This window comes from Solirhodobacter sp., assembly GCF_964715405.1.
On record NZ_CBAICG010000001.1, the window covers coordinates 113393 to 169017 of the forward strand.

Annotated in this window: 56 protein-coding genes (2 of these 56 running past the window's edge); 33 read left to right on the forward strand and 23 right to left on the reverse strand. The window is 67.4% G+C overall.

The features are described from left to right. A protein-coding gene (locus tag AC11WY_RS00525) for a cysteine hydrolase family protein (RefSeq protein ID WP_482921407.1) crosses the window boundary here: on the reverse strand, positions 1–129 show its 5' portion. It extends 501 nt beyond the left edge of the window; 129 of the gene's 630 nt are visible here — the first part of the coding sequence; the start codon lies at positions 127–129; its stop codon lies beyond the left edge, outside the window. An 81-nt stretch (positions 130–210) separates the two neighbouring features. Here AC11WY_RS00525 and AC11WY_RS00530 point away from each other — a divergent pair, with 81 nt between their 5' ends. The 6 genes from AC11WY_RS00530 (at position 211) to trpB (ending at position 5518) form a co-directional block, all read left to right on the forward strand. Continuing rightward, positions 211–822 carry a (d)CMP kinase gene (locus AC11WY_RS00530; protein WP_482921409.1) on the forward strand — a complete coding sequence of 204 codons (612 nt, stop codon included), beginning with the start codon at positions 211–213 and terminating at the stop codon, positions 820–822. 114 nt (positions 823–936) lie between these two features. Beyond that, positions 937–2619, forward strand: coding sequence for a 30S ribosomal protein S1 (rpsA, locus tag AC11WY_RS00535; RefSeq protein WP_482921411.1), 1683 nt, complete (start codon positions 937–939; stop codon positions 2617–2619). A gap of 268 nt (positions 2620–2887) precedes the next feature. Continuing rightward, complete coding sequence (gene ihfB / locus AC11WY_RS00540) at positions 2888–3175, forward strand: integration host factor subunit beta (protein WP_482921413.1); 288 nt, start codon at positions 2888–2890, stop codon at positions 3173–3175. Then, positions 3176–3541 (forward strand): LapA family protein, encoded by a 366-nt coding sequence (locus AC11WY_RS00545; RefSeq protein WP_482921415.1) that lies wholly within the window; start codon positions 3176–3178, stop codon positions 3539–3541. It abuts the gene before it with no gap. A 35-nt stretch (positions 3542–3576) separates the two neighbouring features. Then, positions 3577–4227 carry a phosphoribosylanthranilate isomerase gene (locus AC11WY_RS00550; RefSeq protein ID WP_482921417.1) on the forward strand — a complete coding sequence of 217 codons (651 nt, stop codon included), beginning with the start codon at positions 3577–3579 and terminating at the stop codon, positions 4225–4227. Positions 4228–4291: 64 nt separating this feature from the next. Continuing rightward, a complete protein-coding gene (gene trpB / locus AC11WY_RS00555) occupies positions 4292–5518 on the forward strand; it encodes a tryptophan synthase subunit beta (protein WP_482921419.1) in 1227 nt (408 codons plus the stop codon). A 6-nt stretch (positions 5519–5524) separates the two neighbouring features. Here the strand turns inward: trpB and AC11WY_RS00560 are convergent, their stop codons facing one another. From AC11WY_RS00560 to AC11WY_RS00575, 4 genes are all read right to left on the reverse strand, one after another. After that, positions 5525–5890: a DUF2237 family protein gene (locus tag AC11WY_RS00560; protein ID WP_482921539.1), complete on the reverse strand. Its 366-nt coding sequence runs from the start codon at positions 5888–5890 to the stop codon at positions 5525–5527. Between the two features lie 80 nt (positions 5891–5970). Further along, positions 5971–7125, reverse strand: coding sequence for a serine hydrolase domain-containing protein (locus AC11WY_RS00565; RefSeq protein ID WP_482921421.1), 1155 nt, complete (start codon positions 7123–7125; stop codon positions 5971–5973). Positions 7126–7222: 97 nt separating this feature from the next. After that, a complete protein-coding gene (gene pth / locus AC11WY_RS00570; RefSeq protein ID WP_482921423.1) occupies positions 7223–7921 on the reverse strand; it encodes an aminoacyl-tRNA hydrolase in 699 nt (232 codons plus the stop codon). A gap of 141 nt (positions 7922–8062) precedes the next feature. Beyond that, positions 8063–8677, reverse strand: coding sequence for a 50S ribosomal protein L25/general stress protein Ctc (locus tag AC11WY_RS00575; protein ID WP_482921425.1), 615 nt, complete (start codon positions 8675–8677; stop codon positions 8063–8065). A gap of 174 nt (positions 8678–8851) precedes the next feature. Here AC11WY_RS00575 and AC11WY_RS00580 point away from each other — a divergent pair, with 174 nt between their 5' ends. Further along, complete coding sequence (locus tag AC11WY_RS00580) at positions 8852–10006, forward strand: MFS transporter (RefSeq protein WP_482921427.1); 1155 nt, start codon at positions 8852–8854, stop codon at positions 10004–10006. A gap of 79 nt (positions 10007–10085) precedes the next feature. On the opposite strand, the gene AC11WY_RS00585 is transcribed toward AC11WY_RS00580, so the two are convergent. The 4 genes from AC11WY_RS00585 to AC11WY_RS00600 all read right to left on the reverse strand — a co-directional run bounded on the left by AC11WY_RS00585 (position 10086) and on the right by AC11WY_RS00600 (position 13231). Next, positions 10086–11249, reverse strand: a complete 1164-nt coding sequence (locus AC11WY_RS00585; protein ID WP_482921429.1) for an alpha-hydroxy acid oxidase — start codon at positions 11247–11249, stop codon at positions 10086–10088. Between the two features lie 81 nt (positions 11250–11330). Next, positions 11331–11915 carry a TMEM175 family protein gene (locus AC11WY_RS00590; RefSeq protein WP_482921431.1) on the reverse strand — a complete coding sequence of 195 codons (585 nt, stop codon included), beginning with the start codon at positions 11913–11915 and terminating at the stop codon, positions 11331–11333. 51 nt (positions 11916–11966) lie between these two features. Beyond that, positions 11967–12425 carry a hypothetical protein gene (locus tag AC11WY_RS00595; protein ID WP_482921433.1) on the reverse strand — a complete coding sequence of 153 codons (459 nt, stop codon included), beginning with the start codon at positions 12423–12425 and terminating at the stop codon, positions 11967–11969. Between the two features lie 173 nt (positions 12426–12598). Beyond that, positions 12599–13231, reverse strand: a complete 633-nt coding sequence (locus AC11WY_RS00600; RefSeq protein ID WP_482921435.1) for a TetR family transcriptional regulator C-terminal domain-containing protein — start codon at positions 13229–13231, stop codon at positions 12599–12601. 141 nt (positions 13232–13372) lie between these two features. Between AC11WY_RS00600 and AC11WY_RS00605 the strand changes: the two genes are divergently transcribed. Together AC11WY_RS00605 and hydA are read left to right on the forward strand one after the other, a co-directional pair. After that, positions 13373–14623 carry a Zn-dependent hydrolase gene (locus AC11WY_RS00605; RefSeq protein WP_482921437.1) on the forward strand — a complete coding sequence of 417 codons (1251 nt, stop codon included), beginning with the start codon at positions 13373–13375 and terminating at the stop codon, positions 14621–14623. A 96-nt stretch (positions 14624–14719) separates the two neighbouring features. Continuing rightward, positions 14720–16171, forward strand: coding sequence for a dihydropyrimidinase (gene hydA, locus AC11WY_RS00610; protein WP_482921439.1), 1452 nt, complete (start codon positions 14720–14722; stop codon positions 16169–16171). On the opposite strand, the gene AC11WY_RS00615 is transcribed toward hydA, so the two are convergent. Next, entirely contained in the window at positions 16168–16566 is a 399-nt protein-coding gene (locus AC11WY_RS00615) for a cupin domain-containing protein (protein WP_482921441.1), read from the reverse strand. The genes hydA and AC11WY_RS00615 overlap by 4 nt on opposite strands. A gap of 34 nt (positions 16567–16600) precedes the next feature. On the opposite strand from AC11WY_RS00615, the gene AC11WY_RS00620 reads away from it, so the two are divergent. The 14 genes from AC11WY_RS00620 (at position 16601) to AC11WY_RS00685 (ending at position 31657) form a co-directional block, all read left to right on the forward strand. Continuing rightward, positions 16601–17413 carry an ABC transporter ATP-binding protein gene (locus tag AC11WY_RS00620; RefSeq protein WP_482921541.1) on the forward strand — a complete coding sequence of 271 codons (813 nt, stop codon included), beginning with the start codon at positions 16601–16603 and terminating at the stop codon, positions 17411–17413. Between the two features lie 84 nt (positions 17414–17497). After that, entirely contained in the window at positions 17498–18361 is an 864-nt protein-coding gene (locus AC11WY_RS00625) for an ABC transporter permease (protein WP_482921443.1), read from the forward strand. Beyond that, entirely contained in the window at positions 18358–19275 is a 918-nt protein-coding gene (locus AC11WY_RS00630) for an ABC transporter permease (protein WP_482921445.1), read from the forward strand. Before AC11WY_RS00625 ends, AC11WY_RS00630 begins: the two co-directional genes overlap by 4 nt. Positions 19276–19329: 54 nt before the next feature. Further along, entirely contained in the window at positions 19330–20322 is a 993-nt protein-coding gene (locus AC11WY_RS00635; RefSeq protein ID WP_482921447.1) for an ABC transporter substrate-binding protein, read from the forward strand. A 193-nt stretch (positions 20323–20515) separates the two neighbouring features. Next, complete coding sequence (locus AC11WY_RS00640; protein ID WP_482921449.1) at positions 20516–21823, forward strand: short-chain fatty acyl-CoA regulator family protein; 1308 nt, start codon at positions 20516–20518, stop codon at positions 21821–21823. An 87-nt stretch (positions 21824–21910) separates the two neighbouring features. Then, positions 21911–22279, forward strand: a complete 369-nt coding sequence (locus tag AC11WY_RS00645; protein ID WP_482921451.1) for a response regulator transcription factor — start codon at positions 21911–21913, stop codon at positions 22277–22279. Then, a complete protein-coding gene (locus AC11WY_RS00650; RefSeq protein WP_482921453.1) occupies positions 22279–22578 on the forward strand; it encodes a hypothetical protein in 300 nt (99 codons plus the stop codon). The genes AC11WY_RS00645 and AC11WY_RS00650 overlap by 1 nt, the downstream gene beginning before the upstream one ends. Further along, positions 22578–25250 carry an ATP-binding protein gene (locus AC11WY_RS00655; RefSeq protein WP_482921543.1) on the forward strand — a complete coding sequence of 891 codons (2673 nt, stop codon included), beginning with the start codon at positions 22578–22580 and terminating at the stop codon, positions 25248–25250. Before AC11WY_RS00650 ends, AC11WY_RS00655 begins: the two co-directional genes overlap by 1 nt. Before the next feature lie 84 nt (positions 25251–25334). Continuing rightward, positions 25335–26306, forward strand: a complete 972-nt coding sequence (locus AC11WY_RS00660; RefSeq protein WP_482921455.1) for a FliM/FliN family flagellar motor switch protein — start codon at positions 25335–25337, stop codon at positions 26304–26306. Between the two features lie 214 nt (positions 26307–26520). After that, on the forward strand, positions 26521–27945 hold the full coding sequence (locus AC11WY_RS00665; RefSeq protein ID WP_482921457.1) for a UbiA family prenyltransferase: 1425 nt from the start codon (positions 26521–26523) through the stop codon (positions 27943–27945). Further along, a complete protein-coding gene (locus AC11WY_RS00670) occupies positions 27942–28376 on the forward strand; it encodes a GtrA family protein (protein WP_482921459.1) in 435 nt (144 codons plus the stop codon). Before AC11WY_RS00665 ends, AC11WY_RS00670 begins: the two co-directional genes overlap by 4 nt. Beyond that, positions 28373–29689: an FAD-binding oxidoreductase gene (locus AC11WY_RS00675; RefSeq protein WP_482921461.1), complete on the forward strand. Its 1317-nt coding sequence runs from the start codon at positions 28373–28375 to the stop codon at positions 29687–29689. Before AC11WY_RS00670 ends, AC11WY_RS00675 begins: the two co-directional genes overlap by 4 nt. After that, the gene (locus tag AC11WY_RS00680; protein WP_482921463.1) at positions 29686–30423 is read left to right on the forward strand and encodes an SDR family oxidoreductase; all 738 of its coding nucleotides are present in this window, start codon (positions 29686–29688) and stop codon (positions 30421–30423) included. Before AC11WY_RS00675 ends, AC11WY_RS00680 begins: the two co-directional genes overlap by 4 nt. A gap of 31 nt (positions 30424–30454) precedes the next feature. Beyond that, positions 30455–31657: a glycosyltransferase family 87 protein gene (locus AC11WY_RS00685; RefSeq protein WP_482921465.1), complete on the forward strand. Its 1203-nt coding sequence runs from the start codon at positions 30455–30457 to the stop codon at positions 31655–31657. A gap of 16 nt (positions 31658–31673) precedes the next feature. On the opposite strand, the gene AC11WY_RS00690 is transcribed toward AC11WY_RS00685, so the two are convergent. Further along, positions 31674–33230: a DHA2 family efflux MFS transporter permease subunit gene (locus AC11WY_RS00690; RefSeq protein WP_482921467.1), complete on the reverse strand. Its 1557-nt coding sequence runs from the start codon at positions 33228–33230 to the stop codon at positions 31674–31676. Positions 33231–33232: 2 nt separating this feature from the next. Next, positions 33233–34381 carry an HlyD family secretion protein gene (locus tag AC11WY_RS00695; protein ID WP_482921469.1) on the reverse strand — a complete coding sequence of 383 codons (1149 nt, stop codon included), beginning with the start codon at positions 34379–34381 and terminating at the stop codon, positions 33233–33235. Between the two features lie 127 nt (positions 34382–34508). Between AC11WY_RS00695 and AC11WY_RS00700 the strand changes: the two genes are divergently transcribed. Next, positions 34509–35177: a TetR/AcrR family transcriptional regulator C-terminal domain-containing protein gene (locus AC11WY_RS00700; protein ID WP_482921471.1), complete on the forward strand. Its 669-nt coding sequence runs from the start codon at positions 34509–34511 to the stop codon at positions 35175–35177. An 18-nt stretch (positions 35178–35195) separates the two neighbouring features. Here the strand turns inward: AC11WY_RS00700 and AC11WY_RS00705 are convergent, their stop codons facing one another. The 6 genes from AC11WY_RS00705 to AC11WY_RS00730 all read right to left on the reverse strand — a co-directional run bounded on the left by AC11WY_RS00705 (position 35196) and on the right by AC11WY_RS00730 (position 41111). Further along, complete coding sequence (locus tag AC11WY_RS00705; RefSeq protein ID WP_482921473.1) at positions 35196–35945, reverse strand: ABC transporter ATP-binding protein; 750 nt, start codon at positions 35943–35945, stop codon at positions 35196–35198. Between the two features lie 13 nt (positions 35946–35958). After that, positions 35959–36717: an ABC transporter ATP-binding protein gene (locus tag AC11WY_RS00710; protein WP_482921475.1), complete on the reverse strand. Its 759-nt coding sequence runs from the start codon at positions 36715–36717 to the stop codon at positions 35959–35961. A gap of 10 nt (positions 36718–36727) precedes the next feature. Continuing rightward, a complete protein-coding gene (locus tag AC11WY_RS00715) occupies positions 36728–37924 on the reverse strand; it encodes a branched-chain amino acid ABC transporter permease (RefSeq protein WP_482921477.1) in 1197 nt (398 codons plus the stop codon). A 3-nt stretch (positions 37925–37927) separates the two neighbouring features. Continuing rightward, entirely contained in the window at positions 37928–38959 is a 1032-nt protein-coding gene (locus AC11WY_RS00720; RefSeq protein ID WP_482921479.1) for a branched-chain amino acid ABC transporter permease, read from the reverse strand. A gap of 117 nt (positions 38960–39076) precedes the next feature. Then, complete coding sequence (locus AC11WY_RS00725; protein WP_482921481.1) at positions 39077–40420, reverse strand: substrate-binding protein; 1344 nt, start codon at positions 40418–40420, stop codon at positions 39077–39079. Positions 40421–40793: 373 nt separating this feature from the next. Further along, entirely contained in the window at positions 40794–41111 is a 318-nt protein-coding gene (locus AC11WY_RS00730; RefSeq protein ID WP_482921483.1) for a DUF6476 family protein, read from the reverse strand. Between AC11WY_RS00730 and AC11WY_RS00735 the strand changes: the two genes are divergently transcribed. The 6 genes from AC11WY_RS00735 (at position 41110) to AC11WY_RS00760 (ending at position 47159) form a co-directional block, all read left to right on the forward strand. Next, positions 41110–42144 carry an RluA family pseudouridine synthase gene (locus AC11WY_RS00735; protein WP_482921485.1) on the forward strand — a complete coding sequence of 345 codons (1035 nt, stop codon included), beginning with the start codon at positions 41110–41112 and terminating at the stop codon, positions 42142–42144. The two genes, AC11WY_RS00730 and AC11WY_RS00735, sit on opposite strands and share 2 nt — an antisense overlap. Positions 42145–42349: 205 nt before the next feature. Next, entirely contained in the window at positions 42350–43246 is an 897-nt protein-coding gene (gene rpoH / locus AC11WY_RS00740; RefSeq protein WP_482921487.1) for an RNA polymerase sigma factor RpoH, read from the forward strand. 162 nt (positions 43247–43408) lie between these two features. Next, positions 43409–44608, forward strand: a complete 1200-nt coding sequence (locus AC11WY_RS00745) for a hypothetical protein (protein WP_482921489.1) — start codon at positions 43409–43411, stop codon at positions 44606–44608. Positions 44609–44697: 89 nt separating this feature from the next. Further along, complete coding sequence (locus AC11WY_RS00750; RefSeq protein WP_482921491.1) at positions 44698–45669, forward strand: Gfo/Idh/MocA family protein; 972 nt, start codon at positions 44698–44700, stop codon at positions 45667–45669. Beyond that, positions 45669–46646 (forward strand): capsular polysaccharide export protein, LipB/KpsS family, encoded by a 978-nt coding sequence (locus tag AC11WY_RS00755; protein WP_482921493.1) that lies wholly within the window; start codon positions 45669–45671, stop codon positions 46644–46646. Before AC11WY_RS00750 ends, AC11WY_RS00755 begins: the two co-directional genes overlap by 1 nt. Before the next feature lie 69 nt (positions 46647–46715). Continuing rightward, positions 46716–47159: a host attachment protein gene (locus AC11WY_RS00760; RefSeq protein ID WP_482921495.1), complete on the forward strand. Its 444-nt coding sequence runs from the start codon at positions 46716–46718 to the stop codon at positions 47157–47159. Positions 47160–47164: 5 nt separating this feature from the next. Here the strand turns inward: AC11WY_RS00760 and AC11WY_RS00765 are convergent, their stop codons facing one another. Next, a complete protein-coding gene (locus AC11WY_RS00765; protein ID WP_482921497.1) occupies positions 47165–48337 on the reverse strand; it encodes a dipeptidase in 1173 nt (390 codons plus the stop codon). Positions 48338–48471: 134 nt separating this feature from the next. Between AC11WY_RS00765 and AC11WY_RS00770 the strand changes: the two genes are divergently transcribed. Next, a complete protein-coding gene (locus tag AC11WY_RS00770; protein ID WP_482921499.1) occupies positions 48472–49503 on the forward strand; it encodes a histone deacetylase family protein in 1032 nt (343 codons plus the stop codon). Beyond that, the gene (gene aguB, locus AC11WY_RS00775; protein WP_482921501.1) at positions 49496–50368 is read left to right on the forward strand and encodes an N-carbamoylputrescine amidase; all 873 of its coding nucleotides are present in this window, start codon (positions 49496–49498) and stop codon (positions 50366–50368) included. The genes AC11WY_RS00770 and aguB overlap by 8 nt, the downstream gene beginning before the upstream one ends. A 62-nt stretch (positions 50369–50430) precedes the next feature. Here the strand turns inward: aguB and clpX are convergent, their stop codons facing one another. After that, positions 50431–51699: an ATP-dependent Clp protease ATP-binding subunit ClpX gene (clpX, locus tag AC11WY_RS00780; protein WP_482921503.1), complete on the reverse strand. Its 1269-nt coding sequence runs from the start codon at positions 51697–51699 to the stop codon at positions 50431–50433. A 139-nt stretch (positions 51700–51838) separates the two neighbouring features. Further along, complete coding sequence (locus tag AC11WY_RS00785) at positions 51839–52471, reverse strand: ATP-dependent Clp protease proteolytic subunit (protein WP_482921505.1); 633 nt, start codon at positions 52469–52471, stop codon at positions 51839–51841. A gap of 187 nt (positions 52472–52658) precedes the next feature. On the opposite strand from AC11WY_RS00785, the gene amaB reads away from it, so the two are divergent. Then, positions 52659–54173 (forward strand): L-piperidine-6-carboxylate dehydrogenase, encoded by a 1515-nt coding sequence (gene amaB, locus AC11WY_RS00790; protein WP_482921507.1) that lies wholly within the window; start codon positions 52659–52661, stop codon positions 54171–54173. 76 nt (positions 54174–54249) lie between these two features. On the opposite strand, the gene AC11WY_RS00795 is transcribed toward amaB, so the two are convergent. Together AC11WY_RS00795 and AC11WY_RS00800 are read right to left on the reverse strand one after the other, a co-directional pair. Next, positions 54250–55005, reverse strand: a complete 756-nt coding sequence (locus AC11WY_RS00795) for an ABC transporter ATP-binding protein (RefSeq protein WP_482921508.1) — start codon at positions 55003–55005, stop codon at positions 54250–54252. After that, a protein-coding gene (locus tag AC11WY_RS00800) for a FecCD family ABC transporter permease (RefSeq protein ID WP_482921509.1) crosses the window boundary here: on the reverse strand, positions 55002–55625 show its 3' portion. The gene runs 372 nt beyond the window's last position; the window shows 624 of its 996 coding nt (coding positions 373–996); its start codon lies beyond the right edge, outside the window; the stop codon is at positions 55002–55004. Before AC11WY_RS00800 ends, AC11WY_RS00795 begins: the two co-directional genes overlap by 4 nt.

Here is a 55625-nt window from a genome sequence, read left to right on the forward strand (position 1 = left end):
CAGCAGCAGCGCGCTGCGCTTGCGGCCTTTCGGGATCGGCGCGCCCGTGCTGACCTTCATCACCGGGCGCAGGATCATCACCAGCGCAGCGGCGGCCAGCAGCAAAATCAGGATCAGGGCAAAGACCATGCGCACTCCGGGGCGGCGGGCCCGCCGGTTGACAACAGACCCGAAGTGGAACAAGGGCGGGCGCGGGTCAAGGGGGCAGCGATGATCTTCACGGTGGCAATCGACGGACCGGCCGCGGCGGGCAAGGGCACCATCAGCCGCGCGGTGGCGGAACGCTTCGGGTTTGCGCATCTCGACACCGGATTGCTTTACCGTGCGGTGGGCGCCAGGGGTGGTGACCCGGTGGCGGCGGCCGAGGGTCTGACCCCGGCCGATCTGGCACGCGGTGACCTGCGCAGCGCCGACGCCGGGCAGGCCGCCAGCCGGATTGCCGCAATCCCCGAGGTGCGCGCGGCGCTGGTCGCCTTTCAACGCCGGTTTGCCCGCGCCGCGGGTGGCGCCGTGCTCGACGGGCGCGACATCGGCACGGTGATCTGCCCCGAGGCCGAGGTGAAGCTTTACGTCACCGCCTCGGACGCCGTCCGCGCGCATCGCCGCTGGCTGGAACTCGCGGCGCAGGGCGACCGGGTGACCGAGGCCGAGGTGCTGGCCCAGTTGCAGGAACGCGACCGCCGCGACAGCGAGCGGGCCACCGCGCCGCTGCGCCCCGCGCCGGATGCGCTCTTGCTTGACACGTCGGAACTGTCTATAGACGCCGCAGTCGAAAAGGCGGTGGAAGCCATTGACGCGCGGATCAGGCAGGGTCGGGCGTAAGCCCCGGCCCTTTGCGTTTTCCGCGGTCACGCCGAAAACCGCCATCGACGCCAACCAAAGACCGGCGGAGCCAACCGCAAGGCCAGAAAACACCCAAGAAGGAAACTTTACCGCATGTGCGCCAAAGCTAGCATGGAAGAATTCGAAGCTCTCCTGAAGGAGAGCCTGGAAATCGACACCCCCGCCGAGGGCTCTGTCGTCAAGGGCAAGGTCATCGCCATCGAGGCGGGCCAGGCCATCATCGACGTCGGCTACAAGATGGAAGGCCGCGTCGATCTGAAGGAATTCGCCAACCCGGGCGAGCAGCCGAACATCAAGGTCGGCGACGAGGTCGAGGTCTATCTGGACCGCGTCGAGAACGTCCGTGGCGAGGCTGTCATCAGCCGCGACAAGGCCCGCCGCGAGGAAGCCTGGGACCGGCTCGAAAAAGCCTATGCCAACGAGACCCGCGTCGAAGGCGCGATCTTCGGCCGCGTCAAGGGCGGCTTCACCGTCGATCTTGGCGGTGCCGTTGCGTTCTTGCCCGGCAGCCAGGTTGACGTTCGCCCGGTGCGTGACGCCGGCCCGCTGATGGGCCTCAAGCAACCGTTCCAGATCCTCAAGATGGACCGCCGCCGTGGCAACATCGTGGTGTCGCGCCGTGCGATCCTCGAAGAAAGCCGCGCCGAGCAGCGCGCCGAAGTGATCGGCAACCTGACCGAAGGCCAGACCATCGACGGCGTCGTCAAGAACATCACCGAATATGGTGCGTTCGTTGACCTCGGCGGCGTGGATGGCCTGCTGCACGTCACCGACATGGCCTGGCGCCGCGTCAACCATCCGTCGGAAATCCTGTCGATCGGCGAGACCATCAAGGTTCAGGTCATCAAGATCAACAAGGAAACCCACCGCATCAGCCTCGGCATGAAGCAGTTGCTGGCGGATCCGTGGGATTCGGTCGAAAAGAGCTATCCGATCAACTCGGTCCACAAGGGCCGCGTCACCAACATCACCGACTACGGCGCCTTCGTGGAGCTGGAGCCGGGGGTCGAGGGCCTTGTCCACGTCTCGGAAATGTCCTGGACCAAGAAGAACGTGCACCCCGGCAAGATCGTCTCGACCTCGCAAGAGGTGGACGTCATGGTGCTGGAGATCGACAGCGCCAAGCGCCGTGTGTCGCTGGGCCTGAAGCAGACGATGCGCAACCCATGGGAAGTCTTCGCCGAAACCCACCCGGTCGGCACCCCGATCGAGGGCGAGGTGAAGAACATCACCGAGTTCGGCCTGTTCGTCGGGCTCGACAACGACATCGACGGCATGGTGCACCTCAGCGACCTGAGCTGGGACCAGCGCGGCGAAGATGCGATCCAGAACTACCGCAAGGGCGACAGCGTGAAAGCCGTCGTCACCGAGGTGGACACCGAGAAGGAGCGGATCTCGCTTTCCGTCAAGGCGCTGGGCGAGGATACCTTCACCGACGCCGTTGACGGCGTGAAGCGCGGCACGGTCATCACCACGACCGTGACGGCGATCGAGGATGGCGGCATCGAAGTGGAATACAACGGCATGAAGTCGTTCATCCGCCGTTCCGACCTATCGCGCGACCGGGCTGAACAGCGCCCCGAGCGGTTCCAGGTCGGCGACCACGTCGACGCCCGCGTGACCAACATCGACAGCAAGACCCGTCGTCTGGGTCTGTCGATCAAGGCGCGCGAGATCGCCGAAGAAAAGGAAGCCGTGGAACAGTATGGCTCGTCCGACTCGGGCGCCTCGCTGGGCGATATCCTCGGCGCGGCCCTGAAGGCCGACCGCACCTGAGGCCGCAGGCCCCAAGCGAACGAACCGGAGCGGCCCCCTTGCGGGGGCCGTTTCCATTTGGCGATTCGCCCGGCCGATGCATGCCGCGGTGCAGCAACCGCCCCGAACCTGCCGCGAGGTGCGGCACGGCGCCGAAAACCTTGGATCAGAGGCCAAAAATTGCCGCCATTCCAATGGCTTTCCTGTTTGTCGCCCGGAAAATTGGCCTTATAGTTGCGCGACGCCAGGACGTTGGCGACGGCCGACCGCTCGCAGGGGGATAGTGCGCATGATCCGCTCGGAACTGATTGAGAAGATCGCCGCCGAAAATCCACATCTCTACCAGCGCGATGTCGAGAAGATCGTCAACACGATCTTCGAAGAGGTCATCGAGGCGCTGGCCCGTGGCGACCGGGTGGAACTGCGCGGCTTCGGCGCCTTCTCGGTGAAGAAGCGCGATGCCCGCACCGGGCGCAACCCCCGCACCGGCGAGGCCGTCGAGGTCGAGGAAAAGGCGGTGCCTTTCTTCAAGACCGGCAAGCTGCTGCGCGATCGGCTGAACGGAAAGCAGGGCTGAATGCGGGTTCTCAAGCTTCTCGTGCTGGCCGTGCTGGCGGTGGCGCTGGTCGTGATTGCGATGGCGAACCGCGGCCTTGTCACGCTCGACCTGCTGCCGACCGAGTTCAGCGATTTCCTCGGATTCCGCTGGACGGCCGAGGTGCCGCTGTTCCTGGTGATCTTCGGGGCGGCGGCGGTCGGGCTGGTGCTGGGCTTCGTCTGGGAATGGCTGCGCGAGGGCAAACACCGCAAGCAGGCCGCGACCGGCAAGCGCCAGGTGACGGCGCTGTCGCGCGAGGTCAGCCGCCTGCACGAACAGCATGCCAAGCCCAAGGATGAGGTTCTGGCGCTGCTCGACGCCCCGGCGCGGGCACGCAAGGGCTGAAGAAAGACGCCTTCGGCGAGGATATTTTTGCCAAGATGAATGGGACGGGCACCGTCAGGGTGAAGATTTGCGGCCTGCGCGATCCGGCGCATGTCGTGGCGGCGGCCGAGGCGGGCGCGGCCTATGTCGGGTTCGTGTTCTTCGAACGCTCGCCGCGCCATCTGGGTGTGCTCGCCGCGCGCGAGGCGGCCCTGGCCGCGCCCCGCGGCGTGGTGAAGGTCGGGCTGACGGTCGATGCAGCCGACGGCGAGCTTGAGGCGATCCTGAACCGGGTGCCGCTCGACATGTTGCAGCTTCACGGCCACGAAAGCCCCGCCCGCGTCGCCGAGGTGCGCGCCCGGTTCGGCCTGCCGGTGATGAAGGCGGTGGGCGTGGCCGGGCCGGAAGACCTGGCCGCGCTGGACGACTATGCGGCGGTGGCGGACCAGATCCTGGTTGACGCCAAACCCCCCAAGGGCGCCGTGCTGCCGGGCGGCAATGGTCTGGCCTTCGACTGGCGGCTGATCGCGGCGCGGCGCTGGCTGAAGCCGTGGATGCTGGCGGGCGGATTGACGCCTGGCAATGTGGCCGAGGCGATCCGGCTGACCGGGGCGCGACAGGTCGATGTGTCCTCGGGCGTCGAGACCGCGCCGGGAGTGAAGGACGAAGCGTTGATCCGCGCCTTCATCGCAGCCGCGCGGCGCTGAGGCGCGCTTTACCGCGCCCGCCATTGGCGCTACATCCGGTGAGATTTTCCGGGAGACATCAGACATGGCCGACGACCTCTTCAACAGCTTCATGCGCGGTCCCGACGAGAACGGCCGCTTTGGCCAGTTCGGCGGGCGCTTTGTCAGCGAAACGCTGATGCCGCTGATCCTGTCGCTAGAGGAGGAATATGAGCGCGCCAAGGTCGATCCGACCTTCTGGGCCGAGATGGACGACCTGTGGACGCACTACGTCGGCCGCCCCTCGCCGCTCTATTACGCCGACCGCCTGACCGCGCATCTGGGCGGTGCCAAGATCTACATGAAGCGCGATGAGTTGAACCACACCGGCGCGCACAAGATCAACAACGTGCTGGGCCAGATCATCCTGGCCCGCCGGATGGGCAAGACCCGCATCATCGCGGAAACCGGCGCGGGCCAGCACGGCGTCGCCACCGCGACCGTCTGCGCCAAGTTCGGGCTGAAGTGCATCGTCTACATGGGCGCGCATGACGTCGAACGGCAATCGCCCAACGTATTCCGCATGAAGCTGCTGGGGGCCGAGGTGATCCCGGTGACCTCGGGGCGCGGCACGCTGAAGGACGCGATGAACGATGCGCTGCGCGACTGGGTCACCAACGTGCGCGACACCTTCTACTGCATCGGCACGGTGGCGGGGCCGCACCCCTATCCGGCGATGGTGCGCGATTTCCAGTCGATCATCGGCAAGGAAGCCCGCGCCCAGATGCTGGAGCGTGAAGGCCGACTGCCCGACACGCTGGTGGCCGCAATCGGCGGCGGGTCCAACGCGATGGGGCTGTTCTTCCCGTTCCTTGACGATACCTCGGTGAAGATCATCGGCGTCGAAGCGGGCGGCAAGGGCGTCGATGACCGGATGGAGCATTGCGCCAGCCTGACCGGCGGGCGGCCCGGCGTGCTGCACGGCAACAAGACCTATCTGTTGCAGGATGCCGACGGGCAGATCCTCGAAGGCTTCTCGATCTCGGCCGGGCTCGATTATCCCGGCATCGGGCCGGAACACGCTTGGCTGCACGACATCGGCCGCGCCGAATATGTGGCGATCACCGATGCCGAGGCGCTGGAGGCGTTTCAGCTTTGCTGCCAGCAGGAAGGCATCATCCCGGCGCTGGAACCGAGCCACGCGCTGGCCCATGTGATGAAGATCGCGCCGACGCTGCCGAAGGATCACCTGATCATCATGAACATGTGCGGGCGGGGCGACAAAGACATCTTCACCGTGGCCCGCCATCTGGGCGTGACGCTGAAGACCTGACCGGTCTCAGTCCGCCGCGTAAAGCCCCAGCACGTCCAGCGGCACCACCGTGAGGGTGCGGCGGTGGGTGGCACGCAGGTTCACCTGCGGCGCGGCGCCTTCCTCATGCGCCTGCAGGAAGCGGCCCGCGCACAGGCACCACTGGTCCCCCGGCTTCAGCCCGGCAAAGCCGAACTCGGGCCGCGGGGTGGACAGGTCGTTACCGAGGTATTTCGACAGCGCGAGGAACTCGGCCGTCATCACCGCGCAGACGGTGTGCATGCCGCGGTCCGCCGCCGCCGTGTCGCAGCAGCCGTTGCGGAAGAAGCCGGTCAATGGGGTGCGCGAACATTCCTCCAGCTTGCCGCCGAGCACGTTCACCGAGGGGTGCATTGCCGACATCTATCTGCTCCTGCCAGTCCGGTGCCGCGATCATAGGGGCTTTGGCGCCAAGATCGAGTCCTGCCCGCGACCTAGAGCCCGGCGGCGATCTTGCGGAACATCGCGATGTTGCCGGTCTCGACGCCCGCATCCTCGAACTGGCGGTCGGCGGAATTGACGGCGATCACCACGCCACGGGCGCGGTTGACGTAGATGTACTGGCCATAGATGCCGATGGCGTAGAACTCCTGCCCGGCGCCCGGCCCGTCGGCCGGAATCCACCATTGATACCCATAGCGAACCGCCCCCGGCGCCGTCGGCGCACTGGGGGTGGTGGAGGCCGTGACCCAGTCGGCGGGAACCACCTGCTGGCCGTCCCATTGACCGTCTTGGAGGTAAAGCTGGCCCAGCCGGGCATAGTCGCGCGTGGTCATGTTCAGCCCGCCCAGCGCGAAGGCGACGCCCTTGCCGTCAGTCACATAATAGGCCGCCGAGATGACGCCGATCGGGCGCAGGATGCGCGCGTCCAGCAACTCGGGCAGCGACTGGCCGGTGGCGCCACGGATCACCATGCTGATCACATGGGTGTCGATCGAGACATAGTGCCAGGTCTTGCCGGGCGGATTGTCGCGCGCCTTCAGCCCGGCGGCGAACCCATCCATCGAGCCGCCAAGCGCCAGAACCCGGCCCATCTTGTTGATATCGGACCAGAAATCCAGATAATCCTCGTTGAACGTCACGCCCGAGGCCATGTTCAGCACGTTGCGGATCGTCGCGCCGTCATAGGCCGAGCCTTTCAGCGCGGGGGCATACTTCGTCACCGGATCGTCCAGCGAGGCGATCTTGCCCTCGGCCAGTTCGATGCCGAACAGCGCCGACAGGAAGCTTTTCGCGACCGACCACGAGATGCGCAGGTCGCCCGGCCCGGTGCCCCGATAGTAACCCTCGCTGACCACCTTGCCGTCCTTCAGCACGACAAGGCCGGTGATCGTGCGGTCCTTGATCCACTGCGCGGCCTCGGGCGGCAGGGCCATGGCGATGCCCTGCGGCAGCGGTGTGGCCACGGGAGCGGGGGCCATCGCCCTGGTCAGGAACATCCTGTCCATGTGGCTGAAGTTTTCCACGATGCGATCGGCCTCGAAGAGCCGGTTGACGGCCAGAAGCCGGGTGATCTCCTCCCGCTTCCAGACGCCAAGCGCGGCGATGACGAGGATCACGACCAGCAGCAGGCGGAGGATACGGCGCATGGCGGCTCCGGGGTTCAGGGCATGGTGCAACTGAGCATGGCGGCGTGGCGTGAGGCAAGCCTGTCGTGAGGGCAGGTCGGCAGCAGGTCGGCAATGGTCAGCGGAACTTGTCGGCCAGCCGTTGCAGCGGATCGGGCTCCGGAACCTCGGGCGGGCTGTCGGCGCGATTTTTTGGCGAAAAATCGGGCTTCTTCGGGGCCTCCGGTGCCTCGCCACCGCCCGAGCGGGGCGGCGCGGTGCGCAGCGCGACGGCGTTCTGGAACCGGCCGCCGTCGCCCTCGGCCAGTGCCGCCGCGCCGTCCGAGATGCCCATCAGTAACTCCTCGATCCAGTTTTCGTCGGCCTTGCCGAAGTCGTGCAGCACGTAATCCGCCACCCGGTCCTTGTGGCCGGGGTGGCCGATGCCGATCCGCACTCGCCCGTAAGCCTCGCCGATATGGGCGTGGATGGATCGCAGCCCGTTGTGGCCTGCATGTCCGCCGCCCTGCTTCAGGCGCAGCTTGCCGGGGGCAAGGTCCAATTCGTCATGGAACACGGTCACGTCAGCGGGTGTCAGCTTGTAGAACCGCATCGCCTCGCCGACCGATTGGCCTGAAAGGTTCATGAAGGTGCCGGGTTTCAGGACCGCCACCTTTTCGGCGCCAAGCCGACCCTCGGCCACCATGCCCTGAAAGCGCCCGCGCCAGGGCGTGAATCCGTGATCGGCGGCGATCCGGTCGACCGCCATGAAGCCGATGTTGTGGCGATTCCGGGCATAGTGCGCGCCGGGATTGCCGAGGCCGACGAAAAGCCGCATCGCGCGCGTCCTGACAGAGGGGTCCGTTGCGCCCCGTTCTGCCCGCATGGGGGCGAAAATGCCAGAGGGGGCCGCCAAAAAGAAAACGCGGGGCGCGCAACCGAATGCGCGCCCCGCGTCAATTCTTCACCGCGGCAGGCGTCAGGCCTCGGCGGCTTCGCCTTCTTCGTTGTCGGTCGACCGCAGGCCCGAGGGCGCCGCGACGTTGGCGATCACGAAGTTCCGCTCGATCGTGGCCCGTGCGCCTTCCGGCAGTTCCACGTCGTTGATGTGGATCACGTCTCCGATATCCTTGCCGGTCAGGTCGACCGTGATGTGATCGGGAATGTTCTCCGCGGTCACTTCCAGTTCCACTTCCGGGCGCACCACGACCAGGGTGCCGCCGCGCTTGAGGCCCGGCGAGGCTTCATGGTTGATGAAGGTGACGTGGATGAACAGGGCGATGCGGCTGTTGCGGTGAAGCCGCATCAGGTCGACGTGGGTCGGGGTGTCTTTCACCACGTCACGCTGCACGCCGCGGCAGATCACGCGCACATCCTCCTGGCCTTCGACCTTGAGGTTGAACAGCGTTTGCAGGAAGCGGCCCGCTTTCAGTTTTTTCAGCAGCGGATAGTAGTCGAAGTTCAGCGGGACGGGCTCTTTGCCATCACCGTAAACGATACCGGGTACGTTGCCCTCACGACGAGCTTGACGAGCGGCCCCCTTGCCTGTCCCCGTCCGTACCTCGGCGTGAAGATCAGGGATCTCACCAGCCATTGAGGATACTCCATTGGTGTTACCGACCGCCCTCCAAGGGTGCGCGGCCGCGAAGGCGAGCCTATAGGGCAGATCGGCCTTGAAGAAAAGGCCAAAAGCGGGGCCCGCCTTGCCGTTTCTCGGGCGTCGCGCTACCTCTGCCGCGCCCGCCAGTGCTGGGCCGGAGCTCACCCCATGTCGATTCTCGCCTCGCTTCACGCCGCGCGTGCGCCACTTGCCAGCTTTGCCGCGATGGGTGTCCTCTGGGGGGCTTACGCCGGAATGGTGCCCGCGACTAAGGCCATGCTGGGCGTGGATGACGCGCAATGGGGGCTGTTGTTTCTGTGCTCGTCCTCGGCGGCGGTCTGCGCGATGCTGTTCGCGCCGCGGCTGGGCGGGCTGCTGGGCGGGGCGGTGCTGCCGGTGTCTACCTTGGCGATGGCGCTGGTCTTCGCGCTGCCGGGGCATCTGACTCAGGTGATCCTGTTCGCCCCGTCGATGATGCTGCTGGGCATGACATCGGGCTCGCTCGACGTGCTGATGAACGCGCGCGTCAGCAGCATCGAGACCGCGCGCGGGATGCACCTGATGAGCCTGAACCACGCCGCCTATTCCTTTGCCTATGCCGCGGGCGCCTCGGCCACCGGGGTGGCGCGGCTTGCGGGGTATGGGCCGGCGGCGGTGCTGACCACGGCCGCGCTGGTCGCTGCCGGGCTGGCGCTGCTGACGATCGAGCGCGACGCGCGCATCCCCGGCCTGACGCGCGGGCGCGGGGTGGGGGCGGGGCCGCTGGGTCTGGTGCCGGTGATCGGCGGGGTGGTGATCCTGATCGCCTTCCTGGCCGAGAACGCGGCCGAGGCCTGGTCGGCGCTGCACATCGAACGCACGCTGGGGGGCGAGCCGGGGGTGGGCAGCTACGGACCCGCGCTGCTGGGGCTGACGATGGGCATCGGGCGGATGTCGGGCCATGTCCTGTCGGCCCGGTTGCCCGAGGCCGCGCTGTTGCGCTGGGCCACGCTGACCGCCTCGGCAGGCGCGGTGATCGCGGCGCTGGCCCCCTCGACGGGGGTCGCCTACCTCGGTTTCATCGTGCTGGGGCTGGGGGTCTCGGTGATCGCGCCGCTGGCGCTGGCGCTGATCGGGCGACTGGTGGACCCAGCGCGGCGCACCCGCGCCATCGCGCGGGCCTCGATGCTGGGCTACCTCGGCTTCTTCTTCGGGCCGCCGTCGCTGGGCGCGCTGTCGAACGCCTTCGGGCTGCGGGTGTCCTTTGGCGCGGTGGCGGCGGCGCTGCTGCTGCTGCTGCCGCTGACGCCGATGCTGATGCGGCGCAGCCCGGCGCGGGTGTGACCGGGGAAAAGGGTGGGGGGCTGTCTGCCCCCCACACCCCCTGAGGATATTTGCGCCAAGATGAATGGTGGGGGCGGGGTCAGGCCCAACTGCCCTCGAAATCCGCCGGGATCAGCAGGTTCTCGCGGCGGAGCGCCTTGACGTCGCGTTCGCCGCAGAGCGCCATCGAGACGTCAAGCTCCTTGCGGATCACCTCGAGCGCGGTGGCAACGCCCTTCTGCCCCATCGCGCCAAGGCCGTAGATGTAGCTGCGGCCGATGTAGGTGCCGTGGGCGCCCAGCGCCAGCGCCTTCAGCACGTCCTGGCCCGAGCGGATGCCGCTGTCCATGTGCACCTCGACCCGGTCGCCGACCGCGCGCACGATGTTCGGCAGCATCCGGATCGCCGACAGCGCGCCATCCAGTTGGCGGCCGCCGTGGTTGGACACGATGATCGCATCGGCGCCGAAGTCGCCGGCGCGTTTGGCATCCTCGACGTCGAGGATGCCCTTGAGGATGATCTTGCCGCCCCACATCTCGCGCAGGCGCTTGATCTTGCCCCAGTCGAGCTGCGGGTCGAACTGCTCGTTGGTCCAGGCCATCAGCGAGGACGGGTCGCCGACGCCCTTGGCATGGCCGACGATGTTGCCGAAGAACCGCCGTCTGGTTTGCAGCATCTCCAGCCCCCAGCCCCATTTGGTGGCGAGGTTGATCATCGTCGGGATCGTCAGCTTGGGCGGCGCCGACAGGCCGTTCTTCAGATCCTTGTGGCGCTGGCCGAGGATTTGCAGATCGAGCGTCAGCACCATCGCCGAGCATTTGGCGGCCTTGGCGCGGTTGATGATGTTCTCGACGAACTCCCAGTCCTTCATCACATAAAGCTGGAACCAGAACGGTTTGGTGGTATGCGCCGCGACATCCTCGATCGAGCAGATCGACATCGTCGAGAGGGTGAAGGGCACGCCGAATGTCTCGGCGGCGCGGGCGGCGAGAATTTCGCCGTCGGCGTGCTGCATTCCGGTCAGCCCGACCGGGGCGAGGGCGACCGGCATCGCGACCTTCTCGCCGATCATCGTCGAGGCGGTCGAGCGGCCCGACATGTCCACCGCCACCTTCTGGCGCAGGCGCAGGCGCTGGAAATCGGTCGAGTTGTCGCGGAAGGTCTGTTCGGTATAGCTGCCCGACTCTGCGTAGTCGTAGAACATTTTCGGCACCCTGCGCCGGTAGATCCGTTTCAGGTCGTCGATGCAGGTGATCACGGGCATGGGCGTTGTTCCCTTATGGCGAGATTGGTCATCTTCCTTTACCGATCTCGCGTGGTTTCGGCAATCCGGCGTTGACCTCGATCAGGTCGGGCGCGTTTCCTCGGGGCGCTCGAAGCGGCGGTCGGGCACGATCCACATCAGCGCAACCAGGACGACACCCGCCAGCGCCAGCCAGTTGTTCACGAAGGCGAGCCCGAGCGCGACCAGATAGATCAGCACCGAGGCCTTGTCTTTCCACGACTTGCCAAGGGCGCGGGCGAAGTCCGACGCAGGCCCGTGCTGGGCGATCAGCGCGCGCTCCAGCAGGTAATAGGCCGCGCCGCACATCAGAAGATCGAGGATGTAGAGCGCCATCGGCACTTCGGCAAATTCGTTCTCGCCGACGAACCCGGTGGCGAAGGGCATCAGCGAGAGCCAGAACAGCAGGTGCAGATTGGCCCAGAGCACCCAGCCGCCGACATGCCTGACGGCCTGAAACATGTGGTGGTGGTTGTTCCAGTAGATGCCGACATTGGCGAAGGACAGCACGTAGGACAGGAACACCGGGATCAGCGGTTGCAGCGCGGCCAGGTCATGGCCGTGCGGCACATGCAGTTCCAGCACCATGATGGTGATGATGATGGCCAGCACGCCATCCGAGAACGCCTCGATCCGCCCCTTGGTCATTCGGTCTTCCCCGCGCCCGTCGTGGAATCCTAGGCGGGGCGGGGGCGCCGATCAAGGCATTGCGGCGCGGCGGGGGGCGGTTGGTTTCGCCGACCAAGCCCGGAACAGCGCCGCGCGGGTGCCGCGCGGATGGAGGGGAACCACCTTCGGTGCCGGCGCGGAGGGTGTATGCAGCAGGGCGTAGTCGCGCGCCATGTCCTCGGCGCGCGCGCGCACCTTGCAGAGCCGCGTCCAGAGCCGGGCCGTGGCCACCTCGCGCGCGTCGCGGTGGCTTTCGGGCGCAGTCTGCCAGCGGGCCAGCGTGGTTTCGGTGATCAGGATCTCGATCGCCGCGAGCTTGGCCACGGTGACGAAATGGCCCCACCCCCCGTCCGGCATCCGCACCGGGGAGAAGAACGGGGCGCCTTCGGCCATCAGCACGTCGGCCATGAAATCGGCGACCGGTGATCGGGGATAGATCGCGTCCAGCATCGCGCGGATGTCCTCCCGTTCTGCAACTCGTCCCAGCATGGCCAAGCCCTCCGGACTTGCGATTGACGTCTGCACAGGTTGTGCCCTCAAAGAGTCAATGTCCGGTGTAGAGCGGTGCAGAACTATGGCATTTGCGCGGAAATGCCGGGCCATTCCGGTCGGCGCGGCGTTCCGCCGATGGCGGACCGGTCGCCCGGACCGGAACCCGAGACTCAGATCGCCCCGATTCCGCGCAGGATGATGCCCTTGACGCTGTCCTTCGCCGCCTTCCACTGCCGGTCGGTCAGCGGCTTGCCGCCGTTCAGCGTCTCGATCTGGTGGCCGAAGTCGGCGTAGTGCTGGGTGCTGGCCCAGAGCATGTAGAGCAGGTGATGCGGATCGACCGGCGCCATCTTGCCCTCGTCGATCCAGCGCCGGATCAGTGCCACGCGACCCTCGGTCCAGTCCCTGAGCGTCGTTTCCAGATAGTCCTGGATCACCGGCGCGCCATGCATCACCTCGCTTGCCCAGACCTTGGAGCCGTGCGGATGGCGGCGCGAGATTTCCATCTTGGCGTCGATATAGGCGCCGATCCCCTCGGCCGGCCCGGCGGCATCATCCATGCTGTCGGCGGCGTGCAGCCAGATCTCGAAAATGTCGCGCACCAAGCGGCGGTAAAGCTCTTCCTTGGTGGCGAAGTAGTAATGCAGGTTCGCCTTCGGCAGCCCCGCCATGTCGGCGATCAACTGCATCGTCGCCCCGCCGAAGCCCGCCTCGGCAAAGACTTTCTCGGCGGCCGACAAGATGAGCGCCTCGCGCTCACGGCGGATGTCGGTGCGGCGCGGCGGGCGGGGATCGGCGGTCATGCGGGCGGAACCCTTCAAGATTTCCGTTGACCGGATGGTCAAGGTATGGTGCGCTTGCCCTGACCATATGGTCAGGATTGGATTCGGACAAGCGTCCGGCCGAAGGTGCCCCAGAGCGCCGCGGTGGACAGGGAGATCGCGATGACCGCACCCGGCGCAAACCTGCGCATCAATGGCGAGCGGCTGTGGGACAGCCTGATGGAGATGGCGAAGATCGGCCCCGGCATCGCGGGCGGCAACAACCGCCAGACCCTGACCGACGACGACGCCAAAGGCCGCGCGCTGTTCCAAGGGTGGTGCGAGGCGGCCGGTTGCTCGATGGGTCTGGACCGGATGGGCACCATGTTCGCCCGCCGCGAGGGGACCGACCCCGACGCGGCTCCGGTCTACATCGGCTCGCACCTTGATACGCAGCCGACCGGCGGGAAATACGACGGTGTGCTGGGTGTGCTGGGCGGGCTGGAGGTGCTGCGCACGATGAACGACCTCGGCATCCGGACGCGGCACCCGGTGGTGCTGACAAACTGGACCAACGAGGAAGGCACACGGTTCGCCCCGGCGATGCTGGCCTCGGGCGTCTTCGCCGGGATGCACACGCAGGACTGGGCCTATGCCCGCACGGATGCCGAGGGCAAGACCTTCGGCGATGAACTGAAGCGGGTCGGCTGGCGTGGCGACGAGGTGGTCGGCGCCCGCAAGATGCACGCGATGTTCGAGCTGCACATCGAGCAGGGGCCGATTCTGGAGGCCGAGGGCAAGGAGATCGGCGTGGTCACGCATGGTCAGGGCCTGTGGTGGCTGCAGATCACGCTGACCGGGCGGGAGGCGCATACCGGATCGACCCCGATGGCGATGCGGGTGAACGCAGGCCTCGGCATGGCGCGGATCATCGAGCGGGTGCACCAGATCGCCATGAGCCACCAGCCGAACGCGGTCGGCGCGGTGGGGCAGGCGAACGTTTCCCCGAACTCGCGCAACGTGATTCCGGGGCGTGCGGTCTTCACGGTCGACATTCGCTCGCCCGAGCAGGGCAAGCTTGACCTGATGCGGGCCGAGGTGGAACGCGCGGCCCATGCGGTCGCGGCGGAGCTTGGGCTGGGGTGCGAGATCGAGGCGGTGGGGCACTTCGACCCCGTCACCTTCGACCCCGGTCTGGTGAAGGTCGTGCGCGGCGCGGCGGAACGGCTGGGCTATTCCGACATGGATATCATCTCGGGCGCCGGCCACGACGCCTGCTGGATCAACCGGGTGGCGCCGACTGTGATGATCATGTGCCCCTGCGTGGGCGGGCTGTCGCACAACGAGGCCGAGGAGATTTCGCCGGAGTGGGCGAAGGCCGGAACGGATGTGCTGTTCCACGCCGTGCTGGAGACGGCGGGGGTGGTTTCCTGAGGCAGGCGCCGGGGGGCTGTCTGCCCCCCCGGACCCCCCGAGGATATTTGTGGACCGAAAATGGGGCGGCAGCCCCGAGGGTTTGGCGGGAGCATCATGAGCACCATCATCAAGAACGGCACCATCGTCACCGCCGACCTGACCTACAAGGCCGACGTGAAGATCGAGGGCGGTAGGATCACCGAGATCGGGCCGAACCTGACCGGCGGCACGGTGCTGGATGCCACCGGCTGCTACGTCATGCCGGGGGGGATCGACCCCCATACGCACCTGGAAATGCCGTTCATGGGCACCTATTCCTCGGACGATTTCGACTCTGGCACCCGCGCCGCGCTGGCGGGCGGCACCACGATGGTAGTGGATTTCGCGCTGCCCGCGCCGGGGCAGGGGCTGCTGGACGCGCTCAGCATGTGGCACAACAAGTCGGGCCGGGCGCATTGCGACTATTCCTACCACATGGCGGTGACGTGGTGGGGCGAGCAGGTCTTCGACGAGATGAAAACCGTTGTGGATCAGGGCATTAACACCTTCAAGCACTTCATGGCCTACAAAGGCAGCCTGATGGTGAACGACGACGAGATGTTCGCCAGCTTCCGCCGCTGCGCCGAACTGGGCGCGCTGCCGCTGGTGCACGCCGAGAACGGCGACGTGGTGGCGGAACTGTCGGCGCGGCTGCTGGCCGACGGGAACGTGGGGCCGGAAGCGCATGCCTACAGCCGCCCGCCGCAGGTGGAGGGCGAGGCGACCAACCGCGCGATCATGATCGCCGACATGGCGGGGGTGCCGCTTTATGTCGTGCACACCTCCTGCGAGGAGTCGCACGAGGCGATCCGCCGGGCGCGGATGCAAGGCAAACGGGTCTGGGGCGAGCCGCTGATCCAGCACCTGACGCTCGACGACAGCGAATACCTGAACAAGGACTGGGACCACGCCGCGCGGCGCGTGATGAGCCCGCCGTTCCGCGACAAGAAGCACCAGGACAGCCTGTGGGCCGGGTTGCAGTCCGGCAGTCTCTCCGTTGTGGCGACCGACCATTGCGCCTTCACGACCGCGCAGAAGCGCACCGGCGTTGGCAACTTCACCAAGATTCCAAACGGCACCGGCGGGCTGGAGGACCGGATGCCGATGCTCTGGACCTATGGGGTTAACACCGGACGGTTGACGATGAATGAATTCGTCGCCGTCACCTCGACCAACATCGCGAAAATTCTGAACTGCTACCCGAAGAAAGGCGCGGTGCTGGTCGGGGCGGATGCCGATCTGGTGGTCTGGGATCCGAAGGCCAGCAAGACCATCACCGCCGCCAAACAGCAATCCGCGATTGATTACAATGTGTTCGATGGCAAGGTTGTGACGGGCCTGCCGCGCTTCACGCTGACCCGCGGGCATGTGGCGGTGACCGAAGGTGCGATGACCTCGCGCGAGGGGCATGGCCAGTTCGTGGCGCGCGAGCCCAACGGCGCGGTGAACCGGGCGCTGTCGGCGTGGAAGGAATTGACGGCGCCGCGCCCGGTGCAGCGCGCGGGCATTCCGGCGAGCGGGGTCTAGGGGACCAGATGCTCCAACTCCGGCAGCAGCACGACGCTTTCCTGTTCATGCGGGTCGGTGCGGGCGATCACCGCCACGGCGGGCCGGTCCGACACGTTCATCGGCAGATGCGGCATGTCGGCCGGGATGTAGAGGATTTCGCCCTCGGACACCAACATCTTGTGTTCCAGCCGCGCGCCCCAGAACATCACAGTCTCGCCCGACACGGCGTAGATCGCGGTTTCGTGGGTGGTGTGCTTGTGGGCCTTGGCGCGGCCGCCGGGCGGGATGGTCAGCAGGTGCATGCAGATGCCTTCCGCCCCCATCCGCTCGGCCGAGACGCCTTCGACGTAGGTGAAGCCCTGCTTGCCGGCGTAGGTGGCGCTGGGGCGGATTTTCTGACATGATTTCAACATGGAAGGCCTTTCGCGTGTGCAGGATACGACGGCGATGATACAGCAGGGCGAGGCCGCTGCACAGTCGGGTGCGCCGGTGGTCGAGGCGCGCGGGCTTGGCCTGACGTTCGTCACCGATGACGGGCCGGTGCAGGCGCTGACAGGGGTCAACCTGACAATTTCCAAGGGCGATTTCGTCAGCTTCATCGGCCCTTCGGGTTGCGGCAAGACCACCTTCCTGCGCGCCATCGCGGCGCTGGAGGTGCCGACCGAAGGCACGCTGACGGTGAACGGGATGACCCCCGACGCGGCGCGGCGGGCGCGGGCCTATGGCTATGTGTTCCAGGCGGCGGGCCTGTATCCGTGGCGCACGATTGCGGGGAATGTGAAACTGCCGTTGGAGATCATGGGCTTTTCCAAGGTGGAACAGGATGAGCGTGTTCGAAAAGTGCTGGAGCTGGTGGACCTTGACGGCTTCGGCAACAAGTTCCCCTGGCAGCTTTCGGGGGGGATGCAGCAGCGCGCCAGCATCGCCCGCGCACTGGCGTTTGACGCCGATATCCTGTTGATGGACGAACCCTTTGGTGCACTTGACGAAATCGTCCGCGACAGGTTGAACGAAGAGTTGCTGAAGTTGTGGAACAGGACCGGGAAAACCATTGGATTCGTGACACATTCCATCCCCGAGGCGGTCTATCTTTCAACCCGGATCGTGGTGATGAGCCCGCGCCCCGGCCGGATCACCGACGTGATCGAAAGCCCCTTGCCGCGCGAACGGCCGCTGGAGATCCGCGACACTCCGGAGTTCATCGCGGTGGCGCATCGGGTGCGTGAAGGGCTGCGGGCGGGGCATTCCTATGAAGTCTGAACGGACCGTTCGGGGGGCACCGAAAACACACCGAAAACACACCGATTTGGCACCGACATGGACACCGATGCCGGAGGCATGCGCATGAAGTCTGCCGGGCCTGTGGCGGTGGTGCTGCTGGCGATCCTGGTGTTGTGGTATGCCGGGTCGGTCTGGCTGAACGCGCAATGGGTCTATGATCAGGCCGCGCGCGCGAACACCACGGTGACGCTGGCCGAGGTGATCCCGCAGACGCTGAACCAGAGCCGCCCGGTGCTGCCCGCGCCGCATCAGGTGGCGGTGGAGTTGTGGAAGACGGTGGTGATGACCGCGCCCACCTCGAAGCGCAGCCTGATCTACCACGGCTGGGTCACGCTTTCCGCCACGCTGCTGGGCTTTGCCATCGGCACCGCGGCGGGGGTGCTGCTGGCGGTCGGCATCGTGCACAGCCGCGCGATGGACATGAGCGTGATGCCCTGGGCCATCGCCAGCCAGACCATCCCCATCCTTGCCATTGCGCCGATGATCATCGTGGTGATGAACTCGGTCGGCGTCACCGGATTGATCCCGAAGGCGATCATCTCGGCCTACCTGAGTTTCTTTCCGGTCGTCGTCGGCATGGTGAAGGGGCTCCGCAGCCCGGACACGATGCAGATCGACCTGCTGCGGACCTACGGGGCGAGCGGGGCGCAGACATTGCGCAAGCTGCGGGTGCCGGCCTCGATGCCCTATCTGTTCACCTCGCTGAAGGTCGGGGTGGCGGCGGCGCTGGTGGGCTCGATTGTCGGCGAACTGCCGACCGGCGCGATCGCGGGGCTGGGCGCGCGGCTGCTGTCGGGCAGCTATTATGGCCAGACGGTGCAGATCTGGTCGGCACTGTTCGCGGCGGCGGCGCTGGCGGCGGTGCTGGTCGGGATCATCGGGGTGGTGCAGCGGGTGACGCTGGCGCGGATGGGGATGGACCGATGAGCATGCCGGGCGGGCGCCGCCTGACCTTGGTCGCCCTCCTGTGCGCGGTGGGGGTGGCGGTCGTGTCCATCACGATCTCGGATGCGCTGGGGGCCATCCTCGCGGTCTGGCTGGGGGCCTGGCTGCTCAATCTCTGGCTGTCGGGGCAGGGCTGGACCGGGGTGCGTTCCCTGGTGCCGACGATCTTCGGCCTGACGATCCTGCTGCTGTGGGAGATGACGGTGCGGCTTTACGCGGTGCCCGCGATCATCCTGCCACCGCCCACCGGAATCGCGCTGACCTTTGCCGCGAACCTGCCGACGCTCTGGCAGGACTTCGCGCAGACCTTCCTGAAGGGCGCGCTGGGCGGCTATGCCATCGGCTGTTCGGCGGCAATCATCACGGCGGTGCTGATCGACCGGTCGGAGTTCCTGCAACGCGGGCTGCTGCCGGTGGGCAACTTCGTCGCCGCGCTGCCGATCGTCGGAATCGCGCCGATCCTGGTGATGTGGTTCGGCTTCGACTGGCAATCGAAGGCGGCGGTGGTGGTCGTGATGGTCTACTTCCCGGTGCTGGTGAACACGCTGGAGGGCCTGCGCGCCGCCGACCCGATGCAGCGCGACCTGATGGCGACCTGGGGCGCCAGCTACGGGCAAAGCTTGCGCAAGCTGCGGCTGCCCGCGGCGATGCCCTTCATCTTCAACGGGCTGAAAATTGCGACAACGCTGGCGCTGATCGGTGCTATCGTTGCGGAATTCTTCGGCTCTCCCATCATGGGGATGGGCTTTCGCATTTCGACCGAGGTCGGGAAATTGAATCTGAATATGGTCTGGGCCGAGATCACGGTCGCGGCGCTGGCGGGCAGCGCCTTTTACGGACTTGTCGCGATGGCAGAGAAGGCGGTGACCTTCTGGCATCCGTCGCAACGGGGATAGAACGGTTAATCAACCAAGGCCGGAAACATGGCCTGCAACACGGAGGTCGGAACGATGAAGACAGTATGGGCGGGCGCGCTGGGCGCCCTGATGATGGCCGGGGCGGCGCACGCCGCCGACAAGGTCACGCTGCAACTCAAATGGGTGACGCAGGCGCAGTTCGCGGGCTACTATGTGGCGCAGGCGAAGGGCTTCTACAAGGACGCGGGCCTTGATGTCACGATCAAGCCGGGCGGCCCCGACATCGCGCCCGAACAGGTGATCTCGGGCGGCGGCGCCGACGTGATCGTGGACTGGATGGCGGCGGCGCTGGCGGCACGCGAACGCGGGCTGGGCCTGGTCAATATCGCGCAGCCGTTCAAGCATGGCGGGCTGGAGCTGACCTGCCTGAAATCCTCGGGCATCGCGACACCCGCCGATTTCAAGGGCCATACGCTGGGGGTCTGGTTCTACGGCAACGAATACCCGTTCTACGCCTGGATGGCGAAGCTGGGGATCAAGACCGAGGGCAAGCCGGATGGCGTCGAGGTGCTCAAGCAGGGCTTCAACGTCGATCCGCTGCTGCAAAAGCAGGCCGACTGCATCTCGGTGATGACTTACAACGAGTATGGTCAGGTGCTCGACGCCGGGATCAAGCCGGATCAACTGGTCACCTTCAACTACCTGACGGAAGGCGTCGGGATGCTTGAAGACGGGCTTTACACGCTGGACAAGAACCTTGCCGACCCGGCGTTCAAGGACAAGATGGTGAAGTTCGTGAAAGCCTCGATGCAGGGCTGGAAATACGCCGAGGCGCATCCGGACGAGGCGGCGCAGATCGTGATCGACAACGACACCAGCGGCGCGCAGACGCTGGCGCACCAGCAATACATGATGAAAGAGGTCGCCAAGCTGACCGAAGGCTCGACCGGCGCGCTTGACCCGGCGGACTACGCCGAGACGGTCGCGACGCTCTTGTCGGCGGTGTCGAAGGACAATCCGGCGATCACCAAGGAGCCCGCGCCGGGCGCCTGGACGCATGACATCACGGATGCCGCGCTGAAGTAAGGCACGGCGGATTGGGCAAGGAAGGCGCGTCCCGCGGGGCGCGCCTTTTTTCGTGGGCACCGGGCCGGGGCCGGGGAAGCCTCCGGCGGGAGTATTTTTGCCGAGAAGAATGGCTGCGGGTGAAAAGCTCTGGCCAAGGCATTGAGATGGGGCTTCTTTCCTGTCAAGGTTGGCGCCTATGAGGGAGGCCGCGATGTCGCGTTCGGCGCTGACGGGAAGCCGCATCCGCGAGCGGCGCTTGCTGGGCGGGGCGAAGCAGGCCGACCTCGCGCGCCTGGTCGGGGTGTCGGCCTCCTACCTCAACCTGATCGAACACAACCGGCGCCGGATCGGCGATGTGCTGTTGCGCCGGATCGCCGAGGCGCTGGGGGTCGAGGCGGCGGTGCTGACCGAGGGCGCCGAGGCCGCGCTGCTGGACGGGTTGCGCGATGCGGCGGCGGTGGCGGCCGAGGGCGGCGCGGGCGGCGAGGCGCCGGAACTCGACCGGATCGAGGAATTTGTCGGCCGCTTTCCCGGCTGGGCGCGGCTCTTGGCGGCACGGCACGGGCGGGTGGCGCTGCTGGAGCGCACGGTGGCGGCGCTGTCGGACCGGATGGCGCATGACCCGGTGCTGTCATCGGCGCTGCATGAGGTGTTGTCGGCGCTGACCGGTGTGCGATCCGCCGCGACGATCCTGGCCGAGACCGAGGATCTGGAGCCGGAGTGGCGGGCGCGGTTCCAGGGCAACCTGAGCGCCGACGCCGACCGGCTGGCGCTGGGCGCCGAGGCGCTGGTGGCCTATCTCGACGGCCCCGTGGGCACCGAAACCGCGCTCGCCTCGCCGCTGGAAGAGGTGGAGGGGTGGCTGGCGGCGCGCGGCCACCATCTGGCCGAGGTCGAGACCGGCAGCGCGAGCGCGGATACGCTGATCGGCGCCGCCTTCGCCACCCTCTCGGCCCGGCGCATCGCGACGGGCATTGTCGCACGGTACGCCGCCGACGCGGCGCGGCTGCCGCTGGCGCCGTTCCGGGCGGCCTGGGCGGCGGCGGCGGGCGACCCGGCGGCGGTGGCGGCGCGCTTTGGCACCGATCTGGCGGCGGTGCTGCGGCGCGTCGCAAGTCTGCCGGAACAGGCGGGTGCCGGTCTGGTGATCTGCGACGGGGCAGGGGCGCTGACCTTCCGCAAGCCGACCGAAGGCTTTGCGCTGCCGCGCTTTGGCGCGGGCTGCCCGCTTTGGCCACTGTATCAGGCGCTGTCGCGGCCGATGGTGCCTCTGCGCACCACGGTGGAGATGGCGGGGCGCAGCCCGCGGCGCTTTCGCACCTTCGCCGTCTGCCAGCAGATGCGCCCGGCCGGGTTCGATGCACCGCAGGTGCTGGAGGCGACGATGCTGGTGCTGCCCGATGCGGGCCCCGATCGGGGCGCGGAGGCGGCCGAGCCGGTCGGGCCGACCTGCCGGATCTGCCCGCGCGAGGGTTGCCCGGCGCGGCGCGAGCCGTCGATCCTGATGGAGGAATTCTGAGGCGCGTTTTGACAGCCGCGCGGTTCTTCGCGATAGTCATCGAAACGACATGCCCGAAGGGCGGCGTTGGGGGAGAGGAAGCACCGCATGGGCAAGCATGTCCTGCTGGTCGAGGACGAGCCGAACATCATCGAGGCGATCCGGTTCATCCTGACGCGCGACGGCTGGCGCGTCAGCACGCATTCGGACGGCATCGACGCCGCCGCCGTGATCCGGGCCGCGGCGCCCGACGTGGTCGTGCTGGACGTGATGCTGCCGGGCCGGTCCGGTTTCGAGATCCTGCAGGACCTGCGCGCGGCCGAGGCGACGCGGACGTTGCCGGTGCTGATGCTGAGCGCCCGCAGCCAGATGCGCGACCGCGAGATGGCGGAACGCTATGGCGCCAGCCGGTTCCTGACCAAGCCCTTCGCCAATACCGAGATCGTCGCGGCGCTGCGCGACCTGGCGGGGCTGTGATGGCGATGCGGCGCGCCCTGTTTCTGGCGCGGCGCAGCTATCGGCTGCGGCGGGTGATGGATGCGGCGCGGCTGCTGCCGATCCTGGGGTTCTTCCTCTTTCTGATGCCGATCCTCTGGGGGCCAGGGGAAACCGACGTGCGCCCGACCGCCTTTGACGGGGTCTACCTGTTTCTGGTCTGGCCCGCGCTGATCCTGGCCGCCTTCGGGATCGCCCGCGTGCTTGGTCCGGTGACGGGCGCCGAGGGGGCCGAGGCCGAAGCGGCCGAGGTCGGGGGACGCGACGAGGCTGCGCGATGATCGCCTTCCGGCTGCTGGTTCTGGTCTGCCTGCTTTACGTCGGGATGCTGTTCCTCGTGGCTTTCGTCGTCGAGCGGCGCGCGGCGCGCAGTGGCGTTGGCTGGCTGCGCTCGCCGCTGGTCTACACGCTGTCGCTGTCGATCTACTGCACGGCCTGGACGTTTTACGGCGCGGTCGGCTACGCCGCACGCTCGGGGCTGGAGTTCGTCACGATCTACCTTGGCCCGACGCTGGTCTTCATCGGCTGGTGGTGGTTCCTGCGCAAGCTGGTGCGGATCGGCAAGTCCCAGCACGTGACCTCGATTGCCGACCTGATCTCGTCGCGCTACGGCAAGTCGAACCTGCTGGGGGTGATCGTCACGCTGTTCGCCGTGGTGTCGGCGATGCCCTACATCGCGCTGCAACTGCAATCGGTGGCGCTGTCGTTCGGGGCCTTCGCCGACGCCGCGCCCAAGGGCTGGGCGATCGAGGGGCCTGACAGCACCGCGTTCTGGGTGGCGGTGGGGCTGGCGGTGTTCACCGTGCTGTTCGGCACCCGCAACCTTGACGCCAACGAACAGCATCGGGGCGTGGTGACGGCGATCGCTGTCGAGGCGGTGGTGAAGCTGGTCGCGCTGCTGGCGGTCGGGGTGTTCGTGGTCTGGTACGTGGCGGATGGCCCGGCCGACATCATCGCCCATGTCAATGCCTCGCAGATCGCCGCGTGGCAGTTGCGGCCGGGGCGCTGGGTCGGGCTGACCTTCCTTGCCGGGGCGGCGGTGGTGACATTGCCGCGCATGTTTCAGGTGCTGGTGGTCGAGAACGGCCACGAGCGGCAGCTTGTGACGGCCTCCTGGGCCTTCCCGCTTTACCTCTTCGCGATGAGCCTTTTCGTGGTGCCGATCGCCGTGGTCGGGCTTGAGGTGATGCCGAATGGGTCCAACCCCGATCTCTTCGTGCTGTCGCTGCCGCTGGCGCTGCATCAGGGTGCGCTGGCGATGCTGGCCTTTCTGGGCGGGTTTTCCAGCGCGACCTCGATGGTGGTGATGGAGGCGATCGCGCTGTCCACGATGGTGTCGAACCACATCGTGATGCCGGTCTGGCTGAAGTTCGTCGCACCCCGGGCGACGCTGTCGGGCGACGTGCGCCGCGTCGTGCTGTTGTCGCGCCGCATCTCGATCGGCGGGGTGCTGGCGATGGGCTATGGCTACTATCGCCTCACCGGCGGCGGCGAGGCGCTGGCGGCGATCGGGCTGATCTCTTTCGCGGGGGCCGCGCAGGTGCTGCCCGCGATGGTGGGCGGCATGTTCTGGCGCGGCGCGACGCGGGCGGGGGCGGCGACGGGGCTGATCCTCGGCTTCACGCTCTGGCTTTACACGCTGTTCCTGCCGAGCTTCGGCGATACCGGGCTCTTGTCGCCCGCGGTCATGGCACAGGGGCCGTTCGGGCTGGGCTGGCTGCGGCCGCACGCGCTGTTCGGGGTCGAAGGGCTCGATCCGCTGCTGCACGCGCTGTTCTGGTCGATCGCGCTGAACACGCTGGCCTTCTGCGCGGTGTCGCTCTTGACCTTTCCCAGCCCGGTGGAGCGGTTGCAGGGCGCGCAATTCGTCAACGCCTTCGACCGCGGCCCCGGCGCGCACCGCTGGAGCCGGGGGCTGGCCGATGCCGAAGACCTGCTGGTGATGTCGCAGCGCATCCTTGGCCCGGACACCGCGCAGGCGTTCTTTGGCGCTCAGGCGCGGGCGCAGGGCCTTGAGGGGTTGCTGCCCGAGACGACGCCCGAATTCGTCGACCGGCTGGAGCGGCTGTTGTCGGGCTCGGTCGGGGCGGCGACGGCCCATGCGATGATCGCGCAGATCGGCGGCGGTGCCGCGGTGTCGGTTGAAGACCTGATGGCGGTGGCCAACGAGACCGCGCAGATGATGGAATACTCCAGCCAGTTGGAGGCGAAGTCGGAGGAACTGACCCGCACCGCGCGCCAGTTGCGCGAGGCGAACGCCAAGCTGACGCAACTGTCGTTGCAGAAGGATGCGTTTCTGGGCCAGATCAGCCACGAGTTGCGCACGCCGATGACCTCGATCCGGGCGTTTTCGCAGATCCTCATGGGCGGCGCGCTGCCCGAGGCCGAGGCGGCGCGCTTTGCCGGCATCATCCAGGACGAGACGATCCGACTGACCCGGCTGCTGGACGACCTGCTGGACCTGAGCGTGCTGGAAAACGGTCAGGTGACGCTGAATGAAACCGAGGTGAGCCTGCGCGGGCTGATCGACCGGGCGCTGGTGGCTGCGGCGCCGGGGGAGTTGACGATCGAGCGCGAGGCGGCGGCGGAGGCGGTGACGCTGCACACCGATGCGGACCGGCTGAGCCAGGTGTTCATCAACCTCGTCTCGAATGCGCGCAAGTATTGCGACGCGGCCCGACCCCGGCTGAAGATCGTGGTGCGGGCACGCGGCGCGCAGGTCGAGGTGGATTTCATCGACAATGGCGCGGGGATTCCCAAGGAGTCGCAGGCCCTGATTTTCGAGAAATTCGCCCGTCTGGGCGATCAGAGCCGCGCGGGCGGTGCGGGCCTTGGCCTCGCCATCTGCCGCGAGATCATGGCCAACCTCGGTGGCACCATCGCCTATCTGCCGGGGCAGGGCGGTACGGCCTTCCGTATCAGCCTGCCGCGGCGGATCGCGCGCGCGGCCTGATGCGGTCTGATGCGGCGTCAACCTATTCTAAACGCTCGTCTGGCAAGGCTGGGGCTTGCGACCGGACAGGCAGAAGGCAGGGCGGTGGATAGCGCGGGATCGGTTCTCAGACGCAAGACGGGCGCGGCGCGGCTGCGGCCCGACACGCCGGGCGAGGCTGCGGCGGTGCGGGCGCTGCGGCTGGCGTTGGGCCGGGCCGGGCAGGCGGTGCCTGGCCTCGGGCTGGAGGTTGCGGGCCTGACCGAGGCGCGGTTGTCGCTGAGCGAACTGCTGGACCTGCCACCCGATCGGGCGCTGTTGGCGATGATCGAGGGGCCGGGCGAGGCGTTGGGCCTGATCGCGCTGTCGCCGGGCGTTCTGGCCACCCTGATCGAAGCGCAGACCACCGGCCGCGTCGGGCAGGGCGATCCGGCCGTGCGCAAGCCCACGCGCACCGATGCCGCGATGTCGGCCGGGCTGATCGACCGGGTGTTGACCGGGCTCGGTGCCGAACTCGATGCCTCGCCGGACCGGGTCTGGGCCGGGGGGTTCCGCTACGCCTCGTTCCTGGAGGATCCGCGCCCGCTGGAACTGCTGCTGGAGGATACGCCCTACCGGGTGTTTCGCGCCGCCCTGACCCTGGCGACCGGGGCCCGGCAAGGCGAGGTGCTGCTGGCCCTACCGGCCGCCGGGCGCGGCAAGGCGCCTGCGACCGCCCTGCCGCTGACGGCCGCAGCCGCGCCGGTGGCGCCGCCATCGACGCTGGCCGAGGTCGCGCTGGCCGCGCCCGCGCAACTGACCGCCGTGCTGCACCGGCTGACGATCCCGCTGTCGGCGGTGCTGGGGCTGAAGCCGGGCGACGTGGTGCCGGTGCCCTCGGCCGCGCTCGACCAGATCGTGATCGAGGGGCTGGACGGGCGGCGCCTTGCCGAGGGCAAGCTGGGCCAGAACCGTGGCCATCGTGCCGTGCGACTGGCCGCGGCGCCGGGCCGGACGGCCGCCGCCGCGCCGCCGCAGACGCCCCCCGGATTCGTCGCCGAGGCCGCGTCGACACCGCCCCGCGCGGCCGTCGGCTGACGTGGGCGGTTGGCTAACGTGGGCGGTTGGCTAACGCGGGCGGTCGGCTGACGTGGGCGGTTGGCTGACGCGGGCGGGCGGCTGACGCGGGCGGGCGGCGGCACTTGTTGCAGCGCGGCCCGCCAGGCGAAAAAACCTCGACTGGTGAACCGGATGCTGTTTTCTCCGCCGCCACGCCCGGCATAGAGTGCCGCCGGGCAGGACGGAGCGCATGATGGCTGATCGGACCCTGGTGGTCGACCTTGACGGAACGCTGATCCGGTCGGACATGCTGGTGGAAAGCTTCTGGGCGGCCTGCGCGCAGCGTTGGACGGCGCCGTTTCTGGCCCTTGCAAGCCTGTGGCGGGGGGGGCGCCCGGGGTTGAAGGCACGACTGGGCGAACTCGGCCCGGTGGACCCTGCGGGACTGCCCTACAACGCCGCGGTGCTGGATTACATCGCGCGCTGGCGGGCGGCGGGCGGGCGCACCGCGCTGGTGACCGCCTCGGCGCAGGGGCTGGCCGACCGGGTCGCCGCGCATCTGGGCATGTTCGACGAGGTTCACGGCTCGACCGCGACCGAAAACCTGAAGGGCGCCGCCAAGGCCGCCTTCCTGACAACCCGCTTTGGCGCCGCCGGGTTCGACTACATCGGCGATGCCGAGGCCGATCTGCCGGTCTGGGCGGTGGCGCACAAGGCGATTGTCGTCGGCACCTCGGCCGCGCTGCTGGACAAGGTCAGAAGCCTTGGCCGCGAGGTCGAGACGCTGGCCGCCCCGCCGCCCGCGCCGCGCGTCTATCTGCGCGCGCTGCGCCCGCACCAGTGGCTGAAGAACCTGCTGGTCTTCCTGCCGGTGCTGGCGGCGCACAAGCTTCATGCGCCGACGCTGGCGCAGGCGCTGCTGGCCTTCGCGGCGTTCAGCCTGATCGCGTCGAGCGTCTATGTGATCAACGACCTGATGGACCTTGCGTCCGACCGCGCCCATCCGCGCAAGCGACTGCGCCCCTTCGCCAGCGGGGCGATTCCGCTGACCCACGGCACCGCGATGGCGCCCGCGCTTTTGCTGGCGGGGCTTGCGCTGGCGCTGCCGCTGGGCCTGCGCTTTCTGGGCGTTGTGCTGGAATATTACGCGCTGACGACGGCCTATTCGTTCTACTTCAAGCGGCGGCTGGTGGTCGATATCGTCGTGCTGGCCGGGCTTTACACCCTGCGGATCGTTGCCGGGGGGGCCGCTACGGGCATCCCGCTGTCGGTCTGGTTGCTGGCCTTCTCGGTGTTCTTCTTCTTCTCGCTGGCGGCGGTGAAGCGGCAGGCCGAACTGGTCGACGGCGCGACGGCGGGCAAGGTCAAGGTGGCGGGGCGAGGCTATGTTCCGGAAGACCTGCCGCTGGTCGAGATGATGGCGACCAGTTCGGGCTATGTCTCGGTTCTGGTGATGGCGCTCTACCTGAATTCGCCGGAGGTCACGCGGCTTTACCACCACCCGACCGCGCTGTGGGGGATTTGTGTCGTGCTCTTGTACTGGATCAGCCGGGTGGTGATGCTGACGCATCGCGGGCAGATGAATGACGATCCCGTCGTCTTCGCGACCAAGGATCAGGTCAGCCTCGGCTGTGGCCTTGCCATTCTTGGCTGCGCGCTGGCGGGGGCACTGCATTGACCCTGGCGCGGTTGAGCCTTGGCGCGCTGGTGCTGCGCTACGGCGCCTTCGCGGCGGTGGCGACGGTGGTGAACCTTGGCGTGCAGCGCGCGGCGCTGGAGGCGGTGCCGCTGCTCGCGCCCGCGATGCTGGCGGGAACGGCGGCGGGTCTGGTGGTGAAATACCTGCTCGACAAACGCTGGATCTTCTTTGACGGCGCCACCGGGGCGGCGGCGCATGGCCGCAAGTTCGCGCTTTACACCGCGATGGGGCTGGTGACGACGCTGATCTTCTGGGGCTCGGAAACGGCGGCCTGGGCGATCTGGCACAGCGAGGCCGCGCGCGAGACGGGCGCGGTGCTGGGGCTGATGGTGGGTTATGTCGTCAAGTTCCGGCTCGACCGGCGCTTTGTGTTCACCGATGCGCGGCTCGGGATCGGGGGCGCGGCATGATCCTGTCGGGCTGGGGTCGCACCACGCGGCAGCCGTGCCGGGTGAGCCGCCCGCGCAGCGAAGACGAGTTGGCCGCCCGTGTGGCCGAAGGCGGGCTGATCGCGCGCGGCGCGGGCCGGGCCTATGGCGACGCGGCGCAAAGCGTGGACAACACCGTCGACATGGGCGGCTTTGCGCGGATGCTGAGCTTCGATGCCGAAACCGGGCAACTGGTGGCCGAGGCGGGGGTCTGGCTGGCGGATGTGATCGCGACCTTCCTGCCGTGCGGCTGGTTCCCCGCGGTGACGCCGGGCACACGGTTTGTCACGCTGGGCGGTGCGGTCGCCGCCGACGTGCACGGCAAGAACCACCACCGCGAGGGCTCGTTCGGCGCCTTCGTGGACTGGATCGAGTTGATGGGGCCGGATGGCGCGGTGCGCCGCCTGGGGCCGGGGGATGACCTGTTTCGCTGGACGCTGGGCGGAATGGGGCTGACCGGCGTGATCCTGCGGGTCGCCCTGCGGCTGCGGCGGGTGGAAACCGGGTGGATCACGCAGCGCACCATCGCGGCGCCCGATCTGGCATCCGCGATGGCGGTGTTCGAGGCGAATGCCGACGCGACCTACTCTGTCGCCTGGATCGACTGTCTGGCGCAGGGTGCGGCGCTGGGGCGGTCGCTGGTGATGCTGGGCGAACACGCGCAGGTTGCCGCCCTGCCGGGGGCCCGGCGGCAGTTCCCGTTCGACGTGCCCGCGCGGCGGCGGCTGACGGTGCCGTTCGATGCGCCGGGCTTTGCGCTGAACCCGCTGACGGTGCGGGCCTTCAACGAGGTCTACTGGCGGCTGGGCAAGCGCAAGGCGGGCACCGCGCTGGTGCCGTGGGATGCCTATTTCTACCCGCTCGACGCGATCGGGGACTGGAACCGCATCTATGGCCGCCGCGGCTTCGTGCAGTTCCAGTGCGCCTTGCCGCTGGCCGCGTCGGCCCGGGCACTGTCGGACCTGCTGACGGCGATCTCGGCGTCGGGGCAGGGCTCGTTTCTGGCGGTGTTGAAGCGGTTCGGCCCGCAGGCCACGCCGTTCTCGTTTCCGATGGACGGTTACACGCTGGCGCTGGATTTTCCGCTGCATGGCGGCACCCGGACGCTGCTGGACCGGCTTGACCGGATCGTGGTCGCGGCGGGCGGGCGCTTCTATCTGGCGAAGGATGCGCGTATGTCGCGCGAGACCTTGTGGCAGGCCGACCCCCGCGCGGCGGGGTTCGCGGCGCTGCGGGACAGGCTGGGGCTGCGCGCGGCGTTCGCCTCCACTCAATCGGAAAGGCTGGGACTATGACCAAGGGCGCTGTGCTGATCCTGGGCGGCAGATCGGATATCGGGCTGGCCATTGCGCATGCCTTCGCGGCCGGGGGGCATCCGGTGATGCTCGCCGCGCGCGGGTCCGCGACGCTGGAAACCGACCGCGCCGACATCGCGCTGCGCCACGGCGTGACGGTGACGCTGCACGACTTCGACGCGCTGGATACCGCGAGCCATCCAGGCTTCGTCGATGGCCTGCCGAGCCTGCCCGAGATTGCGGTCTGCGCCGTGGGTGCGCTGGGCAATCAGGCGGGTGACGAACACGACCCCGCCGCCGCCATCGCCGTGATGCGCGCGAACTTCGAAGGCCCGGCGACGATCCTTGCCGTGCTGGCCGACCGGTTCGAGGCGCGCGGGCGCGGCACGCTGGTCGGCATCAGTTCCGTCGCGGGCGAGCGCGGGCGGGCCACGAACTACATCTACGGCGCCGCCAAGGCGGGGTTCACCGCCTACCTTTCCGGTCTGCGCAACCGGTTGGCCAAGCAGAACGTGCATGTGCTGACCGTGCTGCCGGGCTTTGTCGCCACCCGCATGACGGCCGGGATGGACCTGCCCGCCAAGCTGACCGCAACGCCGCAAGCGGTCGGCGCCGCCGTGCGCCGCGCCGTCGAGACGCGACGCAACGTGATCTATGTAAAGCCGATCTGGTGGCTGGTGATGGCGGTCATCAAGGCGATCCCCGAGCCGGTGTTCAAGAAGCTGAAGCTCTGACGGGCGATCCGGGCAGGGGGCCGCGCGCCGAATGACCTATGCCAAGCTCACCTCTGCCCTGGCCGCCGCGCTGATCGGGCTGCTGGGGGTGGCGATCCTGATGCAGACGGCGGGGTATCTCGGCCTGCCGGGAGCACCGCCGCACGCGGCGTTCATCGACTTCGACGCCTTCCATCTGGCCGGGCGGATGGGCCTTCACGGCGACATGGCCGCGGCCTATGCCCCCGACCGGATGTTTGCCGCCGAAGACGCGGCGGGCGCCGCCGGGCTGCGGATGCCCTGGGCCTATCCGCCGCAATTCGACCTGATCGTCGCCGCGCTGGCGCTGCTGCCGGTGGGTATCGCCTATTTCCTGTTCACGGCCGGGGGCCTTGTGGCCTATCTGGCGGTGCTGCGGGGGCTGGCGGGCGCACGCTTTGCCGAAACCGTGATCGCGACGGCGCCCGCGCTGATCGTCACGGTCTACAGCGGGCAGAACGGGTTGCTGACCGGCACCCTGACCGGCCTGTTCGCGCTGGCGCTGCTGCGGGGGCGAGCGGTGGCGGGCCTGCCGCTGGGGCTGATGATCATCAAGCCGCATCTGGCGCTGGGGCTGGGCGTTCTGGTGCTGGCGCAGGCGCGCTGGCGGGTTCTCGCGGTCGCGGTCCTCACGGCGGTGCTGAGCGGGGGTGTCGCGACGCTGGTCTTCGGCCCCGGCATCTGGATGGATTTCGCGCACGGGGTGCAGGTCACCGGCGCGCTTTTGCAACGCGGAGCCTTTCAGTTCTTCCGGCTGATCTCGATCTACGGGGCGGCCCGCGCGCTTGGCGTCGGCGCGGAGCCGGCGCTGGCGGCGCAGGGGGCGGTGGCGCTCGCCGCGGTCGCGCTGATCGCGGGAATGGCGCGGTCTCGCCTGGGGCCGCGGGTCGCGCTGGGGGTCGCCGCGCTTGGGACGCTGGCGATCAGCCCCTATGCCTATGACTACGACCTGCCCATTCTCGGGGTGGCCGTTGCCCTGCTGCTGCCCGACCTTGCCGCCCGCCTGCGCGGCGTCGAGGCGGCGGCGCTGCTGGCGCTGACCTGGGTCGCAACGGGGTGGAGCGTCTGGTTGATCCTGCGGTTCCAGAGCGGCGAGCAGGCCGAGCGGATGGTCAGTGCCGGACAGGCGGTGGCCGCGGCGGGTCCGGCCTATGTGGCGCTGATCGCGGTGGTGGCGCTGATCCTTTGGCGGCGGCCCCCCCGCGCGCGGGGCTGACGGCGCCGCCAAACGCTCAGTGCCCGCCACCGGCCGCCGGGCCGCCGCGCGGGGCGGGCTTGCGCATCGCCAGCGCCAGCGCCGACAGCGCCACGAAAAGCAGCGTCAGCAGTTGAAACACGTCGATGAACGACAGCACGCTGGCCTGTTGCCTGACCATCCCGGCAAACTGCGCCAAAGCGCCCGCTCGCGGATCGGCGATCCCCAGCGCCGTCATGCCCTGCTCGATGCTGGACAGTTGCGCCATCACCTGCGCGTTGGCCCAGTTCACACCTTCCGACAGCCGCTGGTAATGCAGCGTGCCGCGCTGGATCAAGAGCGAGTTGATCAGCGCCAGACCGACCGCGCCGCCAAGGTTCCGCATCAGGTTGTAAAGCCCCGAGGCGCCGCGCAACCGTGCCGCGTCCAGCGTGCCGAGCGCCAGGTTGTTGATCGGCACCATGCACAGCATCAGCGACATGCCGCGCAGAACCTGCGGGATCAGCAGTTCCCAGAAATCCCACTGGTCGGTCAGGCCGGTCAGCATCCAGCACGACAGGCCGAAGCCGAGGAAGCCGACGATCAGCATGAAACGCGGATCAATCTTGGACGACAGCATCCCCGAGATCGGCGCCGTGAAGAACATCGCAAGGCCCGAGACGAACATCGTCTCGCCGATCATCAGGCTGTCATAGCCGCGGATGCCGGCAAGGTAGACCGGGTAGAGATAGGTCAGCCCGTAGAGCCCGATCCCCATCACGAAGGAGAAGACGCAGCCGATGGCAAAGTTCACGTTGCGGAAGGCGGACAGGTCCACCACCGGCAGGCTGGCCCGGAAGGCGCGCCAGAAGAAGGTGATGCAACCGGCGACGCAGAGGATCGCCATCCAGAACACCGCATTGTCGGACAGCCAATCGTGCTGCGGCCCTTCCTCCAGCACATATTCCAGCGGGCCGAGGAAGGCCGCAAGGCCGATCAGCCCCCACCAGTCGAACCGCTTCATCAGCTCGGGCTCGGGCTTGTCGAAGTCGATCAGATACCAGGCGGCGATGGCGACCAGGATGCCCGGCGGCACGTTGACCAGAAACAGCCAGTGCCAGGAATAGGTGTTGGACAGATAACCGCCGATGGTCGGCCCGATGGTGGGCGCCAGCGTCGCCACCAGCCCGATCATCGGCGAGACGATGTTCTGCTTCGATCGCGGGAAGATCGTGAAGGCCGCCGCGAAGACGCTGGGGATCATGCCGCCGCCGATGAAGCCCTGAATGGCGCGGTAGATCATCATCTGGTCGATGCTGGTCGCGGTGGAGCACAGGAAACTGGCCGCCGTGAAGCCGATCGCCGAAACGGTGAACAAGACCCGCGTGGACAGGATGCGGCCCAGGATGCCCGACAGCGGGATCATGATGACCTCGGCGATCAGGTAGGCCGTCTGCACCCAGGCGACCTCGTCCGACGAGGCGCTGAGGCCCGCCTGAATTTCCGACAGCGAGGCCGAGACGATCTGGATGTCGAGGATCGCCATGAACATGCCGAAGACCATCGCCAGGAACGCGAAGACCCGGCGCGGGGTAAGCGATCCTTCGGGCGCCATGATTACTTGCCTTCGGGCAGGGTGCGGCTGTCGACCTGAACCACGGCGCTGAGGCCCGAGCGCAGGCGACCCGAGTCCAGCAGCGCCTTGGGCAGTTCGATGCGCACCGGCACGCGCTGCACCACCTTGGTGAAGTTGCCGGTCGCGTTCTGGGCCGGCAGCAGCGAGAATTCCGACCCCGTCGCAGGCGCGACCGAGGCGACGGTGCCGGTGAAGGTCTGCCCCGGCAGCGCGTCGATGGTCACGCTGACGGATGCGCCGGGGGCGATGTCGGGCAGTTGGGTTTCCTTGAAGTTCGCCTCGACATAGATCGCGTCGGTCGGCACGATGGCGGCGATCTTCTGGCCGGGCGAGACCAGATCGCCCTCGCGCACCGCGACGTTGGCGACGGTGCCATCGACCGGCGCGCGCAGCACGGTGCGGTCAAGGTTGCGTTGCGCCTGATCGACGGCAAGGCTCAGGCTGGCCAGCGCGCTTTGCGCCTCGGCCTGCTGCGCTTGCAGCACGGTCACGTTGGCCTCGGCCGCGGTGATCGCGGCGGCGGCGCCGGTGACGGCGGCGCGGGCCTGATCGAGGGCGGCCACCGCATCGTCCACCGCCGACTGGGTGGCGACCGAGGATTGCATCAGCGCCGCCGTGCGGTCGTTCTTGGTCTGCGCGTTCTTCAGCCCGGCATCGGCCGCGACCTTCTGCGCCTCGGCCTCGGCGACGCTGGCCTTGGCGGCCTCGACCTGGGCTGCGATGCGCTTGATCGTGACGTCCTGCGTCACCACCTGGCTCTGGGCGGCTTTCAGCGCGTTCTGATAATCGCCATCATCCAGTTGCATCAGCAGATCGCCCGCCTTCAGCGGCTGGTTTTCGGTCACGGCGATCTTCTGCACATAGCCCAGCACCTTCGGCGCGATGGCGGTGATGTCGGCTTTCAGATAGGCGTCGTCGGTCGCGACCATGAAGCGGCCCACGGTCCAGTAGCCATAGCCCGCGTGGCCCGCAAAGCCGACCGCGACCAGCACGACCGCACCAAGGATCAGGCGTTTGGGCCCGCCCTTCCGGGCGACGGGCGCAACGGGGGCCTCGGCTTCCGTCCGGACGGGGAAGGGTTTCACTTCGGCGTCACGGGCCTGTTCGGCGGTCTTGTTGGCTTGTTCCATCGCGCGCATCCCATCAAATCAGACCGAACCGTTCGGTTCGAGCCATTGACTTAGCGCGCGACAACCGCCAGATCAATAGTCGTCGAACCGTTCAGTTCGATAAAATAGCACACAGGGCCCGACACGCATGAACATACTCCCTCCGGCCGACAAGGACGCCCCCTGTTCGCTGCGGCTCGCCGCCGGGCAAGACCCGGCGAAGCGCGCGCAGATCCTGGCCGGTGCCGGGCGGGTGATCAGCCGCATGGGCTACGACGCCGCCAGCGTCAGCGACATCGCGCGCGAGGCGGGGGTGTCGAAGGGCACCATCTACGTCTATTTCTCCGGCAAGGAAGACCTGTTCGAAGAACTGATGGAGGAAACGCGGGAACGGCTGTTCACCGAGCTGGAGGCCGAACTGGACCGGCCCGGCGATCTGGCCGACCGGCTGAAACGCTATGGCGCCGTGCTGGCAAGCAAGCTCTGTTCCGACCCGGTGATCCGGGCGCACCGGGTGATGATCGGCGTGACCGAGCGGATGCCGGAACTGGGCGCGCGCTTTTACGAACGCGGCGGCACCCGGGGCACCAGGCTGCTGGCAAGCTATCTGGTTGCCGAAGTGGCCGCCGGGCACCTCGACATTCCAGATGTGCCGCTGGCGGCGGCGCAGTTCTTCGAACTGTGCATGGCGGGCCTGTTCCGGCGCCGCCTGTTTGGCCACATGGCCGAACCGCCGACCGAGGCCGACATCGACCGCACGATCCGCGCGGCGGTCGAGATGTTCCTGTGCCGCTACGGCGTTCCCCGCCCGGCGTGACCTGCCCGGCGTGACGGCTCAGATCGCGAGGTATTCCGCGCGCAGTTCGTTGTTGTCCAGCACCTCGCGGGCGGTGCCGTCGAACACCACCGTGCCGGTGTCCAGAATGATCGCCCGGCTGGCCAGATTCAGCGCGCGGATGGCGTTCTGTTCCACGATCACCGTGGTGATGCCCTGCGCCTTGATGATGTTCAGCGTCTTCTCGATCTCGTCCACGATCACCGGGGCCAGCCCCTCGTAGGGCTCATCCAGCAACAGCACCTTGATGTCGCGCGCCAGCGCGCGGGCAATGGCCAGCATCTGCTGCTCGCCGCCCGACATGGTCACGCCTTCCTGTTTGCGCCGTTCGCCCAGGCGCGGGAACAGGTCGTAGATGCGTTCCAGCGACCAGCCGACCGGCGGCACGATCTGCGCCAGTTGCAGGTTTTCCTCGACCGTCAGGCCCGCGATGATGCGGCGATCCTCGGGCACCAGCGCGATGCCCGCGATGGCCGCCTGATACGAGTTCATCTTGTGCAGCGGCTTGTGGTCCAGCCAGACCTCGCCATGCGTCAGCCGCGGGTTCGCCAGCCGCGCGATGGCGCGCAGGGTCGAGGTCTTGCCCGCCCCGTTGCGGCCCAGCAAGGCGAGAATCTCGCCTTCGTGCACGTTCAGGCTGACACCCTGCACGATGTAGCTTTCGCCGTAATAGGCGTGAATATCCCAGACCGAGAGAAACGCGGGCGCGGTCTCGGCGTGGTTGGCGTTCATGTTCGGCTTCACGTTCATTCGACCATCCCCCCTAGTGTGCCGCTTCGCCCAAGTAGGCTTCCTTGACCTTCGGATGGCCCTTGATGTTCTCGGGTATGTCCTCGACCAGCGGCGAGCCCTGCGCCAGCACCGTGATCCGGTCGGCCAGCGAGAACACGACGTGCATGTCATGCTCGATGATCACCATCGTGATGTTGCTGTTGGCCTTGATCTCTTTCAGCAGGTCGATGGTGTTGTTGGTGTCGGCCCGCGCCATGCCGGCGGTGGGTTCATCCAGCAGCAGCAGCTTGGGGCTTTGCGACAGGCACATCGCCATCTCCAGCCGCCGTTTGTCGCCACGCGACAGCGCCCCCGCGTGCATGTCGCGCTTGTCCCACATGTTGACCTCGCGCAGCATGTTTTCGGCCTTGCCGAGGATGTCGGTCTCGGCCGCGATCGTCTCGAAGGCGTGCAGCCGGTAGGATCCGTCGCGCTTGGCGAAGCAGGGGATCAGCACGTTCTCGAACACCGACAGATCGGCAAAGATCTCGGGCGTCTGGAACACCCGGCTGATGCCCATCTGGTTGATCTCGTAGGGTTTGCGCCCCAGCACCGATTTGCCGTCGAACAGCACCGATCCGGTGTCGGGGATCAGCTTGCCGACCAGACAGTTCAGCAGCGTCGACTTGCCCGCCCCGTTCGGCCCGATGATGGCATGCACCGTGTTCTCGGTTACCGAGAGGTTCACATTGCCGAGCGCCTGCAACCCGCCGAAGCGCTTGTTGACGCCCTTGACTTCAAGGATACCCATCTGACGCTCCTTACTCGGCCGGGGTGGACGCGGGCGTGGGGCCCTTCGCGTCAGGCTTGCGGCGGAACAGCCGCCCGATACGCTGGCCGCCCTCGATCAGGCCGCCCGGCAGGAAGATCACCACCAGCATGAACAGCACGCCCAGCGTCAGGTTCCAGCCCTGGCCCACGAAGGGGTGCACGATGCCGACCAGCAGATTTTCCAGCCACTTCGGAAAGACCGAGAACCACGAGTGCAGCACGCTGTCGTTGATCTTCGAGAAGATGTTTTCGAAGTACTTGATGAAGCCCGCGCCCAGAACCGGCCCCAGCATGGTGCCGACGCCGCCCAGGATCACCATCAGCACGACCTCGCCCGAGGCCGACCATTGCATCCGGTCGGCGCCCGCCAGCGGGTCCATCGCCGCCATCAGCCCGCCCGCAAGGCCCGCATACATGCCCGAGATCACGAAGGCCGACAGCATGTAGGGCCTGGAGTTCAGGCCGGTGTAGTTCAGCCGGTGCTGGTTCGACTTGATCGCGCGCAGCATCATCCCGAACGGCGAGCGGAAGATGCGCAGCGCCAGATAGAACATCACGACCGACAGGATGCCGCAGACATAGTAGCCCGCGTTGAACTGGAACACCCGGCCCAGCAGGTCCATCTTGTAGGTCGCCCGCATCGAGAGGCCGAACAGGTTCACCTCGGGGACGGACCCGGAGGTGTTCACCGCATCCAGAATGCGCGGGTCGTTGATCTGCGGACCCAGGCCGTTCTCGCCGCCGGTGATCGGGGTCAGCACCGAATAGGCCATGTTGAAGCACATCTGCGCGAAGGCCAGCGTCAGGATCGAGAAGTAGATGCCCGACCGGCGCAGCGACACATAGCCGATCACCACCGCGAACAGCCCGCCCATCACCACGCTGAGGATCAGCCCCGGCAGGATGTTCATCGTCAGCAGCTTCATCATCCAGACCATCGCGTAGCTGCCCACGCCGATGAAGGCGGCATGACCGAACGACAGGTAGCCGGTCAGGCCGAACAGGATGTTGAAACCCACCGCGAAGATCGCGAAGATCGCGATCCGCTGCATCAGGTCGGGATACCCTGCGTTGAACTGCGCCAGCGCCGAGCCTTCGGGGAAGGGGTTCAGCAGGACCGGCGCCGTGAGCGTCAGCAGGGTCACGATCAGCAGGAACACGAGGTCTTTTTTTCCAAGGCCCAGCATGGCTTAGTCCTCCATCACGCCCTTGCGGCCCATCAGACCGCGCGGACGGGTCAGAAGAACGACAATGGCGACCACATAGATGATGATCTGGTCGATGCCGGGGACGATGTCCTTGATCCAGTTCATCGAGGCATAGCTTTCAAGGATGCCGAGCAGGAACCCGGCCAGCACGGCGCCCGGCAGGCTGCCCATGCCGCCCACCACGACCACCACGAAGCTGAGCACCAGGAAATCCATGCCCATGTGGTAGTTGGGCGAGTTGATCGGGGTGTACATCGCCCCCGCCACGCCCGCCACGGCGGCCGCGAGACCGAACATGATGGTGAAGCGGCGGTCGATGTTGATGCCCAGCAGGCCGACGGTTTCGCGGTCGGCCATCCCGGCCCGCACCACCATGCCGAAGGTGGTGAAGCGCAGGAAGGCGAACACGCCGCCGATCACCACCAGCGAGAACAGGAAGTAGATCATCCGCCAGTAGGGGTAGATGATCGCGTTCGGCGGAAAGCCCATCATGGTGCCGAAGTCGATCGAGCCCGCAAATTCGACCGGCGCCGGGGTCGGGATCGGGTTCGCGCCGAAGAAGTACTTGATCACCTCCTGCAGCACGATCGCCAGCCCGAAGGTCACCAGGATCTGGTCGGCATGCGGGCGCTTGTAGAAGTGCTTGATCAACCCGCGTTCCATGATGAAGCCGATCGCCACCATCACCGGGATCGCCAGCAGGATCGACAGCGGCACCGACCAGTTCATCAGGAATGCGCCGACCCCCTTGCCGAACCAGACATCGACATAGGGCAGTTCCACCTTCAGCGGGTTGCCCAGGAAGTCCTTCTTGGACGGGTCGAGGATGGTTTCCGACAGGCCGAGGATGCGTTGCAGCGTCACGGCGCAGAAGGCGCCCAGCATGAACAGCGTGCCATGCGCGAAGTTCACCACCCCGAGGGTGCCGAAGATGAGCGTCAGTCCAAGGGCGATCAGCGCATAGGCGCTGCCCTTGTCGAGCCCGTTCAAGGTTTGCAGGATCAGTGCGTCCATCGTTCCCACCAAGGTGCAACAGATTGCTCCGCCGACGGGCGGATGCGCAATGCGGTCGAGTTATGAAAGAGCGGCCGCCCGCGCAGGGCGCGCGGCCGCGGTATCAGCCGGGGCCGGTCAGGCGCCCGGGTTGCACTGGCCCAGATCGCCGCCCGCGAACATCTTGTTGTCGGGCGCGTAGGTGACCTGATCCACCGGCGTCACCTGAACGATATCGAGCGTGTCGAACTCGTTGTCGGGCTTCTCCTTGCCCTTCACGACCAGGCAGTCCTTGAAGCACTGGTGGTCGTCGGCACGGTAGAGCGTCGGCCCGTTGCCCATGCCGTCGAACTTGAAGCCTTCCAGCGCTTCGACCACCGCGCAGGGGTTGAAGCTCTTGGCCCGCGCCACGGCGTCGGCGTAAAGCAGCGCCTGGACATAGCAGGTCTGCGCGGCCTGGCTGGGCGGCATTCCGTATTCGGTGCCGTAGGACTTCACGAAGGCCTGGGTGCCCGCGTCGGGCAGTTTCCAGTTCCAGTTCGACGAGCCCGGAATGCCTTTGATGTTGGCCCCGGCGCCCTTCGCCATCAGCTCCGAGATCAGCGGCACCACGATCTGGAACTGCTTGCCGTTCACCATCTTGTCCTTCAGCCCGAACTGCACGGCCTGGGTCAGCGAGTTGACCATGTTGTTGCCGTAGTGGTTCAGGATCAGCACGTCGGCGCCCGAGTTCAGCACCGGCGCGAGGTAGGCCGAAAAGTCGGTCGCGGCCAGCGGGGTCAGCACGTTGGCCACCGTCTTCCAGCCGATCGCTTCGGTCGCGGCCTGCATCGAGGCCTGCTGGGTCCAGCCCCAGGTGTAGTCGGCGGTCAGGTGATAGGCCGCGCGGTCGGCGCCGTATTCCTGCTTCAGCACCGGCCCGAGGGCCGCGGCCGACATGTAGGCGTTGAAGAAGTGGCGAAAGCCGTTGCGCTTGCGGTCCTTGCCGGTGGTGTCGTTGGAATGCGACAGGCCCACCATGTAGATCAGGCCCGCTTCCTGGCACAGCGCCTGCAACGCGATGCCTTCGGCCGAGGACGAGCAGCCCGAGATCATCACCGCGCCGTCTTTCTCGATCATCGACTTGGCCAGCGCCCGCGCGGCGTCCGGCTTGGTCTGGGTGTCGCCCGATACGAAGGCGACCTTCTTGCCCAGAATGCCGGCGCCGGTCAGCGCCTTGGACGAGAACGTCTGCAGCAGACCGCCGTCGCCCTGGCCGTTCAGGTGCTTGACCGCAAGCTGGAACGCGCGCAGTTCGTCGGCGCCTTCATCGGCATAGGGGCCGGTCTGCGGCACGGTGAAGCCGAAGGTGACGGTGTCGGCCTTCGGCTCGTTGGTAAAGGCCGAGGCCCGCGACGTGAAGATCGTCGGCAGGGCCAGTCCGGCCCCCGCGACAGCGCCGGTTTTCAGAAGTCCACGTCGAGTGAGACCTGATTTGATCATTTGATTCCTCCCTGGAAGATGTTGCGGCACCCGCCTCCTCAGCACGCGCCACAGTCCGGTGAAAGACACGGCGGATCATGCGTGGATTTCGAAAACTTCGCAACAACTCATTATAAGAAAACAAAAATCCTGTAAATCCATCAACACCTAATTGCTCACGTTAGTAAACTAATTTTCTTGCGCGCGCAGAAAGCCCTTGAAGTTGCGGCATTTTCGGGGCGGACGAATGGCCGTGCGCCGAGCCGTCGATCTGCCTGCGGAACGGTCCGGCGCGGGGTCGGGCCGCAGGCTGCGTGACGCAAGGTCACGCCGGGCGCGGGCGGGTGGAGAATCACCCCGCCGCGGGCCGTGGCATTCAAGCTCGGAACGCCCGTCAGTCGGTCAACGCATAGCTGTGCTTCAACGCCCCGGTGCGGCTGTCGAAGATCAGGATCTTGCCGCTGTCGGTGACGATCGCGGTCCAGCCCTTGCCCATCGTCACCGCCGAGGGCGTTTCACCCGCGGGCAGCGTGATCCTGGCGGGAATGGCCGGGATTTCGTCATTGTCGGACGGGAAGCGGATGACAAACACCGCCACGATGGTTATGAGCCCGGCAATCATCGTGACGGTCAAGGCCGTCACGAGCCATTTCAGAAACCGCACGGTGGGGTCCAGCCGGATCTGGTCCTGCTTTGCCGGAGCGTCCTGCATGTCGCCACCTCCCGAATCCCGTCTCGAGCTGCGGATCGGCACCGCCCCGCCCGACCGCCTTGATAAGGCGCTGGCCCGCGATGTGCCAGACGCCGCGGCCCTTTCCCGCTCGCGCCTCGCGAAGTTGATCGCCGAGGGCGCGGTGTCGCTGAACGGCACGGTGGTGACCGATGCCCGCGCCCGCGTGGCCGAGGGTGATGCCATCGCCATCACGCTGGCCTCGGCCGGCGAGGTCGCGGCGGAACCCGAGGCGATCCCGCTGATCGTGGTCTACGAGGACGACGACCTGATCGTGATCGACAAGCACGCGGGCATGGTCGTGCACCCGGCGCCGGGGCAGTGGACCGGCACACTGGTCAACGCGCTCTTGCATCATTGCGGCGACACCCTCTCGGGGATCGGTGGCGAAAAGCGCCCCGGCATCGTGCACCGCATCGACAAGGAAACCTCGGGCCTGCTGGTCGCGGCCAAGTCCGACCGCGCCCATCACGGCCTTGCCGCGCAGTTCGAGGCGCATACCGTCGATCGCCACTACCTTGCGCTGGTGCACGGCGTCCCCGATGCCGCCGATCCCCGGCTGCGCGGGTTGCGCGGCATCGGTTTCGAGGCGGGCGGCATCCTGCGCATCGCCACCCACATTGCCCGCCACAAGACCGACCGCCAGCGGCAGGCGGTGCTGTTCGACAGCGGCCGCCATGCGGTGACGCGGGCGCGGGTGGCCGAACGCTTCGGCACGCCGCCCGCCGTCGCGCTGCTGGACTGCTGGCTGGAAACCGGGCGCACCCATCAGATCCGGGTGCATCTGGCCTATGCCGGGCACGGTCTTCTGGGCGATCCGACCTATGGTGGCCACCGCCGCCTGTCGGTCAAGGCGGTGGGCGAGGCGGGCGTTGCCGCCGCCGACGCCTTCCCGCGCCAGGCGCTGCATGCCGCGACGCTGGGATTCGATCACCCGGTCACCGGCGAAGCCCTGTCCTTCGCCGCGCCACTGCCGGACGACATGGCGGCCTTGCTGGCTGCCCTGCGGCGCTGAAGGGGCGGATTTTCGCTCCGACACTGACACAGGTTCGCACATGGGCGTGAAACTCCTGCCATGCAGATGGTGTGGCGACGGAACCTGCTTCATCATCCGTTGACGTCTTGTGGTTAGTCAGAAGCATCTTGAACGGCATCCGGCGAATACCTAACTCAAAGCGTTCCTTGCCCGGCAACGGGGCCGAGGAACAAGGGGGTCATGAATGAGCACCTATGCAAATCTGCCGGCGCCGTCGCCCGAACAGGGGCTGAATCGGTATCTGCAGGAAATCCGCAAGTTTCCGATGCTGGAACCGGAAGTGGAATACATGCTGGCCAAGCGCTGGGTCGACCATCAGGACGCGGAAGCCGCGCACAAGATGGTCACCAGTCACCTGAGACTGGCCGCCAAGATCGCGATGGGCTACCGCGGCTATGGCCTGCCGCAGGCCGAGGTGATTTCCGAAGCCAACGTCGGGCTGATGCAGGCGGTCAAGCGGTTCGACCCGGAAAAGGGCTTCCGGCTTGCCACCTATGCGATGTGGTGGATCCGCGCCTCGATCCAGGAATACATCCTGCGCTCGTGGAGCCTGGTGAAGCTTGGCACCACCAGCGCCCAGAAGAAGCTGTTCTTCAACCTGCGCAAGGCCAAGGCCAAGCTTGGCGCGCTGGAAGAGGGTGATCTGCGCCCCGAGAACGTCACCCGGATCGCGCATGACCTGAACGTGTCGGAGTCCGAGGTGGTGGCGATGAACCGCCGCCTGTCGGGCGGCGATGCCTCGCTGAACGCGATCGTCGGATCGGACGGCGACAGCGCGACCCAGTGGCAGGACTGGCTGGAGGACGAAAGCGCCGACCAAGCGGGCGATTACGCCGAGCGCGATGAACTGCAAGCGCGGCACGAGCTGCTGATGCGCGCGATGGACGTGCTGAACGAACGCGAGCGCGACATCCTCAACCAGCGCCGTCTGCAGGACCAGCCGGTGACGCTGGAGGAACTGTCCGACCGCTTCGGCGTCAGCCGCGAGCGCATCCGCCAGATCGAGGTGCGCGCCTTCGAGAAGCTGCAAACCCGGATGCGCCAGTTGGCCGAAGAAAAGGGCATGCTGGAACACGCGTGACGATTGCGGAGGACCGACCCGAGGGGCCGCCGAGAGGCGGCCCTTTTCGTTCCGGCGGGGGCGCGGGATCTGCCCCGCGGACGAGGCGTCAAGGCATCCGGGCGCTCACACCCGCAGGAATCCGTGCTAGACTCGTCCAACCGCTTGGACATGGAGGCGCGGATGCAATCAGTCGCCGATACGGACCGTCTGGTGACCGACGGAATCATCACGCGCGCACAGGCCAACGTGATCGAGGCGCGCGCGCGTGAAACGATGGTCATGCTTGCCATCAACACCCTGCTGTGCAGCGGCATCCTTGCGGCGACGGTGGGGGTGATCGTCTGGCTGCAAAGTCCGCTGGGAACGGCCGTCGTCGGAACGCTCGCGCTGGCTGTCGGCGCCCTGATCCTGACCCGTGGCGGCGCGCTTTACCACATGTTCGGCAATGCGGCGGCCCTGATCGGGGCCGGCATGATGATCGGCGGAGCGGTGATCAAGCTGATCGTGGACAACCCGGGCATCGCCGGAAACACCATGGTCGCCAGCGGGGCCGTGATCGCCCTGATCGCCGGGCTGGCGATGAAGCGTCTTGGCGCCGTCTCCGGTTTCGTGTCCGGCTCGATCCTCCTGATGGGGGTTGCCGTGCACCTTGGTGGGTTGGCGTTCATTTTCCTTCAGAACGGCACCGCTGGCATGACGTTGAGCCTCCTGTGGCTCTATGCGGCGGTGCTGATCGCTGCGGCGGGGTGGTTTACCGATGTCCGGCTGGTGACGGCGCTTGCCATCGTGCCCTTCGCACAGGTGCTTGACACGTCGAGCGAATATTCCCATGCGGCCTATGTATTCTATTCGCCCGAGCCGACGCTTTCGATCCTGCAGATGTCCCTCTTGATCGCCGCCTGCCTCTGGCTGGCGCGGCGGGTCGTGGAACGTTCGGCGCGTCATGCGATGGTGCTGGCCGTGCTGGCCTTCATCGTGGCCAATCTCTGCGCGCTGGTGGGTTCGCTCTGGGGGGATGTCGTCGGCAATACCCTGTGGGGGCCGTCGGTCGGCGCTGATAGCGACTATGACGCCTATCAAAAGGCGCTGGATGCTTTCCGGCAATCGACCCTCGTGATCTCTCCGAATCTTTACGCGGTGCTCTGGGCGATCGCGCTTGCCGCCATGATCCTTGGGGCGGCCGTCCGCAATCAGCGCGGATTGTTCAACGCCGCCCTGACCTTCGCGGCGATCCATGCCTATACGCAGTTCTTCGAAAGCTTCTGGGATCAGCCGCTGGCCTATGTGATCGGCGGCCTGACCGCGATCCCGCTGGCCTGGGGCATGTGGCGGCTCAATCACTGGCTCGTGGCCCGGACGAAACCCGCGACGCCGATCTGAGCCCCGGCGAATTCGCGCGGGGCCCTGCGCGCCCCGTTCACTTCCGCGCCGATCCGCACTACCCTCCGGCCGAACCGAAGGAGGATACCATGCCGAACACCGTCCGCTGGGGCATCCTGAGCGCCGCCAAGATCGCCCGCGAATGGGTGGCGCCCGCCATCCACAACTCCGCTCGCGGCACCATCGCCGCCATCGCCAGCCGCACCCCCGGCAAGGCCGAAGCCTTGGCCGACCGCTATGGGAAGGTGCGCATTCACCACGACTACGAGGCGCTGCTTGCCGATCCGGGGATCGACGCCGTCTACATTCCGCTGCCCAACGGCGCCCATGCGGAGTGGACGGAAAAGGCCCTGCGCGCGGGCAAGCATGTGTTGTGCGAAAAGCCGATCGCCTTGAAGGCCGAGGAAATCGACCACCTGATCGCGGTGCGCGAAGCCACCGGGCGCTTTGCCGCCGAGGCGTTCATGGTCACCCATCACCCGCAATGGCACCGGGTGCGCGAGCTGATCTCGCAGGGCGCCATCGGCAATCTGCGCCATGTGCAGGGCGGCTTCACCTTCTTCAACGACGATCCCGACAACATCCGCAACGATGCCGATCAGGCCGGCGGCGCGCTGCGCGACATCGGCGTCTACCCGTCCGTCACCACCCGTTTCGTGACGATGCAGGAACCCACCGCAATCCGCTCACAGATCGAATGGGATCGCGGCATCGACTCGACCGCCCGCGTCTGGGCCGAGTTTCCCGGCTTCACGATGGATTTCTACGTCTCGATGCGGATGCACGGCTACCAGCAGATGCATTTCCACGGCGATGCGGGCTGGATCAAGGTTCTGTCGCCGTTCAACGCCAAGCTTTACGGCGACGACGCGCTGGAAATCCGTGACCGCACCGGCGTCATCAAGACCGAGCGTTTTCCGCTGGTTGACCATTACGTGGTGCAGATCGACGCCTTCAACGCGACCGTGCTGGAGGACGCGCCCTATGTCTGCCCGCTGGAATTCTCGCGCGGCAACCAGCGCATGATCGACATGATCTACGCAGGCGCATCCGGCGCCTGATGGCGCAGCCCGCACATCTGATCCTGCATCTCCCGGCCGCATCCCTGCGCGCCGGGGGCGAACCGCCGAGCCCGATCTACCGCCGCCTCGCCGCGGCATTTGAAGCGCGCGGCGGCTTCGTCGAGATGGTGCCGCTCGATCGCCTGACCCTCGCGGCCGAGGTTGCGGCGGATGCGCATTTCCACATCGTCAACCACGGCGACCTGCGCCACCCGCGGGTGCTGAACGCGGGCCTCGCCTATGTCTACCCGTTCTGGCACCTCGACCCGCAGGGGTTCCGCGCGACCGCGTCGATCGGAGCGATGCCGTTCCACCCCGACCAGATCGACGGGTCGGCCGCGCAGGCGTTTTTTGCACGCCTGCGCAAGCGGCTGCTGGGCAATCGCATTTCCCGCTATGCCCAACCGCGCGAAAAGAATGACTTTCCCGCGGGTTGCATCGCCGTCTTCCTGCAATCCGAGGCACATCGCGGGCTGCGCGAGACTTGCTATCTGAGCCATGAGGTGATGCTGGCGGCCCTGCTGGCGCGGCCCGATCCGCGCCCGATCGTGATCAAACCCCACCCGCTGGAGCCCGACGGCAAGGGCCGTGCCACCGCCGAGGCGCTGGCGGCGCGCGACGGCCGCGTGATCGTGACCGACGCCAATCTGCACGACATTCTCGACCGGGCGGCCGTGACAGTGACGATCAACTCCGCCGTCGGGCTGGAAAGCATGCTGCACCGGGTGCCGGTGGTCCTGTGCGGGCAGGCGGATTTTCACCATTGCGCCGTCACGGCGCGCGCGCCCGACCGCCTCGACGCCGCCATTGCCGCGGCACAGGCCACGGCCTGGCCCTTTGCGCGCTACCTGTATTGGTACTTCGGGCTGAACTGCCTCAATGCGGGCAAGCCCGACCTGCTGGAGGATGTTCTGGCGCGGATCGCCGCAACCGGGTTTGATCCGGCCGGTTTCGGGCTGATGCCCTCCGAAACCTGAGCAGGATCAATGTGACGGCGCCGGAATCGGTGCAGACTCACCCACAAGCCGAAACAAGGAGATCGCGTGATGAAGTCCGTTCTGACACTTCTGGTCGTCGCCAGCGCCGACAAGGCGCGGTTCATCGAAATGCCCGGCCCCGGCGCGAAGCTGGTCGAGATCGAATGTGTCGTTCGGTCCGGGATGGATGCCGAACGCGCGGCGCATACCGATCACGCCGGGCGCACGCTGGGTCATGGCGGGGCGCGGGTCGTCTACGAGCCGAAAACCAGCCTTGACGAAAAGCTGCGCAAGGGCTTTGCCGAGGACATCGTCGCGGCCATCGCCGCCCGCGATCTGGCCGTGCCGTTCGACCGGTTGGTGCTCGCCGCCCCCGCCCACATGCTGGGCGCGCTGCGCGAGGCGTTGCCGCCCGGCCTGCACCAGCGCCTGTTCACCGACCTGCCGCGTGATCTGGTGGATGAACCGCTCGCCGACATGGCCGCCCATTTCACCGGTCATTCGGCGTTCTGACCGGGCTACGCCTCGGGCAGCATCACGGCCAGAAGACGGGCCATGTTGCCGCCCATCACCTTGGCGATGGTCGCCTCGTCTAGGCCCGCGCGCAGCAAGGCGTCGGTGACGGCGGCCAGTTCCGACACGTCGAACGGCTCGGGCACCGCGCCGTCGAAGTCGGAACCGAGCGAGACGTGATCGGCGCCCAGCAGCGATACCGCCGCCGTGACCGCCCCGGCGATGCCGTCGGGGCTGGGGTCGCCGATCACCTCTTGCCAATAGCCGATTCCGGCCACGCCGCCGCGCGCCATGATCGCCACCATCAGGCCGTCGGGAAAATTCCGCGGGCTCTGGCAGTGCGAGCAGATGCCGGTGTGGCTGACCACCAGCGGCACATCGGTCATCGCCAGCACGTCGCGCGCGGTCTGCACGCTGGAATGCGTCAGGTCGATGATGAAGCCCTTCGCCACCAGATCGCGCACCAGTTTCCGCCCGTAGTCGGTCAGCCCGGCGTGGTTGGCGCCATGCAGCGAGCCGCCGACCTCGCTATCCAGGAAATGATGCAGCCCGATCAGCCGGAACCCGGCCTGCCACAGCCGGTCGAGGTTTTCCAGCCGCGCGTCGAGCACATGCGCGCCCTCGGCGCCCAGGATGGCACCGACCACCTTGACCCCCTGCGCCCGCGATGCCAGCAGCGCCGCCAGATCGCCCTTGGTGCGCAGGATGCGCAGCCCCTCCGGCGCCTTCGCCGCAAACCGGTGCAGCCGGTGCGCCTGATGCAACCCTCGTTCGCACAGGCTGGCCCAGGCCCGCACCGGCCAAAGCTGCCCGATCGCCAGCAGCGTGATGCGGTCGCGGCTCTTCGCCAGATTCTCGTGCACGTTCATGCCCGCGGGAACCTGCGTCACGGCGGTGAAGACCTGCAATGCCACGTTGCCCTCGCGCAACCGGGGCAGATCGACATGCCCGCGCTTGCCCCGCCGTGTCAGGTCGCGGTTCCACAACAGGCTGTCACAGTGCCAGTCGCCCACCACCAGCCGGTCATGCAGCCCCCGCGCCGCGGCCGAGACCGGCCAGGGATCGTGCGGGATGACCCGGTTCATCCGCGCCTCTGCAACGCCCGGCACGACAAGGAAGAACACCGCCGCCGCCACAACGCCCAGGCCAAGGAGCCCCGCCAGAATCATCACCAGCATTCGGTCGCCCCTGTCTGGCCTCGGTTGCTGCGCCGACCCTAACCCGCGTCGCGCCGCGTCGCCAAGTGTCGCCGCGCGGCCCCTTGGCGGCGACCGCCATCCGGGGCAAGCTGGCCGCAAAACAGGGGAACACCATGAAAGTCTTTTTCAGCGAAGATCACCGGCTGCACTTTCCGCAAGGCGAGCTGTCGGGCGGCCAGTTCGTCACGCCCTACGAACGGCCAAGCCGGATGGAATACATCCTGCGCCGCCTGAAGGAACGCGGGCTGAAGGATATCGTCGACCCCGGCGCCGCCGACATGGCGGCGATCCGCGCCGTCTGCGCGCCCGATTTCCTCGATTTCCTCGAAACCATCTGGGGCGAGTGGAAAGCGGCGGGCAACGCGGGCGAGGTGATCCCCTACAACGTCCCGGTGCGCCGGATGCAGATGGCCCGGGTGCCGCGCAACGTCGATGGCAAGGCCGGCTACTACTGCCTGTCGCAGGAAACCGCGATCACCGGTGGCACCTGGGCGGCGGCGCTGTCCTCCGCCGCCTCGGCGCAGGCGGCGATGCGGCATGTCGCGGGTGGCGCGCGCGCGGCCTTCGCGCTTTGCCGCCCGCCGGGCCACCATGCCACCGCCGACATGTATGGCGGCTACTGTTTTCTGAACAATGCCGCCATCGTGGCCCAGATGCTGCGCGACAACGGCGCGGCAAAGGTCGCCGTGCTCGACATCGACTTTCACCACGGCAACGGCACACAGGACATCTTCTATGCCCGCGGCGACGTGTTCTACGCCTCGCTGCACGGCGCACCGGAAGACGCCTACCCCTATTTCCTCGGCTTCGCGGATGAGACCGGCACCGGCGCGGGCGAGGGCGCCAACGCCAATTACCCGATGCCCCCCGGCACCGGCTACGGCTCGTGGTCAGAGGCGCTCGATCATGCACTCGCCCGGCTGAAGGCCTGGGGCGCCGAGGCGCTGGTGGTCTCGCACGGGGTCGATGCGTTCAAGGACGACCCGATCAGCTTCTTCCGCCTCGACAGCCCCGATTTCACCGACGCGGGCCGCCGCATCGCCCGCCTTGGCCTGCCGACGGTGTTCTGCATGGAGGGCGGCTACGCCATCGAGGCGGTCGGCATCAACACCGTCAACGTGCTGGAAGGGTTCATGGATGCGTAACGTCACCGTCGCCGCGACGCAGTTCGCCTGCAGCTGGGATCTGCCTGCCAACGCCGACACGGCCGAGGCGCTGATCCGGCAGGCGGCGGGGCAGGGGGCACAGGTCATCCTGATCCAGGAACTGTTCGCCGCGCCCTATTTCTGCATCACCCAGCGCACCGAATACTTCGACCTCGCCGCCCCCTTCGAAGGCCACCCGCTGATCGCCCGCTTCGCCGATCTGGCGCGCGAATTGAACGTGGTGCTGCCCTGCCCCTATTTCGAGCGGGCGGGGATCGCCTTCTACAACTCCTGCGCCATGATCGACGCGGGCGGCAAGGTGCTGGGCAATTACCGCAAAAGCCACATCCCGCAGGGGCCGGGGTATGAGGAAAAGTTCTACTTTTCCCCCGGCGACACCGGCTTCAGGGTCTGGGATACCGCGGTCGGCCGCATCGGGCTGGCGATCTGCTGGGACCAGTGGTTCCCCGAGGCCGCCCGCGCGATGGCGCTGATGGGGGCCGAAATGCTGCTTTACCCCACCGCGATCGGATCGGAACCGCCCAACCCCGGCTACGACAGCCAGCCGCATTGGGAGGCGACGATGCGCGGCCACGCGGCGGCGAACATCCTGCCGGTGATCGCCTCGAACCGCATCGGCACCGAGGTGGCGCCCGAGGGTGTGCCGCTGACCTTCTACGGATCAAGCTTCATCGCCGACCCGGCCGGGCAACTGGCGGCCAAAGCCTCACGCGACCGCGAGGAGGTCATCACCGCCAGCTTCGACCTCGACGCCATATACGCCCTGCGCCGAAGCTGGGGCCTCTTCCGCGACCGCCGGGTGGATTTGTACGGGGCGGTGAGCACGCTGGACGGGCGGGGGTAGGGGCGGTCCATAGCAAAAGGGCGAGCCCTTCGGCCCGCCCCTCAATCCCTCTCGCGTCCCGCTCAGCTCGCCGTCGCGGGCTCGCCCTTGGACTTGGAATAGATCAGCAGCGGTTGCGCCTCGGTGGTGTTCACCGCCTCTTCGTTCACCACGACCTCTTCGACGCCATCCAGCCCCGGCAGTTCGAACATGGTATCCAGCAGGATATCCTCCATGATCGAGCGCAGGCCGCGGGCGCCGGTCTTGCGCTTGATCGCGCGCTTGGCGATCGCCCGCAGCGAGTCGTCGGTGAAGGTCAGGTCCACGCCCTCGATGTCGAACAGGCGCTGATACTGCTTCACCAGCGCGTTCTTCGGCTCGGTCAGGATGGTGACCAGCGCATCTTCGTCGAGATCGGTCAGCGTGGCGATCACCGGCAGGCGGCCGACGAATTCCGGGATCAGGCCGAACTTCAAAAGGTCTTCCGGTTCCAGCGACTTGAACATCTCACCGACGCCGCGGGTATCGTTCTCCTTCACGTCGGCGCCGAAGCCGATCGAAGAGCCTTTGGCCCGTTGTGCGATGATCTTTTCAAGCCCCGAGAAGGCACCGCCGCAGATGAACAGGATGTTCGTGGTGTCCACCTGCAGGAATTCCTGCTGCGGATGCTTGCGCCCGCCCTGCGGTGGCACGCTCGCCACCGTGCCTTCCATGATCTTCAGCAGCGCCTGCTGCACACCCTCGCCCGACACGTCGCGGGTGATCGAGGGGTTGTCGGACTTGCGGGTGATCTTGTCGACCTCGTCGATATAGACGATGCCGCGCTGGGCGCGTTCGACGTTGTATTCGCTGGCCTGCAACAGCTTCAGGATGATGTTTTCCACATCTTCGCCGACATAGCCGGCTTCGGTCAGCGTGGTCGCATCCGCCATCGTGAACGGCACGTCGAGGATGCGCGCCAGCGTCTGCGCCAGCAGGGTCTTGCCGCAGCCGGTCGGCCCGATCAGCAGGATGTTGGACTTCGACAGCTCGATGTCGGACGCCTTCGCCGAGTGGTTCAGCCGCTTGTAGTGGTTGTGCACGGCAACCGAGAGTACGCGCTTGGCGTGGACCTGGCCGATGACGTAGTCATCCAGCACCTTGCAGATGTCGCGCGGGGTCGGCACCCCGTCGGTGGCTTTCAGTCCCGAGGTCTTGGTTTCCTCGCGGATGATGTCCATGCACAGTTCGACGCATTCGTCGCAGATGAAGACTGTCGGCCCTGCGATCAGCTTGCGAACCTCGTGCTGGCTCTTGCCGCAGAACGAACAGTAGAGCGTGTTCTTGCTGTCGCTACCGGAATTGCTTGCCATCTGTCACCTCTGCGGCGCGCCTGATCCCCTTGCGAGGCGGTGCGTCCTTCTGCCCGACTGCCCATCAAAACTTTAGGGCAGCCATGGAACCTTCACAATGCCAAAATGCCGGGAGCATTTGCCCCGCCACCTTGTGCTGTCACTTCGAAGTGTCTTCCGCCTTGCCGCGGCTTTCGACGATCTCGTCGATCAGGCCCCAGGCCTTGGCATCCTCGGCCGACATGAAGTTGTCACGCTCCAGCGCCGCCTCCACCGCTTCGAGTGGCTGGCCGGTGTGCTTGACGTAGATCGCGTTCAGCCGGTCCTTCAGCTTCTGCGTTTCGCGGGCGTGGATCATGATGTCCGTCGCCTGACCCTGATACCCGCCCGAGGGCTGGTGCACCATGATCCGGCTGTTGGGCAGCGAGAACCGCATCCCCTTTTCGCCCGCCGTCAACAGCAGCGAGCCCATCGAGGCCGCCTGCCCGATCACCAGGGTCGAGACCTTCGGGCGGATGTACTGCATCGTGTCGTAGATCGACAGGCCGCTCGTCACCACGCCGCCGGGGCTGTTGATGTACATCGAGATTTCCTTGGACGGGTTTTCCGCCTCAAGGTGCAGAAGCTGCGCCACGATCAGGCTCGACATGCCGTCGTGCACCGGGCCGCCAAGGAAGATGATCCGCTCCTTCAGAAGGCGCGAGAAGATGTCGTAGGCCCGTTCGCCGCGCGAGGTCTGCTCGACGACCATCGGGACGAGGGTATTCATGTAGGTGTCGATCGGGTCTCTCATGTCGGTCCGCCTGCTGGTTCCGGAATGTCTACCGTCGTTTCGTTGCCAGAGTCTTAGTGGGGCGCACCGGCACCTGCAAGGGCAGCTAGCCACCGATGGTCCGCGTCCGGTCCCGCCGCGAGGGGCTGGACCTCGGCGCCGCGACGGTGCATCCCTGTCGCAACGCCCCTATGGAAGTGTGCCAGACATGGATACCGCCCCGCTTTTCGCCGCCCTTGGCCTGACCCCCGCCGTGCTGAGCCCCGCCGTCCTGACCGGCGGCAGCCTGCCGGTCTACTCGCCGATCGACGGCGCCGAGATCGCCCGCATCGCGGTGACCCCGGCCGCCGAAATGCCCCAGGTCATCGCCCGCGCGCAAGCCGCCTTCCGTGCGTGGCGGGACGTGCCGGCGCCGCGCCGGGGCGAGTTGGTGCGCCTGCTGGGCGAGGAACTGCGCGCCGCCAAGGCGGACCTCGGCGCGCTGGTCACGCTGGAGACCGGCAAGATCGCGTCGGAAGGGCTGGGCGAGGTGCAGGAGATGATCGACATCTGCGACTTCGCCGTGGGCCTGTCGCGCCAGCTTTACGGCCTGACGATCGCCTCGGAACGCCCCGGCCACCGCATGATGGAAAGCTGGCACCCGATCGGGCCCTGCGCCGTCATCACCGCCTTCAACTTCCCGGTGGCGGTCTGGTCGTGGAACGCGGCGCTGGCCCTGGTCTGCGGCGATCCGGTGATCTGGAAGCCATCGGAAAAGACGCCGCTGACCGCGCTGGCCACGATGAACATCCTCGCCCGCGCGCTCGCCCGCTTCGGCGACGCGCCCGAGGGGCTGTGCCAACTGGTGATCGGCGGGCCCGAGGTCGGCGCGGCGCTGGTCGCCGCGAAGGAGGTGGCGATCGTCTCGGCCACCGGATCGACCCGCATGGGTCGCGCGGTCGGCCCGAAAGTGGCGGAACGCTTCGGCCGTGCGATCCTTGAACTCGGCGGCAACAACGCGATGATCGTGGCCCCCTCGGCCGACCTCGACATGGCGGTGCGCGCCATCGTCTTCTCGGCCGTCGGCACGGCGGGGCAGCGCTGCACCTCGCTGCGCCGCCTGATCGCCCACAACTCGATCCGCGACGACCTCGTCGCCCGCCTCACCAAAGCCTACGCCAGCCTGCCCATCGGCGACCCGCGCGCCGCCACCACGCTGGTCGGCCCGCTGGTCGATCACGCTGCCCGTGACCGCATGCTGGCCGCGCTGGAACAGGCCCGCGCCGAGGGTGGCACCGTCCACGGCGGCCGCACCGTCACCGCGGGCGTGCCGCAGGGCGGCGCCTATATCGAACCCGCGCTGGTCGAAATGCCCGCGCAAACCGCCATCGTGCGCGAGGAGACCTTCGCCCCGATCCTCTACGTCATGGGCTACGACCGCTTCGAAGACGCCATCGCCCTGCAGAACGACGTGCCGCAGGGCCTGTCGTCCTGCATCTTCACGCTGAACCTGCGCGAGGCCGAATCCTTCCTGTCCGCCACCGGGTCCGACTGCGGCATCGCCAACGTCAACATCGGCCCCTCGGGCGCCGAAATCGGCGGTGCGTTCGGCGGCGAGAAGGAAACCGGCGGCGGCCGTGAAAGCGGTTCCGACGCCTGGAAGGCCTATATGCGGCGCGCCACCAACACGGTGAATTATTCGGCGAAGCTGCCGCTGGCGCAGGGCGTGAAGTTCGACTTCTGAGGCGAGGCGGCGAAAGCCGGGGGCTTCGCGCCCCCGGACCCCCGCGGGATATTTGCAGACCGAAAGTGGGGAAGAGTTATCCGGTGACGCCCAGCGGCTGCACCACCAGCCCCTCGGCCGTGCGCTCCACATGCGCGCGGAGCCCGAAGACCTCGGCAAGGTTGGCCTCGGTCAGCACCGCCTCGGGCGGACCGTCCGCCACCAGTCGTCCGCGCGACAGCATCAAGAGCCGGGTGCAGTGGCGCGCGGCCAGCCCGAGGTCATGCAGCGCGGCGATCACCGCGTGGCCTTCGGCGGCGAGGCGGGCGAAGACCTCAATCGTGCGGATCTGCGCCGCCGGGTCCAGCCCCGCGATCGGTTCGTCGGCGATCAGCAGCGGCGTTTCCTGCGCCAGTGCGCGGGCGATCAGCACCCGCGCCTGTTCGCCGCCCGAAAGCTGCGTGGCGTCGCGGTCGCGATAGGCCGCCAGCCCCATCCGGCTCAGCGCCCGGTCAACCGCCGCGCGATCCGCGGCGGAGGGGCCGCGCGGGCCAAGGTGCGGCGTGCGGCCCAGCGCCACCAGCGTTTGCACCGTGACCGGCCAGGCGACCTCGCGCGCCTGCGGCAGCCAGGCGGCAGCACGGGCGCGGGCGCGCGGCGACAGTGCGGCGAGGCTGGAGCGGCCCTCGGCCGGCAGGAGCCCCAGCGCCGCGCGCAACAGCGTGGTTTTCCCCGCGCCGTTCGGGCCGATCAGGCCGACGCACTCCCCCTCGGCCACGGTGAAGCTGACATCGTCCACCACGGGGCACTGGCCGCGCCGCACCGTCAGATGGTCGAGCGTCAGCAGCATCATGCCTCTTCCCCCCGGCTGCGCCAGATCAGGTTCAGGAACAGCGGCGCCCCCACCAGCGCCGTCAGCACGCCCAGTTGCAGATCGCGTTCGGGCGCGATCACCCGCACCGCAATATCGGCGGCCAGCACCATCGCCGCCCCCCCCAGCGCCGAGGCGGGCAGGAGCGCCGAGGGCCGCGCGCCGACCGCGCGGCGCAGCAGGTGCGGCACCACGAGGCCGACAAAACCGATCGCCCCGGCCACCGCCGTTGCCGCGCCGACCGCCGCCGCCGTGCCAAGGATCAGCGCCAGCCGAAGTCGCCCGATCCGGATGCCCATCGCCTCGGCCGCGTCCTCGCCCAGCGTCAGCGCATCGAGGCCACGCCCGAGGCTGAGGAGCACGCCGCCGCCCAGCAGGATCAGCGGTGCCGCCAGCCAGACATGCAGCATCGCGCGGTCGGACAGCGAGCCCATCAGCCAGAACATCATCTCGGTTGCGGCATAGGGGTTGGGCGACAGGTTCAGGACCAGCGCCGTCAGCGCCCCGGCCAGCGCCGACACCGCGATCCCGGCGAGGATCAGCGTCAGGGTGGACCCGCGCGGCCCGGCCAGCAGCAGGATCAACGCCACCGCCGTCGCCGC

Coding starts and splice junctions, on each gene's coding strand:
- rpsA (WP_482921411.1), top strand. CDS start 937: ATGTGCGCCAAAGCTAGCATGGAAGAATTCGAAGCTCTCCTGAAGGAG.
- AC11WY_RS00615 (WP_482921441.1), bottom strand. CDS start 16,566: ATGTTGAAATCATGTCAGAAAATCCGCCCCAGCGCCACCTACGCCGGC.
- AC11WY_RS00750 (WP_482921491.1), top strand. CDS start 44,698: ATGCCGAACACCGTCCGCTGGGGCATCCTGAGCGCCGCCAAGATCGCC.
- AC11WY_RS00635 (WP_482921447.1), top strand. CDS start 19,330: ATGAAGACAGTATGGGCGGGCGCGCTGGGCGCCCTGATGATGGCCGGG.
- clpX (WP_482921503.1), bottom strand. CDS start 51,699: ATGGCAAGCAATTCCGGTAGCGACAGCAAGAACACGCTCTACTGTTCG.
- AC11WY_RS00560 (WP_482921539.1), bottom strand. CDS start 5,890: ATGCACCCCTCGGTGAACGTGCTCGGCGGCAAGCTGGAGGAATGTTCG.
- AC11WY_RS00640 (WP_482921449.1), top strand. CDS start 20,516: ATGTCGCGTTCGGCGCTGACGGGAAGCCGCATCCGCGAGCGGCGCTTG.
- AC11WY_RS00745 (WP_482921489.1), top strand. CDS start 43,409: ATGCAATCAGTCGCCGATACGGACCGTCTGGTGACCGACGGAATCATC.
- hydA (WP_482921439.1), top strand. CDS start 14,720: ATGAGCACCATCATCAAGAACGGCACCATCGTCACCGCCGACCTGACC.
- trpB (WP_482921419.1), top strand. CDS start 4,292: ATGGCCGACGACCTCTTCAACAGCTTCATGCGCGGTCCCGACGAGAAC.
- AC11WY_RS00665 (WP_482921457.1), top strand. CDS start 26,521: ATGGCTGATCGGACCCTGGTGGTCGACCTTGACGGAACGCTGATCCGG.
- AC11WY_RS00565 (WP_482921421.1), bottom strand. CDS start 7,125: ATGCGCCGTATCCTCCGCCTGCTGCTGGTCGTGATCCTCGTCATCGCC.
- AC11WY_RS00590 (WP_482921431.1), bottom strand. CDS start 11,915: ATGACCAAGGGGCGGATCGAGGCGTTCTCGGATGGCGTGCTGGCCATC.
- AC11WY_RS00650 (WP_482921453.1), top strand. CDS start 22,279: ATGGCGATGCGGCGCGCCCTGTTTCTGGCGCGGCGCAGCTATCGGCTG.
- AC11WY_RS00710 (WP_482921475.1), bottom strand. CDS start 36,717: ATGGGTATCCTTGAAGTCAAGGGCGTCAACAAGCGCTTCGGCGGGTTG.
- AC11WY_RS00795 (WP_482921508.1), bottom strand. CDS start 55,005: ATGATGCTGCTGACGCTCGACCATCTGACGGTGCGGCGCGGCCAGTGC.
- AC11WY_RS00680 (WP_482921463.1), top strand. CDS start 29,686: ATGACCAAGGGCGCTGTGCTGATCCTGGGCGGCAGATCGGATATCGGG.
- AC11WY_RS00580 (WP_482921427.1), top strand. CDS start 8,852: ATGTCGATTCTCGCCTCGCTTCACGCCGCGCGTGCGCCACTTGCCAGC.
- AC11WY_RS00755 (WP_482921493.1), top strand. CDS start 45,669: ATGGCGCAGCCCGCACATCTGATCCTGCATCTCCCGGCCGCATCCCTG.
- AC11WY_RS00765 (WP_482921497.1), bottom strand. CDS start 48,337: ATGCTGGTGATGATTCTGGCGGGGCTCCTTGGCCTGGGCGTTGTGGCG.
- AC11WY_RS00695 (WP_482921469.1), bottom strand. CDS start 34,381: ATGGAACAAGCCAACAAGACCGCCGAACAGGCCCGTGACGCCGAAGTG.
- pth (WP_482921423.1), bottom strand. CDS start 7,921: ATGCGGCTTTTCGTCGGCCTCGGCAATCCCGGCGCGCACTATGCCCGG.
- AC11WY_RS00675 (WP_482921461.1), top strand. CDS start 28,373: ATGATCCTGTCGGGCTGGGGTCGCACCACGCGGCAGCCGTGCCGGGTG.
- AC11WY_RS00575 (WP_482921425.1), bottom strand. CDS start 8,677: ATGGCTGGTGAGATCCCTGATCTTCACGCCGAGGTACGGACGGGGACA.
- AC11WY_RS00625 (WP_482921443.1), top strand. CDS start 17,498: ATGAAGTCTGCCGGGCCTGTGGCGGTGGTGCTGCTGGCGATCCTGGTG.
- AC11WY_RS00530 (WP_482921409.1), top strand. CDS start 211: ATGATCTTCACGGTGGCAATCGACGGACCGGCCGCGGCGGGCAAGGGC.
- AC11WY_RS00630 (WP_482921445.1), top strand. CDS start 18,358: ATGAGCATGCCGGGCGGGCGCCGCCTGACCTTGGTCGCCCTCCTGTGC.
- AC11WY_RS00730 (WP_482921483.1), bottom strand. CDS start 41,111: ATGCAGGACGCTCCGGCAAAGCAGGACCAGATCCGGCTGGACCCCACC.
- AC11WY_RS00735 (WP_482921485.1), top strand. CDS start 41,110: ATGTCGCCACCTCCCGAATCCCGTCTCGAGCTGCGGATCGGCACCGCC.
- AC11WY_RS00645 (WP_482921451.1), top strand. CDS start 21,911: ATGGGCAAGCATGTCCTGCTGGTCGAGGACGAGCCGAACATCATCGAG.
- AC11WY_RS00595 (WP_482921433.1), bottom strand. CDS start 12,425: ATGCTGGGACGAGTTGCAGAACGGGAGGACATCCGCGCGATGCTGGAC.
- AC11WY_RS00545 (WP_482921415.1), top strand. CDS start 3,176: ATGCGGGTTCTCAAGCTTCTCGTGCTGGCCGTGCTGGCGGTGGCGCTG.
- AC11WY_RS00550 (WP_482921417.1), top strand. CDS start 3,577: ATGAATGGGACGGGCACCGTCAGGGTGAAGATTTGCGGCCTGCGCGAT.
- AC11WY_RS00585 (WP_482921429.1), bottom strand. CDS start 11,249: ATGCCCGTGATCACCTGCATCGACGACCTGAAACGGATCTACCGGCGC.
- AC11WY_RS00700 (WP_482921471.1), top strand. CDS start 34,509: ATGAACATACTCCCTCCGGCCGACAAGGACGCCCCCTGTTCGCTGCGG.
- AC11WY_RS00720 (WP_482921479.1), bottom strand. CDS start 38,959: ATGGACGCACTGATCCTGCAAACCTTGAACGGGCTCGACAAGGGCAGC.
- AC11WY_RS00760 (WP_482921495.1), top strand. CDS start 46,716: ATGAAGTCCGTTCTGACACTTCTGGTCGTCGCCAGCGCCGACAAGGCG.
- AC11WY_RS00785 (WP_482921505.1), bottom strand. CDS start 52,471: ATGAGAGACCCGATCGACACCTACATGAATACCCTCGTCCCGATGGTC.
- AC11WY_RS00715 (WP_482921477.1), bottom strand. CDS start 37,924: ATGCTGGGCCTTGGAAAAAAAGACCTCGTGTTCCTGCTGATCGTGACC.
- AC11WY_RS00690 (WP_482921467.1), bottom strand. CDS start 33,230: ATGGCGCCCGAAGGATCGCTTACCCCGCGCCGGGTCTTCGCGTTCCTG.
- aguB (WP_482921501.1), top strand. CDS start 49,496: ATGCGTAACGTCACCGTCGCCGCGACGCAGTTCGCCTGCAGCTGGGAT.
- AC11WY_RS00685 (WP_482921465.1), top strand. CDS start 30,455: ATGACCTATGCCAAGCTCACCTCTGCCCTGGCCGCCGCGCTGATCGGG.
- AC11WY_RS00605 (WP_482921437.1), top strand. CDS start 13,373: ATGACCGCACCCGGCGCAAACCTGCGCATCAATGGCGAGCGGCTGTGG.
- rpoH (WP_482921487.1), top strand. CDS start 42,350: ATGAGCACCTATGCAAATCTGCCGGCGCCGTCGCCCGAACAGGGGCTG.
- AC11WY_RS00770 (WP_482921499.1), top strand. CDS start 48,472: ATGAAAGTCTTTTTCAGCGAAGATCACCGGCTGCACTTTCCGCAAGGC.
- AC11WY_RS00600 (WP_482921435.1), bottom strand. CDS start 13,231: ATGACCGCCGATCCCCGCCCGCCGCGCCGCACCGACATCCGCCGTGAG.
- AC11WY_RS00705 (WP_482921473.1), bottom strand. CDS start 35,945: ATGAACGTGAAGCCGAACATGAACGCCAACCACGCCGAGACCGCGCCC.
- AC11WY_RS00725 (WP_482921481.1), bottom strand. CDS start 40,420: ATGATCAAATCAGGTCTCACTCGACGTGGACTTCTGAAAACCGGCGCT.
- AC11WY_RS00620 (WP_482921541.1), top strand. CDS start 16,601: ATGATACAGCAGGGCGAGGCCGCTGCACAGTCGGGTGCGCCGGTGGTC.
- amaB (WP_482921507.1), top strand. CDS start 52,659: ATGGATACCGCCCCGCTTTTCGCCGCCCTTGGCCTGACCCCCGCCGTG.
- ihfB (WP_482921413.1), top strand. CDS start 2,888: ATGATCCGCTCGGAACTGATTGAGAAGATCGCCGCCGAAAATCCACAT.